Here is a 56114-nt window from a genome sequence, read left to right on the forward strand (position 1 = left end):
CGCGGGCCCGCTCTCCGGGTTGATGCGAGCGCAACGGCTTCGTTTCGCGCTCGGCATCACGACGGTGCGCGACGCGGGCTCACGGTCCACCAACGAACTGCTCGCCGCTCGGACGCTGGCGGAGCATGCGACATCGCCGATCCCACGGATCGTCGTCGCTTCGCGCGTCGAGGAAGCCGACGCCACGCGCTTGCAGGTGCCGCTTGGGGCACCCGTGGTCGAGCGATTGGCGGCACTCGGTGTCGAGGCGATCAAGATCAAGCCGCCATTCGACCACGAGATCTGGCGCGAGGAGATACGTGCCGCACGCCGTGCCGGTATTCCCGCGTTCGGGCACACCTGGGCGGGGCAGACGGAGGACTTCACCCGCGACGCCATCGCGGAAGGGATCAGCGGCATCAGCCATATCATGGGATTGGTGCTCGCCGTGCAACCGGCCGGCGCGAAGTTGATCCCGCCGGGGTCGGAGGATGCCTTCTGGCAATGGGAGAAGGCGCTCTGGCTCACCATCGATTCCGCCCGGGTCGATACCCTGTTCCGCGAGATGATCGCCGCCAACGTCTGGCTCGAACCGACACTGGCGAGCGAGTATCACTTCGGGAGGCCGCTCCTGCCGCCCCGTCAGACGGAGTTTCTCGATGCGGCGCCGAGCCTGCGTGCGCTGCTGCTGGGCGGAGGCCCGACCGGGTTGCGTCCCGCGCCGGTCTTTCCGGAAGCGTGGCCGCGGCAGGCGGCGTTCGTGCGCGAATTCGTCCGGCGGGGCGGGATCGTGGTGGCCGGCTCGGATGGGCTCGCGCCGGGCATCGACCTCCACGAGGAGATCGCCCTGATTGGCGAGGCGACCGGCTCGCCGATGATCGGACTTCAGGCCGCGACCCGGAATGCCGCGATGGCCCTCAATCACCCTGAGGTCGGGACGATCGTGTTGGGGCAAGTCGGGGATGCGGTGATCTATCCGCGGGACCCGCTGGAGACGTCCGGCGGGACCCTCCTGCCCAACCGGGTAATCAAGGGAGGCGTGTTCTTCGACGGCGATTCGCTGCGCGCGGAATTTCGCGAAGAGTACGACGACCGAGTGCAACTGGCGTGGCGCTCCCGTGGGTGGCGCCTGGCGCAGTGGAGCGCAGGGATCATCGCGCTGCTCAGTGTGCTCTACCTGCCGCTTCGGGTCTTTCGCCAGCGCTGATCGCTGAGGCAATTGCAGGCGGTATCACTCACGCACGAGGGGCGCTGCGTCGGAGGAGAGCCTCGGTCCGGTGTCCGCGCCGGCCGGCGGCAGTTCCGGCGCATCGTAGGTCGGCACCGGCGTCCCGAGCACCAGTCCGGGAAGGATCGTGTTCAGCAGCGTGTAGACGATCAGTGCGCCGAAGAGCGTCGAGGGCAGTGCGAACTGGTCGCGCAGGATTCCCGCAAGCACGAGCGTGAAAACCAGTGTCGGCAGCATCGGCACCGCAACGCGGATGCTTCGCCGCGCGGTCTCGCCGAGGGCCGCGCGTCGGTGGAGCATGACGGCCCCCATCCGAATCGGCAGCACGACCACGGCCAGCCCCACGCCATACAGCAGCGCCTCGAGGGTGAAATCCTCGGCGCGCATCCGCGTCCCGGCCACGAAGAAGTAGAACGGGGCGAAGAAGGAGGCGAAGACCTCCACCGCGTGCAGCATCCGCTCGGAGGCCATTGCCGGCAACGCCTCGCGAAAGCGCCGCGCGGCGATGCCCACCACGAACGCGCCGACGAGGTAGTACACGCCGAGGGCGCGCGTCGCGTACGCCACCACGACCGCCATCATCAGCAGGAAGGCGAACTCCGACTTCGGGGCCCAGGGGGCGATCCGCACCGCAAAGAGGCGGAAGATCGGCGGCAGGATCGCGATGAGGCTACCGAGCGCGAGTGTCGCCAGGCCGAAGCGGGCCACGCTAGTGGACTGCAGCACGACGAAAAGCAGGACCAGCGCCAGGATCTCGGTCGCGATCGCCTTTCCCTTGACCCAGAACTGCTCGTCGGCATCGAGCCCGAAGGAGGGCAGCGAATCGAGGATGAAGCCGGTCGACGGAATCAGGATCGCGATGGCGAAGAGGATTCCGGGCCGTGGATCAAGCGAAAAGGCGTGCGTGGCGATGAACGCCACCAACGCGATGAGCCCGACCCGAATGGCGAGGTGCTGGCCGAGGATCACCGCGTGCCGACGCAGCGCGAGCAGGTCGACTTCGAGTCCGGCAAAGAGGAAGAGCGCAACGATGCCGAAGGACGCCAGCAGGTGCAATGTCTCGTTGTGGTCGAAGAGGTCGAAGCCGATTGCGGCCGCCGTGCCGAGCCCGAAACTGGTGACCGCGGTGGGGATCCGCCACCGCAACAGCACGCGTGGCACCACGAACAATCCGAACAACAGGACGACGTAGCCGAGCTCCGAGTCGAACAGGGTACGAAGGGCGTCCATGGCGATGTCCGGTCGGAGGATGATGCACGGCACCGGGATGGGTACCACGCGGGGGCAGCCAGCAGAATAGCAGGTGTTACCCGCCACCGGAGTCCTGCGATCCAGTTGCCCCAGCCCGGCCGCTCGCCTACCATTTTTGACGCAGTCCACCCCCACCCCTGGAAGTCGCCATGCGTCGTGCCGCTCTCTCCATTGCCAGCGCCCTGCTCCTCGCCGCGCCGTCGCTGTCGGCGCAGCAGCCCACCTTCCCAACCAACGATGCGGTGCTCAAGCGCATCTGGGCCGTCGGCATGGACAGCTCGAAGCTCGAGCCGCTCGCCGTGGCCCTCTTCGACTCCATCGGCCCGCGCCTCACCGGCAGCCCAGGCATCAAGGCCGCCAGCAACTGGGCCATCGCCCAGTACAAGTCGTGGGGGATCGACGCCAAACAGGATGTCTACGGCACCTGGCGCGGCTGGCGGCGTGGCGTGTCGCACATCGACCTGGTCGCACCGCGCGTGCGCTCGCTCGAAGGGACGATGCTGGCATGGAGCCCCGGGACCGGGGTCAAGCCGGTGCGCGCCGAGGTGATCACGCTGCCGAAGTTTGCCGACAGCACCGAGTTCGTGAAGTGGCTGCCGCAGGCACGCGGGAAGATCGTGATGCTCTCGCCGGCGTGGCCGACCTGCCGCCCGTCGGAGGACTGGCTCCGCTTCGGGACGGTGGCGTCGAAGGCGCGGCTCGACACGATGGTGACGGCAATGCAGCGGGAGTGGGCGGTGGACCCCGACAGCAGCAAGCTCTACCGCGGCACCGGCAAGTCGATGGGCCTCGGCACCGGCACCCTCGGCATGCGGCTGGAGCAGGCCGGCGTCGTCGGGATGGTGACGTCGCGCAACAAGCTGAGCGGCTTCGGGTTGCCGCCGGCCGGCCCCGGTCGTGGCGGCGCCGGGGGTCGTGGCGGCGCGGGCGGCGGTGGCGGTGCGCCCGCTGGCGCGGATGGCAGCATGCGAGGTGGCGGTGCAGCGGCCTCCTTGAGCGCGGGGATTCCGGCCGCGCTCGGCAGCGGCGGCTGGGGTTCGATCGAAATCTTCGAGACCTACAACAAGATCGCGCCGGCCGTGACCCTCTCGTGCGAGGACTATGCACTGGTCTGGCGGCTCGCCGAGAGCGGGATGAAGCCGAGGATGCGGATCGAGGCTGACGCGACGCTGCTCGGTGAAGTGCCGGCCTTCAACACCATCGCGACGATCCGCGGGACCGAGAAGCCGGATGAGTATGTCATCCTCTCGGCACACTTCGATTCGTGGGATGGCTCGTCCGGCGCGACCGACAACGGCACCGGCACGCTGATGTCGATGGAAGCGATGCGGATCCTGAAGAAGGTGTATCCGAATCCGAAGCGGACGATCATCGTCGGCCACTGGGCCAGCGAGGAGCAGGGACTCAACGGCTCGCGCGCCTTCGCGAAGGACCATCCCGAGGTGATGAAGGGGCTGCAGGCGCTCTTCAACCAGGACAACGGCACCGGGCGCGTCACCGGGCTGTCGGCGGCCGGCGTGACCAACATCGGGCCGCACCTGAAGGAGTGGTACAGCAAGCTGCCGTCGTTCTTCACCGACAGCATGAGCCAGAACGCCGTCTCGTGGAGTTTCCGCGACGTGCCGACCGGGAACCCGGGCGGGACCGACGGTGCGGTGTTCGCCTGTTACGGCACGCCGTCGATCGGGATGAACGCGGTGGGGTGGAACTACGGCGCCTACACCTGGCACACCAACCGCGACACCTACGACAAGGTTGTCTTCGACGATCTCAAGCACAACGCGACGCTGGCGGCGATGATGGCGTATCTGGCGTCGGAAGACCCGACCTTCATTGATCGCACCAAGTCGCCGGGGACGTGGCCGGCCGACTGGCCCGCCAACTGCGGCGACGCGCCGCGGAAGACGAAGCCGCGGTACTAGGCTCGGCAGGGTCGTACGCAGGACCAACATGCATGCTGCCGGCATCCCGCGGATCGGGAAGCCGGCAGCATGCATGTTCTGGGGTCGCTAGCTGGCGCTCCGCACCACTCGCACCGTCACCGACAGCTGCCCCACATGGCGCATCGCATGTTCGGCGCCGTGGACCAGGCAGCCAATCACCGTTGAGGGGAGTTGTGCCCGGCCCACGCCGCGGAAGTCGCCGAGGGTGGCGGCCGGCGTGCTGCGCAGCTGGGCCATCGCCGCGTCCACCTGATCCGAGAGCGTTCTCAGGACCGCGGGCACGTCGCCGAGCGAGAGGGGACTGCCTTCGGCGCGCAGGGCGGTGAACTGTGCCTCGGTGAGTCCCTCACCGCGCGCATAGGTGAAGAGGCGGTCGATCACGCCGCTGATGTGTCGGACGTGAAAGGCGGCCGATGCGATGCCCGCTGGCCGCGCATTCCATTCGGCTTCCGTGAGCGAGGGAATCAGCTCCTCGACGCTCTCACGCACCTGCAGCAGGATGTGCGCGACCGGTTGGAGCACATCCGGGACGCCTGCGATCGGACCGCGTTGCCACCATTCCGTGTCGGCCATGGGACCTCAGTGATTGCTGTGCGTGGACAGGGCGACTGGCGCGAGATGCTGCACCGCGCGGAGCAGGGTGCGCGTCCCGCCGAAGAACCCTCCCCAGCCGAAGTAACTGCCGTCGGCGAAGAAGGCGGTCTTGCTGTCGCCGTATTCGATCTTGACCCAGTTGTTCACGAAGTCGCGCCCCTGCTTGCCGAAGGTGATCCGGTGAACCGCGGTCACCATCACCGTCCCCTTCTTCCCGACGAACTCCAGCGAGTCGTCGTGGAGCGTCAGCGAGCCTCGGTCATGCATCGCCAGGACGTTCAGGTCGCGCCAGCGGTTCTCTGAGTGAAGAAACCAGACATTGGGAAAGCTGCGAGTCGGCATGGGGTGTCGTCCGGAATGGGGGACAGGGATGACCCCGGAAGGTACATCACCGTCGCCCTCAGGCGGGTCTTCACCGTATACTGGGGGATCCCCCAGTTCGCTGATCGCCTGCCCCCGGACCCGAGGTCTGCGCATGGATGGTACGTCCGACGTCGTTCGGTCGCCTGTCGCCCCACCCGCATTCGCCTTGGCCGGGCTGTGCAGTCTGCTGGCGTGTGCTCCGTCATCGGCCCCGTCGCCTGCGGTGGCGCCGCCACCCAACGTCCTCTTCATTGCCATCGATGACCTCCGTCCAACTCTCGGCGCCTACGGCGACCCAGTCGTCAAGACGCCGAACATCGATCGGCTGGCGCGGTCGGGGGCCGTCTTCCTCGAGGCGCACGCGCAGGAAGCGGTCTGCAATCCCTCGCGCGCCAGCCTCCTGACCGGGCTGCGCCCCGATTCGCTCCGGGTCTGGGACCTGGAGACCGACTTCCGACGCACCACGCCCGACGTCGTCACCCTGCCGCAGTACTTCATCCGCAACGGCTACACCGCGGTCAGCGTCGGGAAGATCTATCACAACCTGATCCCCGACTCGCTCTCCTGGAGTGAGCCGGAGCACAAAGTGGCGGGCTTTCCCTACGATCCCGATGCGGTCTACCATGGGCACGACAACGTGTCCATCCAGGAGATCCGGAAGGCGGCGCTGATCCGTGCCGGCCGCGAGGCAACCGCCATCGACCAGTTCGGACAATGGTACCTGAAGGCGAATGCCACCGAGGCGGAGGACCTCCCTGACAGCGTCTATTACGACGGCGCGCAGACCGACTATGCCGTGCGCCGGTTGGCGGCACTCCGCGACGCCGGCCGACCGTTCTTCTTCGCCGTGGGCTACTACCGACCGCACCTCCCCTTCAACGCACCGAAGCGCTACTGGGATCTGTATGATCGGAAGGCATTGCCGCTGGCGCCGAACCGGACGGTGCCGGCGGGCGCGCCCGGCATGGCCGTCAACACCAATCGGGAGCTGCGTGGCTACGCCGACTTCGCCAACGCGCAGGACGCCGCGGAGGGCACGCTCGATTCGGCGGACGTGCGCCGCCTGACGCACGGTTACTACGCCTCGATCAGCTACGTCGACGCGCAGGTCGGTCGGTTGCTGGACCAACTCGACGCGCTTGGCCTCACCAAGAACACCATCGTGGTGCTCTGGGGCGACAACGGCTTCAAGCTCGGCGAGCACAACGGCTGGGCCAAGATGACCAACTACACCATCGACACGCATGTCCCGTTGATCATCCGGGCACCCGGTCAGGTCCGGCCCGGGCTCCGACTGTCGCAGCCGGTCGAGTTGGTCGACATCTACCCGACGCTGGTCGCGCTCGCGGGGCTGCCCGTGCCGTCGCAGCTGCAGGGCGCCAGCGCCATGCCCTTGCTGGCCAATCCCCAGCGGCCCTGGAAGAGCGCCGTGTTCAGCCAGTACCTGCGCAACGGGATCTGGGTGGCGAAGGACAGCATCCCGTACATGGGGTACTCGATGCTCACCGCCGACTGGCACTACGTCGCGTGGATGAACTGGACGACACGGCAGTACGTCGCCTGGGAACTGTATGATCGCCGCGCCGACCCGATGGAGAATGTGAACCTGGCCGGCCGGCCGGAGCACACCGCGTTGCTCGCCCGGCTGGAAGCGGAGCGAGTGACGGGCTGGCGCGCGGCGCGGCCCGCAGAGTGAGCACTCCACACCATCGAGGGTGAGCATGCCCCACCGTCGCGTCTCGTTGATCGCACTCGGCCTGGTCGTCGCGGTGGCTCCCGCCGCCGCGCAGACCGCGGTCCGGGCACCACTCACGATCGAGCGCATCTTCACGAAGCGGGAATTCGCGGCCGCACCGGCCGGCTGGTCGCCCTGGCTCGATGACGTCCGTGGGGCCACTCGGCTCGTGGCGTCCGGGCAGGCGGGAGGTGGGGTGGATTTGGTCGCCATCACCGCGGCAGGGGTCCGCTCGGTCATCCTCCCCGCGACCGCACTCGTGCCCCGCGGGGAGACGCGGCAGCTTCGGATGACATCCTATGGCTTTTCGGAAGACCATTCGCGCCTACTGATCAATGCGGCTGCCGCCGCTGGAGTGCCGGCCGAGGGGACCTGGTGGGTCATCGATCTCGCCACGCGGCAACTCACGCAGGTGGGCGCGTCGGGGCTGCCAGGCCGCGTCGTGGCGCCACAGCTCTCGCCGGACGGGAGCCACGTGGCGTATGCCTCGGAACACAACCTCTATGTCGAGGCGGTGGCGACATCGACCAGGCGTCAGTTGACTCAGGATGGCGCGCCGACCCGAATCAACGGCGACTCACCGCGACCCTTTGCCGTGGTCAACAACACCAAGGGCTTCCGCTGGAGCCCCGACGGCACGCAGCTCGCCTACGTCCAGTTCGACATGGCCGGCGTGCAGAGCGTCCTGATGATCAACAACGTGGACTACCTCTACCCGAAGGTCGATTCCTTTCAGCACGTGAAGCCGGGGGCAACCCTGCCGGCGAGTCGAGTCGGTGTCGTGTCGATTGCAGGCGGGGCAACGTCATGGATCGGGCTGCCGGGCGACCCGCGGATGAACTACCTGACCACGGTCGAGTGGGCAGCGAGTTCGTCGGAACTCACGGTGCAGCAGTTTGATCGGCATCAGAACCGGATGACCGTCTTTCTGGCGGCCGTGCCGGCGGGCCGCACCACAACGATCGTGAATGAGACAGACCCGACCTTTCTCGATCCGTTCAGCATCGAGTGGATCGACAGCGGTCGCCACTTCCTCTGGATCACGGAACGCGACGGCTGGCGTCATGTGTATCGGCACGAGCGCGACGGCAGCCATCCGGTGCTGGTGACCCGAGGGGATTTCGACATCGCCTCGATCGAGCGGATCGACGAGGCGGGGGGCTGGCTCTACTATATGGCGTCGCCGGACAACGCGATCTACCGAGCGCTGTACCGCACGCGGCTTGACGGCAGCGGCCTCCCGGAGCGCATCACCCCAGCCGGGCCGCCAGGGACGCACAGCTACAGCATTTCGCCGTCCGGGCAGTGGGCCTTTCACACCTATTCCCGCTTCGACACGCCGCCCCGCTCCGAGGTCGTCGCGCTCCCCACGCACCGCGTCGTGCGCACCGTGCAGGACAACGGGGTGCTGCGCGCCAAGCTCGACGGCGTGGCCCGGGCACCCTACGAGTTTCTCAAGGTCGACATCGGCAACGGCGTGCGCCTCGACGCGTGGTGCGTCAAGCCGCCGGACTTCGACCCGTCGAAGAAGTACCCGGTGATCTTCCACGAATACAGCATGCCAGGCGGCCAGTTCGTCACCGACAGCTGGAAGGGCGACAACTATCTCTTTTACCTCATGCTGGCCCAGCGCGGCTTCGTGGTCATGGCGGTCGACTCACGCGGCACGCCATCATTGTACGGCCGGGCGTGGCGCAAGATCATCTACCAGAACCACGGCATCCTCCCCGCCGATGACATCGCGGCAGCGGCCAAGGTACTCCTGGCCGAGCGGCCGTATCTGGATGCGAAGCATGTCGGCGTCTACGGCTGGAGCGGCGGCGGGTTGATCAGCATGCTCCTGCTGCTCCGCCATGGCGACGTCTTCCAGGCTGCGGTTCCCGGCGCCTTCATCAGCGATCATCGCTACTACGAGGCCGGCTTCACCGAGCGCTACCTCGGCCTGCCAGAGGAGTCGCCCGCGGCCTATGACAAGGCGGCCGCGCTGCGATACGCCAAGAACCTCACCGGCGACCTGCTCATGCTGCACGGGACGGCCGACGACAACGTGCACTACCAGAACATGGAGCTGATGGTGGATGCGCTCATCGCCACGGGGAAGCACTTTGCCGTGGTGCCTTATCCCAATCGCTCGCATGGGATGGCCGAGGGGATCAACACCAAGGCACACCAGCACGACACGATCCTCTGGTTCTTCACGGAGCATCTCCATCCTCGGATGGAGTGACCGCCACGGCGTCGCGCGTGCCTCGGTGCAGTAGGGTATGATGCGGATCCCTGCACAACGAGGCACCATGTCATTCTCGCTCTATTTCGTCGGCGCGCTGATCGTGATCGGTGGCGTGGCCTGGGGCATGATCAAGGCCGGATTGCCTACGACGTGGGTGATCATTGCGGCGGTCGTCATGGTGGGCGTCGGCATCCTGAGCGGCGTGAGCCACACCCGCTCGCGCGACCTCCCGAAGGATCCGTCCTGAGCGGCTGAGCGCGTTTCATCGCCGCACCGCGGCGAGCAACGCAGCGAACAGCGTCGGTTCCGCGCGCAGCCGCTCGTCAGCAATCCATTCCGGCTTCACCGTGGCCCCCGCGGCGACCAGCGCTGTCAGGATGCGGATGTAGGGCGCCGCGCTCGGCCGATCCTCCTTGAGCCAGGCGTGCAGCGCCCAGACCAGCGGTGGCGTTCCGAACTGGGCATCGGGGAGGTCGAGCGGCGCGCCGTGCTGGATCAGCAGTTCCACCAGCTTCGCGTCGCCTTGATAGGCGGCGACATGCAGCGCCGTCTGCCCCCCCTCGGGCCGTCGCAGGGCCGGATCGACCCCGAGCTTCAGCAGCAGCCGGATGGCGTCCCGCTGGCCATACCATGCCGCCATCGCCATCATCTCGCCACGATCGGCGGCGGAGACGCTCTTCGGCGGTTCGAACGCCTGGCGCAACAGGTCGAGGCGACCGAGGCCGGCCGCGTCGGTCGCGGTGACGCGCGCGCCGCGCCCGGCGAGGTGCGCCGCAGCCTCAGGGCAACCATTCATCAGGCAGTAGCGCACGATGCCCGCGTCCAGCCGTGCGCCGCGCGCCAGGAGGAGGTCAGCAAGAGCGTTCTGGACCCCGGCCGCGCGCGGATGCGAGCTCGTCACCACGAGGGCAAGCGTCGTGGCGCCGCCGCCGTAGACGTCGGCCTCGGCATCGATCGCGGCGCCGGCATCAAGCAGCCGCTCCGTGATCGCCACGATGTTGGCGGGCGTGCGCTGGCGGTAGCTCTCGACGCCGTTCGCGGAGGCGTAGTGGAGCAGTGTGCTCCTGTGCTCGCGGCTGGAACGCGCACCGACGAGCGCCGGCTCCGCCCGCAGCAGCAGTTCGAGCGTGGCAAGGTCGCCGGCCACGATCGCATCGGCCGCGCGCTCGAAGGTGGCGACCGCCGAGTCCTGCTGCGCGGCGGCCTCCACATACTGCACCAGCTTCGGCCAGCTGTCGAAGCCGTGCGCGCGGGCGATCACGAACTGCGCCTGCGCAATGGTGGCGTCGTTCGGGCGGAGCCGCTCGCGGACGAAGTGTATCAGCTGTTGCCCGGGGCGTTCGACGTCGGCAGGGCTCAGCCGGCTGCCGTCGGGCTGGAGTCGCACCAGATCGGCGATCCACCGGGTGACCCAGCGCTGCATGGCGGGGTCGCCCTGGCGACACGCCGCGACAAGTTCCTTGGCGCGCGTGCGGTACTGCTCGAGGTCGGGGCGTGGCGGGAGGGGAAGCGCGTCCTGCGGATTGGGATACATACGAATCTCCTTTCGGGGCGCCTGGAGTCCGCACTGATCAGGCTGAAAGAAGGTTCGTCGATTTTTTGGCGACTGCGGTGGGTGGGCACGGCCCTTTACGCGGACTGAATGCGCCCCAGGCGCACTTCAGTGTAGCGCCGAAATTTCCCTGGCACAATGTCATGGGCCATGGTAGGCCGTCAGGATGCGGTCTCGCGAACTTGCAGCACGTTGCCCTCCGGATCGTGGCCGTCGCACGCCCGGAACCCGCGCGCCTCCCACTCGTGCTCGGCCGAACGAATCGCTCCACCCAGCGCCCCGGCCACGTCGCGGGCGTGCAGGATGCTCACGACCGGCAGGCAGAGCTTCCAATGCGAGTCCTCGCGCACCACGATGGTCGTCCGTGCGGCGTGGTCGCGATCCGCCTGCGGCGGGAGCGCGTGGATCACCACTTCGAGTCCGTCGATCGCCAGCACGGCATGGCTCGACTCCTGGTGCAGGACGGTCATCTGCGCGAGTTCGGCGTAGAAAGTCGTCATACGCGGAACATCATCGACGAACAGCACGACACTCGGGTTCGGGGGTGTCATGATGCTACACCCCGAACTGCCGCAGGTGATGGTCGGTGTGCAGCCAGGCCCACCGCATCCAGTTCGCCCGGCTCATCGACCCGAGCACTGGATGCGCCTCGACCAGCGCTTCGGGCGTCGCGCTCGCGAGGGCCCGAAGGAGCGAGACGGCTCGCTCGAGGTCGGTGGTGAAATTGATGGGGTCGACGGCGGCCCCCGCGGGGTCGGCGCCGGCCGTGATGCCGCGCGGCATCTGCCGGAGCACGTGGAGCAGCAGGAACTTGCGGAGCGGTGACGGCTTGCCGCGTGGCCTGGATGCGAACGGGCGCAGCTTGAGGACGGCCTCGGAGGCGTCCCCGAGGTGCCGCGCCATCTGCTGCCCGTTCATCGTGCCCCACGCCGCCGCATGGGCGGGCGTCAGGCGTTCGAGGCGCGCGACCAGCTCGTCGCGCACGGCGTCATCAGCGAGATTCTTCATCAGGGACCCGGGTCAGAAGGAGAAGAGGGTGCGGGAGCTCACCAGAAACCGTCGTCGTCCCGCGCCTTCACGGCGCGGACGCGCGCCTTGGCAATCTTGCGAATGAGTGCCTCGGGGAGCGGCGCCGAGTATGGCAGCTGGAGCATCCTCTTGGTGGTCTGGTGTTTCGCCAGCTCCTTCCGGAACGGCTCCAGTCCCGCCTCCATCGGCGTGAAGTTGCAGTGCGCCTTGTGCGCCGAGAAGGCAAAGAGAAAGCGCGGCTCGACGAAGAACGGCGTGCCCCACTTGATCGCCTCCTCGGCGTCAGGCGCGATCTCCTTCAGGATCGCGTAGAGCCGCCGCAGGTGCGACCGTCCCGCCGGGGGCGCCACCGCGATGTACTCGGCGATCGTGGTGGCGCGTGCGCGTCCCATTGTGCCCTCAGCCCTTCGCCGAGGCGACGTTGAATGCCACCGCGGCGCGAATGAGCGCGGTGAACGCCTTGGCATCGACCGCCTCGCCTTCGTGAATGTCGATCGCGCGGCGGACGTTGCCGTCGAGGCTTGAGTTGAAGAGGCCGCCTGGGTCCTTGAGCGACGCTCCCTTCGCGAAGGTCAGCTTGACGGCCTTCTTGTAGCTCTCGCCGGTGCAGATCAGGCCGGTATGCGACCACACCGGCCCGCCCCACTTCCATTCCTCGACGATGCCCGGATCGGCGGCAAGGATCATCGCGCGAACCGTCGCGAGGGTCTCGCCCCGCCAGTCACCGAGTTCGGCAATCCGTCCGTCGATCAGCGCGGCGGCGGAGTCGGTGGGCGTGGCTGCACTCTTCTTCATTGGTGATTCTCCCTGAGATGTGCGACGCATCACACCCGGTACGCCGTGCTACCGGAGTCCGCCCCGCTCCTCGACCAGTCGCATCGACTCACGACTCACGAAGATCCGCGCGTGATACTGCTCGCCCCAGCCGAGTGGCGTGACGCCACGGTATTCGTGGATCGGCCCACCGCCGTGCCCCTCCTCGAGCTGCGCGCGGATCGACGCACGGACGTTCGGGTCGGCACCACGATCGAGCAGCAGCCGGGTGAATCGCGCCTCGTCGGGCTGCCCGCTGCCGTAGTTGACCCAGAAGTTGCGCTGGGAGACCACGGTTGAAAAGAGGGAGGTGTAGCCGCCAAAGCCGTCGGCATCGATGGCCGCAGGGACATTCGGGTCCATGCCGCGGTCGAGCAGCCACTCGCCGATTTCCACGTCGTCGAAGTACGCCGCAATGTGCAGGAGCGTGGCGCCCTCGAGCGGTGTTCCCTGGGCGGTGTACGGGCCTGCTGCGCAGGCCGGTGCCATCGGGAAGATCGCCGCCTTCGGGAAGGTGCGCGTGAGCAGTTGCGGGTCGCGGAGCAGATGGGCCTCGAGCAGGTCGAGCCGCCCCCGATGGAAGGCCATGATCGGCGTGTCGGGCGGCTCGAAGCCGTGCTCGACGTACAGCTCCAGGATGCGGTGCTTCGCCGCCGAGTTCCGGCTGTCGGTGCCGAGCAGATGCTCCATGACGGTGGGCTCGACACCGTCGGGGCCATCGACGCGGACGCCGAGCGAGAAGAGCACCGCCGTGCCGGCGACGTTCAGCGTGTAGGCCGGGCCGGCGAGTGAATCGTGACTGACGGCCGGTCGCCCCGCCAAGTCGTAGATCATTCGCACCGTGCCGGGATGGCCCTGCAGGGCGGCCCGACCGGCGGCCTTCTCCAGGTCGCGCGCACCACGGGCATGCAGCTGGCGGATCAGCTCGTCGCGACCGAGGTTGGCCGCGTAGCTCATCGGCGGCCCCCAGTTGCTGTCGGGGCGGAGCAGCACCGGCTCATGAAGCAGGGCCGGATTTGAGTCGACGAGCGAGAGCAGCTTGGCGCGGTCGTCGCGCCAGATCGCATCGACCAGCTCCACCGCGACGACCAGCCTTGGCCAGCTCGACGCGCGATAACTTTTCGCGAGGACGCGCTGCGCCTCGGCGAGTTTCGCCGCCGCGGGATCGGACGGTTCGGGGTGGAGTTCGCGCCACTCGGCGATCGCCGTCGCGTCGCCGGCGTGGATCGCCTTGAGGAATTCCTTGGCCTGGCGATGCAGCTGGTCGAGATCGGGACGGACGGGAAGATCACGGCCGGGCATGACGAACCTCCTTGATGTGCCCGTGGTCCGCTGGCGCCGGGCGAAGGAGGGTCATGGGTACGTCCCGGGGACTGCTCGGCACGCTGCTCAGGTGGACTCGGTCCTGTCCGCGGACGGGAGGCGCCCTGCGCGCCCTCACAGAAATTACTGCTCGTGCTGTGCGGCCGACAGGGAGGGGGGCGTTCGTTTCATGTGTGCGACGTGGCTACCTATCTCGCCCCCCGGGCCGTAGGATTCCCCGTTGCCGCACGCATTCCTCCCCCGGGACCAGGTCGACATGCCCCTCCTGAGTACCTACGAGCTGACCAAACGGTACCCCGGTGGGGTGACGGCGCTCGACAATCTGACGCTCGACCTCGAGCCCGGTGTCATCGGGCTGGTCGGTGCCAACGGCGCCGGAAAGAGCACCTTCCTCAAGATCATGCTCGGCCTCCTCCCGCCCACCAGCGGGTCGCTGACCGTGCTCGGCATCGACGCCACCACCCGTGGTACCGAGCTGCGTCAGTACCTCGGCTACATCCCCGAGTTCGACTGCCTGCCGGCCGATCGCACCGCGACCGATCTGGTGACGCACCTCGCCCGGGTCTCCGGGCTGCCGGCCACGGCCGCGCGCGAGCGGGCCGCCGAGATGCTCCGGCACGTGGGTCTCTACGACGAACGTTATCGGCCGATTGGTGGCTACTCGACGGGGATGAAGCAGCGCGTCAAGCTGGCGCAGGCGCTGGTGCACGATCCGAAACTCTTGCTGCTCGACGAGCCCACCAATGGGCTCGATCCGGCCGGCCGCACCGACATGCTCGACCTGATCAAGCGCACCGGGCGCGAGTTCGGCATCAGCGTGATCGTGGCGACCCACCTGCTCGGCGAGGTCGAGGAGGTCTGCGACTTCCTGGTCGCGATCGACGGTGGCCGTCTGCTGCGCGCCGCGCCGCTCAAGGAGTTCGTGCAGGAGACCGAGTTGCTCGTGGTGGAGATCATTGGCGATGCCGATGCCTTCATGGCGATGCTGGTCGCCCGAGGGCTACCCGCCCGCATGGGGGCGGGCGGGGCGATCGCGATTCAGGTGGGGTCGGACTCGCCGTTCGACATCGTGCGCGATGTCGCCGCCGAGATGGGGGTCGGGCTGTTGCGCGTGGCCCGCCGGCGCGACCGCCTCGAGGATCTCTTTCACGTCGACGATGCGGTGATCGCCGGAGGGATGCATGGCTGAACCAGCCACTCCACGCACCGGCGTCATCTACGACATCGGCTACCAGCACTACGACGGTCCGCGCCTCGGCCGCGCCGGCGCCGTGCGGGCGCTCTATGTCGAGGGGATCCGGTCGATCTTCGGCATCGGCCGCGGCGGCAAGGCCAAGATTCCGCCGGTGGTGCTCATTGCGATGATGGTGATTCCCGCGCTGATCCAGAGCGCGGTCACCGGCCTCGCGGGCAACATGATCCAGCTCTTTGCCCACGCCACCTACTTCCGCACCACGGTCTGGCTCTTCGGCCTCTTCTGCGCCTTCCAGACACCGGAGTTGATCACCAGCGACTCGCAGAGCCGCGTCCTGGCGCTCTACTTCTCGCGCGCGGTCCGCCGGTCGGACTATGTGCTGGCCCGTGTCGCCGCCCTGGCCACGTCGCTCTTCGTCGTCGCCTTGCTGCCGCACATCGTGCTGCTCGCGGGCACCTGGATGTCGGCCGAAGATGTCGCCGCGGCAATGCGGACCTCGTTGCCGACCATCCCGCGGATCCTCGCCGGCGCCTTCGCGATCGCGATCCTGCTCTCCACGGTCTCGATCACCATCGCGGCGGTGCTCAAGCGGCGTCCCTTCGCCACCGCCGCCATCCTCGCCTTCTTCCTGCTCGCCAGCGGATTCGTCACCCCGCTCATCATGCAGCGGCCCGACAAGATGCGCTACCTCGCGCTGACGTCGCCGATGATCGTCGGCGATGGCGTGACGACGTGGATCTTCGACACCACCTCGGTCAAGCAGAAGGCCGACTCGATCGCGGCGCTCGACGCGGCGGACGCCAAGGCCCGGCCGCCGAAGAATGCAGCCGACAGCAATGCACAGCTCCGCCGCCGTTTTCGCCGCCGCAACCGCACGGTGCTGCAGGCCGCGAACCTGCCAGGGACGACCTACCTGGGCACGATGGTGGGCTTCATCGCGATTGCCGGCGTGGTGCTCACGCTGCGCTACCGGAGCATCGAGACGTGACCGTCGAACTCGCGCACGTCTCGAAGTGGTATGGCAACATCGTCGCGGTGAACGATGTCTCGTTCACCCTCACCCCCGGTGTCACCGGATTGCTCGGCCCGAATGGCGCCGGCAAGTCGACGATCCTCCACATGCTGGTCGGGTTGCTGCGCCCCTCGAGCGGTACCGTGACCGTCAACGGCGTGCCGTCGTGGCAGCATCCGGAGATTTACCGCACCCTCGGCTTCGTCCCCGAAAGCGAGTCGGTGTACAGCTTCCTGACCGGCTATGAGTTGGTGCGCCTCAACGCCCGGTTGCAGCAACTGCCCGATGCCGATGCCGCGGTCAAGCGCGCCATCGACCTCGTGGAGATGACCGCGGCGCAGGGCCGGCCGGTGGCGACCTATTCCAAGGGGATGCGGCAGCGCATCAAGATCGCCGCGATGCTGGTCCACTCCCCCACGGTGCTGCTGCTCGACGAGCCCTTCAACGGGATGGACCCGAAGCAGCGGCTGCAGATGATGGCGGTGCTGCGCCGGCTCGCCGACGCCGGCAGCACCATCCTCGTGTCGTCGCACATCCTGGAAGAAGTCGATCGCCTAGCGGATACCGTGCTGGTGATCATCGGCGGCCGGCTCGCCGCCTCCGGAACCAGCCGGGTCATTCGGCAGTTGATGACCGACCGGCCGCATACCTTCACCGTGCGGACGAGCGACGACCGATTGCTGGCATCGAGCCTCATTCGGCAGGATGTCACGGCAAGTGTCGAGGTGACGCCCGCCGGGCTGAGCATCCGGACGTCGGACTTGGGTGCCTTCACGAGAGCGTTGCCCAGACTGGCGCGTGAGTCGAACGTCTCGATTCTCGAGGTGCATCCGGCCGACGAATCGCTCGAGAGCGTCTTCTCCTACCTGGTGCAGGGGTAACCGATGCTCTTCAACCCTGTGCTGGCCGGGCTGACCGTGCGCCAGGCGCTCGCCAAGCGACGCTGGATGATCGTCCTCCTGCTGGCCGCCCTGCCGGTGGTGATGGCAACGCTGATTCATCTCTACGGTACGGTCGACGACGAACCGCTGCAGATCGTCGCCATTCCGATCATGACGCTGATCTACACCGTGGTCGTTCCGGTCATCGCGCTGATTCTCGCGAGTTCCTCCTTCGGCGCGGAGATCGAGGATGGCACCGTGATCTACCTGCTGGCGAAGCCGATCTCGCGCACGGAGATCGTTCTCACCAAGCTCGTCGTCACGGCCCTCATCTGCATGACGCTGGCCGCCGTGACGACCCTTGGCGCCGGGGTGAGTCTGGTGCGCGGGCTCGACCCCACCGGATTGGTGCTCGGCCTGACAGCCGGTGCCTCGCTCGGTGCCTTCCTCTACACCGTGATCTTCCTGGCCCTCGGCCTGATCACCAAACGCGGGATGCTGATCGGGCTGACGTATCTGGTGGTGTGGGAGGGAGCCCTCGGCTCCTTCTTCAAGGGAACCCGGGTGCTCAGCGTGCGGCAGTACATGCTCGCCGTCGCCGACGCGATCAGCACCGTCAACGCCGAGGTGTTCGTGGCGTTGCTGGCGCCGAAGACCGCCTACATCATGAGCGGAGTGGTTGCGGTGGCGGCGGTCACCCTCTGCATTCGGAAGTTGCGGACCTTCGAGGTCGGGCAAGCCGAGTAGCGGCGGCACGAGGGACGGACCGAGAACTGAATCGCCGGTGCCGGACGCGAGTCCGACACCGGCGATCTGTTCTGCGTGGCGCGATGCCTAGCGCGGGATGACGGGCAGCACGATGTGGCTCGGGTGGGCCGCGTCGTGGATCAGTCGCTGATGCGCCGAGACGAAGGTCGACTCCTTCTCGTTGTTGCCACCGGTGTTCAGGTTCCGGTTGTACTTCGGGAAGAGCGCCGAGGTGATGCTGACCCGGAGCCGGTGCCCGGGGGCGAACACCTTCGAAGTGAACCAGAGGTCGATCTCGTACTGCTCGACCTGCCCCTTCACCAGCGGGATCACCTTGTCCATCCCCTTCCGGAAGCGCGCCCGCACAAAGCCGTCCTGCACCCGCTCGGCGTGGCCGTCAGGAAAGACATCGAGCAGCATGACGGCCCAGTCGGTGTCCTTGGCGTCGCTGGCGGCCCAGATCGTCGCCGTCATCTCGCCGGTGACTTCGAGCGGCTTGGTGAGCGGCTTCGAGGTGAAGACCAGTGCGTCGCGCCGGGTGGCATTCAACTTGGTGTAGTCCTCGTTCAGCGACTCTTCGAGCTCGCGCGAATCGATCAGGTACGGCGTCGGGTCGCCGGGGTTGTAGGTGAAGGTGTCGGCCACCGCGCCGCGCGGCGGCAGGGTGTCGAGCACGCCGTCGCCCGCACTCGTCTGCGCCCGCCCGCCCGACGAGACATACCACTTCATCGCCCGCGCCCGCTTGAGCGGCCACTCCTGCTCCTGACGCCAGCTGTTGTCGCCCTGCACGAAGATGTCGACCGGCGGCATCTTCTCGACGCCGTTGTCCCGGCCGAGCAGGAAGTGGTCGAACCAGCGGATCTGCATGTCGCGGTATTCGTAACGCGCCTGCGGTCCGAAGTCGCCGGCGACGTAATCCACGCCCTTGTGAGCATGGACGCCCATGACCAGATGCCACGCCGGGTGATTCTTCACCTTGAGGAGCGCGTTGGTGTAGTCGAGCGGGCCACGCGCGTCGTCGTGCCAACCGGCCAGGGACATCGCCGGCACCTTCACCTTGTCGATGTAGGTGGTGACGGCGCGCGCGCGCCAGAACGCGTCGAGTGTCGGGTGCGCGATCCAGCGGTCCCAGATCGCGTTGGGGGCGCACCCCAGGCGCGCCGGCAGCGCGGAGAGCGGGAGGTGGGTGATCGCCTCGCCGATTTCGAGGTCCGCCCCGTTGGTGGCCATGTTCCGATCCCGCATCATGCAGGCCCAGCTGATGTTGATCGGGCCGAACGCCATCGCGGCGTACGGGACGATCCGCCAGGGGTCGCTGGTCGCCGCGGAGGGCGCGATCGCCGCGAGGTGCGGCGGGGCGCTCACCGCAGCGTACCAGGCCAGCCGGCCCTCGTCGGAGTGGCCAATCAAGCCGACCTTGCCGTTGGCGCCTGGGAGCTTCGCCGCCCACTCGACGGCGTCGTAGCCGTCCTCGATGTCATGGCTGTAGTCGCCGAACTCCTCGATCCTGCCCGTGGACTTGCCGCGCTCGCGCACCAGCTGGCCGACGAAGATGTAGCCACGCGCAGCCCACCACCGCCCCGGACCAGGGTTGGACGCGCGGTACGGCGAGCGCTGCATGACGACCCCGAACGGCCCGGGCCCGACCGGGCGGACGATGTACGTCTCCAGCATGGTGCCGTCACGGACCGGCATCAGCGTCGTGGTGTCGACCACGGTGGCATACTGCGAGTCCGACGCCGGCATCTTCCAGATCTGATGGGTCGGCTCGGGGGCGCCGGGGGTCGCCCGGCGAACCAACCGATACCGGCGATCCATCGGCCGGTCGTTGGTGTACTGCACCCCTTCGAGCGTGTCGCCGTGCCACGCGGCGCGGAGCACCGTGTTGGCGTCCTGTGCCAGCAGGAGGGAGTCGCCCTTGGTCGTCACCTTGGCCACCGTCAGCATCGGGGCACCGGTGCGCCGACGCAGGAAGCCGGCGTTGGCCGAGTCGGTGCCGGCGAAGTGCGCGTACGCCATCCGCCGCCATCCCTCGAAGCCGAACTTCGGCTTGGCGCTCAGGGCGATGTACACGTCCCATTCGCCGGCGAGGACCGGCACGCGGCGGCGCGCCGCGAGGGCGCCCGCGCCGAGCGCGACCAGCACGACCAGCATGACGGCCCAGCGGGCACCGCCCCTGCGCGAGGTTCGAATCGTCATCTTACGCTCCAATGTCCGGAACCGAGGAAGATCGCCGCTGGGCGGCAACCAGGATGGCAACGCCGACCAGGTTCATCACCAGCACCACCAGACCGATCTTGAGCGCAAAACTCCCCACGCTCTCCACCGGAATGATCGGAAAGACCGCGACCACGATATACAACAGCGTCATCAACAGGCCGGACAGCGAGGCAACCCGCAGCAGCGGCGAGGGCCGCGGCGTGACGTTCCGCAACCCGAACAACGGGATCGAGAACATCACCACGTATGCCAGCGCGTAGAAGATGCCGCCCGCGTTGAACAGCAGCTGGAACGCTTCCGCTTGCCCGACGCCGACCTGGCTCACCAGCGACAGGACGAACGAGCAGACCGCCACTAGCAGGATCGAGTTCACCGGCGTCCGGTAGCGCGGATGCAGCTTGCTGAACGCCGCCGGTAGCATCCGGTCCCAGCCGGCCACCATCGGGAGCCGCGTGACTGCGGTGAAGCTGACGCTGACCTGCGCCACGCGCATCGCCAGCGTCATCAGGATCGCGATCGTCACCAGTGGCCCCGCAATGCCGAACGGCTCGAAGCCCGCCCGCAGCACCTGCGGCATCGGCCCAATCAGGTCGATCTCATTGGTCGGGACATACGCGACGACCGTCGCCGTGCCGAGGATGAACATGACCGCGATGATCGGGGCGGCGATGTACACCGAGCGACGGATCGCGCTTGCCGGGGCGCGCGTCTCGCCGGCGAGGATCGCCATGTACTCGAAGCCGCCGAGGGCGCCGAATCCCATCTTCCCGAGGATGTTCAGGTTGAGGAGCGACATCTCGGGGAGCTCGGTCCGGAAGGGGTGGAACTCGCCGAGATGTCCGGTCGCCAGCCCGATGAACGGCAACGCGATCAGCACGCCGAAGATGATCAGCATGAAGACGCCGCCGATATTGTGCACCCACTTGCCTACGGCCAGGCCGATGGTTGCCGCCGTGGCCATCAAGGTGAGGATGATCGCCGACGAAAGCGCGACGAACCAGCTGCTCGACGTCATCCACGCCGCACTCGGACCGAGCGCATAGGAGAGGTAGGTCGCGCACTGGATGCCGATCTCCGACGTGAAGACGATCACGTACAGCCAGAGATTCCACGCCAGCAGAAATCCGATCTTCGGATTGAACCCCAGCTTGGCCCACTGATACAACCCACCTTCCAGCGGCATCAACTGGTTCAGGTAGATCACGACCGCTGCCATCGGCAGGTAGAAGAGCACCATGGCGGTCAGCCAGAGCACCACGTGCGACGGTCCGAGCTTCCCCGCCACGCCGATCCAGGTAAGGCCGATGATGAAGAGGATCTGGGTGAGCGCCAGGTCCCGGACGCCAAGCTCCTTCTTGAGCCCGGCGCTGTGCGCCTCGACCCGTGCCTCGTCTTGAGCCAGCGTCATGCCGTGCGCTCCTTGCCGAGCCGATCCCAGAGCCTGGTCCAGGCGGCCAGCCCCTCGTGCAGTCGATGGATGCGGAAGAACTCGTTCGGCGCGTGAAAGTCCTCGTCGCCGGTCGAGAAGGAGAAGAAGACGGTGCCGAGCCCCATGGTGCGCTGGAAGATCTCGGCCACCGGTACCGTGCCGCCCATGCGGACGATCAACGGTGGCGTGCCGTACGTGTCGCGCAACGCGGCCTCAGCCGACGTGAGCGCCGGGTGGTCGCGGGGAATCCGTGCGGCGCGTGCGCCGTGGTCTGCCACCTGCGCGCTGAGCGTGGTTCCCGCCGGGACGTGTGCCTCGAGGTGGCGCATCACCAGCGCCACCACGTCGTCCGGCGACTGATCCGGCACCAGGCGGCAGGTGATCTTGGCGTGCGCCTCCGACGGCACCACCGTCTTCTGCCCCGGCCCCTGATAGCCACCCCACATCCCGTTCACCTCGAGCGTGGGCCGCGTCCACTGCCGCTCGATCGTGGTGTAGCCCGGCTCCCCGACCGCCGCGGGCGCGCCAACCTGCGCCAGGTACGTCGCCTCATCGAACGGCAGCGCGGCAATCTCGGCACGCTCCGCCGCGCTCAGCTCGACCACCTGGTCATAGAACCCGGCCACCGCCACGCGTCCCTCGGCGTCGTGCAGCGAGGCAATCAGCTGCGCCATCGCATGCAACGGATTGGCGACGCTGCCACCATGGCGCCCGGAGTGCAGGTCCTTCGACGCGCCGCGGAGCGTCAGTTCGAGCCCGCAGAGGCCACGGTTGGCAATCGTGATCGACGGTTCGTCGATCCGCCACATCGCGCCGTCGGCGGAGATGACCACGTCGGCGGCGAGCAGGGCGCGGTTCGCCTCGACAAACTCCTCGAGGTGGCTGCTGCCGACCTCTTCCTCACCCTCGAGCATGAACTTCACGTTGAGCGGCAACCGCCCATCCACGGCGAAGAACGCCTCGGCGACCTTGATCGGGATGAACATCGGTCCCTTGTCGTCGGAGATGCCGCGGGCGTAGAGGCGGCCGTCGCGCACCGTCGGCTGGAAGGGTGGCGTGGTCCAGAGCTCAATCGGGTCGACCGGCTGCACATCGTAGTGTCCGTAGACCAGCACGGTCGGCGCACCCTGGGCGCCGAGCCACTCGCCGTAGACGATGCTGTTGCCGGCCGTGGGCATGATCTGCACCGTGAACGGCCCGGCGGCCTGCAACTTGGCGGCGACCCACTCGGCCGCGGCGTGCATGTCGGCGGCATGCGCTGGGTCGGTGCTGACGCTGGGGATGCTGGCAAACTCCACCAGTTCAGCCAGGATCCGGTCGTGCGCCGCGTCGAGGTGCTCGAGCACCGGCATGATGTCTGTCATCGGCCACCATCAATGGAAAGAACCTGTCCCGTCACCCAGCGCGCCGATTCCGAGGCGAAGAAGAGCACCCCCGCGGCGATGTCCTCGACGGTACCGAGTCGCTTCAAGGCGATGCTCTCGACGAGCGCCCGCTGCTTCTCCGGTCCGTACGACTCCCACTGCCGTTCGGTCGTCGGGTTGGAACGGACGAAGCCGGGAGCGACGTTGTTCACGGTGATGCCCCACGGCCCCAACTCATGCGCCAACTGCCGGGTGAGCCCGATCTGCGCCGCCTTCGCCGAGGCGTAGGCCTGGATGCCGGTGAGCGAGATGCCGAGGCCGGCGCCGCTGGAGATGTTGATGATGCGGCCGGACTTCGCCGTTTTCATCCCGGGCGCCACCGCCTGTGCGAAGTGGAAGGCGCCGGTGACGTTCACGTCGAAGATCGCCTGCCACTGTTCGGGGAGAACCTGTTCCAGTGGTTGTCCGACCTGCCCGAGCACGCCGCCGGCGTTGTTCACCAGAACGTGCACGGATCCCGTCGCCTGCGCGGCCTCGGTCGCCAGTCGCTCGACTGCGGGCTTGTCGCGCACGTCGACGACCCGCGCGGTGCAGTCACCACCGGCTGCCCGGCAGAGCCGCTCGGTCTCCATCACTTCGTCCTCGAGCACGTCGCACGCCCAGACGCTGGCGCCGCGCGTGGCGAAGGCGAGCGCAATCGCCCGGCCGAAGCCGTGTGCCGCACCGGTGACGATGGCGGTCCGGCCGCTGAAGTCCTGATTCACGTCGTGAGTGCCTCGAGGTTCTCGCGCGCTTGCGGGCGGGTGCCGCGCTCGATCTCCTGGATCATCGTGACCACCCGCGTCGTCAGCGGCGTGGGCACGCCGGCCGCGGCACCGAGTCGCACCACGATGCCGAGCTGGGCATCGACCTCGGTGGGGCGCTTGCGGATGGCGAGGTCGCGCCAGATGCCGCTGTGCGTCTTGGCCGAGCGGCGGTTGTGGGCGACCAGCGCATCGAGTGATTGCGTCGCGGCATCCGCCGGGGCGTCGGGACGGTAGGCCGCCGGGTCGAAGCCGTCGAACGCCATCGGCTGCACCTGGTGCGCGTCGGCCACGGCAAGCATCTCGCGGGCGATGGCAACGTACACGCCGCGATACTCGGGCATCGCCAGCGCATCGGCGATCGAGTCGTTGGTGAGGGCGGTGACGAACAGCATGGCGCCGTACGCCTCCTTCCCCCAGAGATAGCCCATGATGTTGTCGGTGGCGAAGGCGCGTTCGTCGAAGTCGCGCCAGCCGTCGCGGATGGCCAGCACGCGCGGCGAGATCCGCGCGAGGGCGGGGCCGAATGCCTCACCGACCGTCACGGTCCCCCGGCCGCCGTAGAAGAGCACGCCCGGTTCCAGATAGTCCGCGCCGAAATTGACGAACGCCCCAACGGTGCGCGCCTCGCCCACGACCTCGGCGATGGTCAACTCGTTGAGGCCGTTCTGCGCCGAGACGACGCAGCCATCGTCCGCAAGGTGGGGGAGGAGCGAACGCACCGCGCCGGCGGTATGGTGCGCCTTGGTGGCGAGGATGATCGTATCCCACGTCCCGCGCAGCGTCTCCGGCGTGAAAGCCGGCACCGTCGCGGTGAACTCGGCGATCGGTCCGGTGATCCGGAGCCCGGCGTCGTTGATGGTGGCCACATGGTCGGGGACGTTGTCGACCAGGGTCACCTCGTGCCCGGCCTTGGCCAGGAACGCCCCCATGGTGCCGCCGATCGCCCCAGCTCCCCAGACGAGACAGCGCGTCCGGGGCGCGGTCACGATGGGCCACCCCACGCGCCATCAAGCAGTTCTCGCGTCTCTTCGACGGCGACCTGCCAGAGGGCAAGGACATCCTCATCGGGGCGCTGGTAGAGGCCGCCGTAGTTGCCGTCGGGGATGTAGTCGCGCATCGCGACCGGGTCGAGCATCCGGACCTTGGCGAGGTCGACCATCGGGCGCTGCGTGGTGGGATACTCCACACCCGGAAGCCGCGTCCAGGGGAAGTTCTCCATCCACGAGCCGTGCGAGGCCACCGGGTCGATCGCCTGCACCTTGGCCCAGGTCTTCGGGGCATTCCACCAGTTGTGGAAGAGCACCTTGCAGCCTGGATGATCGGCGGCCCATTCCTGCGCGAACTGCTGCACCGCGCCGTTCCCGCCATGGCCGTTGCAGATCATGATCCGTCGGAAGCCGCTGTGCGCCATCCCGTCGAGAATGTCGCGCACGATGGCGAGGTGGGTCTCGACCCGGATCGAGATCGATCCCGGATACTCCCGGAAGTACGGCGTCACGCCGTACGAGAGCACCGGAAAGACCGGGATGCCGAGCGGTTCGGCCGCGTCAACGGCCACCTTCTCGGGAAGGATGCAGTCGACCGTGAGCCGGAGATAGCTGTGCTGTTCGGTGCTGCCGAGGGGCAAGACGGCGCGGTCGTCGCGCTTGAGATACGCGTCGACCTGCATCCAGTGCATGTCACTGATGCGCATGGGGCGTTGGTTCCGGGGGTTGGTCGGGGTGCGAGGAGAATAGCGCCCCACGAGGCGGAGCGTAAGATACCCGGCCGTCCCGGATTGGTTGCCGCCCCGCATCAGGTCAGGAAGTGCGCAGACGCTCCAGCGCGACGCGCTCAAGCTGCGCGAGTTCGGCGGTGTACACGCGGCGCAGGTACGACGTCGCCAGGATCTTCTCGAACCATCCCAGGATGCCGGGCTTGTCGTATTCGGTCGTGATCGTGACCATGGCAGCGTTCGGTCCGCGCGGCTCGACCAGAAAGGTGGTGACGATGCCGGAGGTGAGCGTCTCCCGCAGCTCCGTCCCCGGCCGCGGCTCGGTGACATCACCGGTGGCGATGTTCAGGCGGCCGAACGCCTTCATCTCGAAGCGGATCTTCGTGCCGGCGCCGCGGCCCCCCTCGAGGACGTCGAGCGCCCCGAAGTACTTGGCCGGGAGGATGTGGGGGTGCCCTGTCCGGTAGTCCGCAATGATGTCGTAGACGGCGGCCGCGGGGGCAGGGATCGGGCGACCTTCCGAGAGGCGAATGTTTGGCATGGCGCGTCAGGGGGTTGAAGGCTGTCGGGACCGCCTCCTCAGGCGGGCTGGGTCTGGGACTCCATTAAGTGTACTGCGCGGGCGTGGGTCAGATCACGACAAGGGGTCGGGCCATCACCAGGTCTCGCTGGTCGTCGTCGCCGAGGGAGAAGGGGAGCTCGCCGACCTCGGCGAAGCCGTACTTGTGGTAGAAGGCGATCGCCCGCGGGTTGTGTTCCCAGACGCCGAGCCAGGCCACGTCGCAGCGGCGCGCCTGCATCAGCCCGAGCGCCGCCTCCATCAACTGCTGGGCGACGCCCTGGCCGTGCCATTCGCTCGCCACGTAGAGTCGCTGGATCTCGCCGGGGGTGTTCGCCGCGACGCACGGCGGTGCCACCTCCCAGCGGAGCTGAGTGAAGCCGATCAGCACGCCGTCTGCCTCAAAGACCAGGGTGGTCATGCGCGGGTCGGCGATCTCCTCGGCCTGGATTGCCTCGCCGTACCGTTCCCGGGTGTGGTGATCCATGTTCTCGGGTGTGTTCATTGGGCCGAATGCCTCGCGAAAGGTGCGCTCGCCGAGGTGGGCGAGTTCACGGGCGTCGCGCGGGGTGGCGTGGCGGATGGTGGGCATGGCGAGCGTGACCTGTCAGCGGGAAATGTCGGGCGTCAGCCGACGCGCGCCCAGAATACGCTGCCCGGGTCATCGCGCGCCACGATGGGCGGCTCGGGGTTGGGCCCCGCTGGTTGCCACCATCATACCCGGCGTTACATTGTACCGATCGTTCCATCGCCTGGAGAGCCAATGCCCCCCGCCGTACTGAGTCGAGATGAAGTCGTCGCCCGCGTGATGGCGGTGGTCCGCCGACAGGGGTACGACGGTGCCTCGCTTTCCGAACTCTCGAAGGCCACCGGTCTCGGCAAGTCGAGCCTCTACCACTACTTCCCCGATGGGAAGGACGACATGGTCGGCGCAGTCGTCAGCCACCTCGATGCTTCCCTCGAGGCGGCGGTGTTCGCGCCGCTCCGCGAGCCTGGCCAGCCAGCGGCCAGGTTGCGCGCCATGAACGAGGTGCTCGAGGGGTTCTATCACGGCGGCCGCGAGGCCTGCGTCCTCGCGATCCTCGGTGTTGGCGATGCCTCCCGCCGCTTCCATCCCCAGGTGAAGAAGATCTTCCGCAGCTGGATCGACGCGATCGCCAGCGCCCTTCGGGACGACGGCCTCCCACGGCACGTAGCCCAGGCGCGCGCCGAGGATGCCGTGGCGCGGATCGAGGGGGCGCTGGTGCTCGCACGCTCGCTCGACGAGCCGGCGATCTTCGGGCGGGCGCTGCAGAGTCTTCCGGACGAACTGCTGCGACGCTGAGGCCGGGCGCCCCTTGCGCGGATTGGGGGCAGTCGGTATTGTACCGAACGATCGGTACAATACCTTTGCCTACTCAGCCACGGAGAAACACCATGTCCCGGATTCAGCCCGTTCTTCCCTCGACCGCCACTGGCTTGCCCGCTGAGCACCTCGCCGCGACCAAGAAGCTCTTCGGGTCGACCCCGAACCTCTTCACGACCGCAGCCCAGTCCCCTGCAACCCTGGCCGCGATGAACGGCTTCTTCGCCTCGCTCGGCAAGGCCCCTCTGGGCGGGAAGGTCGGTGAGCAGGTCGCCATCGCCGTAGCCCAAGCCAATGGCTGCGAGTACTGCCTTTCGGCGCACACCGCCATCGGCGGAATGCATGGCGTCAGTGCCGCCAATCTCGCCTCGGCTCGCCACGGACACTCGGACGACCCGAAGACGCAAGCCGCCATCACGCTGGCGCTCGAGATCGTCCGCACCAAGGGTCGCGTGTCAGATGCGACGCTTGCGGCTGCTCGCACGGCGGGGTTCACTGACGGCGACATCGTGGAGGTGGTGGGCCACGTCGCCCTCAACATTTTCACCAACTATCTGAACAACCTGGCCGAGACCGAAGTGGACTTCCCGCTCGTGGCGATCGAGCAGGCGGCCTAGCCCGATGGCGCTCACCCTCGGCCAGTTGTGGCGTTACCCGGTCAAGTCGATGGCCGGGCAGCAACTTGCCCACGCCACCCTCACCGACCTCGGCGTGCCGGGCGATCGACGGATCTGGGTGCGCGGTCCCGAGGGTGTGCGCACTGCGCGGAGACAATACCAACTGCTCGGATTGCGCGGGACGATCAGCTCTGAGGGCGAGGTGCTGGTCAATGGGCACGCATGGGACTCCCGGGCGGCCGGCGATCTCGTGCGCGCCGCTGCGGGGGAGGACGCCTGGCTCGAACGCGCACCGATGGGCCACCAGTTCGACATCTTGCCGTTGCTGGTGGCCACCGATGGGGCAGTCACCGCATTCGGGCGTGACATTCGGCGACTACGGCCCAATCTTCTGATCAACGGCGTCGAGGGGATGGCCGAGACCACCTGGGAAGGCGCGGAACTCGAGATCGGCGACGCGATCATCGAACTCGACTCGCTCCGCGGACGCTGTCCGATGACGACGGTCGACCCAGACACGATCACCCGGGATCCCGCTGTGCTCAAGGATATCGGACGACGCTTCGGAGGGAAGCTCGCACTCAACGCGGCTGTCGGTCGCGGTGGGAATATCACCGTCGGGGACCCCGTCACCCTTCACCGCAGGAGGTAGCACGCATGCGTCCACCTATCCCCCCGTTCGATATCGCCTCCGCCACGCTCAAGGTGCGCGCCGCGGAGGACGCCTGGAATCGGCGCGACCCCGCCAAGGTCGCGCTCGCCTACACACCGGACAGTCGGTGGCGGAATCGCTCGGAGTTCATCACCGGCCGCGCCGAGATTGAGGCGTTCTTGACGCGGAAGTGGGCCAAGGAACAGGAGTACCGACTGATCAAGGAGCTGTGGGCGGTCACCGGCGATCGCATCGCGGTGCGCTTCGTCTATGAGTGGCGGGACGCCGATGGCCAGTGGTTCCGCTCGCACGGCAACGAGAACTGGCGCTTCGATGCGGAGGGCTACATGGCCGAACGGCACGCGAGCATCAATGACGTGCCGATCAGCGAGGCGGAGCGGAAGTTCCGCTGGGAGCAGGGCGTGCGACCGGCTGACCATCCCGGGTTGAGCGAGCTCGGACTCTGAGCGCCGTCTGGCATGGTGGCGGGTGTTGTCGCTAGGTCGGGGACGATCCGACAGCTGCCCCGAGCGCCAGTTCCACGTCGCCACGCATCGACTCCGGCGTGTCGGTCGGTGCGTAGCGCTTGATCACCGCCCCGTCTCGTCCGACCAGAAACTTCGTGAAGTTCCACTTGATCGCCTCGGTGCCGAGCATGCCGGGCCGCTCCTCCTTCAGCAGGCGGAACAGCGGGTGCGTGTCATCGCCATTGACGTCGATCTTCGCGAACATCGGGAAGGTCACGTCGTAGCTGGTCGAGCAGAAGGTCGTAATGTCGGCCTCGCTCCCGGGTTCCTGCGCGCCGAACTGGTTGCAGGGAAAGCCGAGCACGGTGAGGCCCTGCGGGCCCAGTGCGCGGTGGAGCGCTTCGAGTCCGGCATACTGGGGCGTGAGGCCGCATTCGCTCGCGGTGTTCACGATCAGCAACACCTTCCCGCGGTACTGGGCGAGCGTCTGTTCGGTGCCGTCGATGGTGCGCACGGGAATGTCGTAGAGGGTGGTCATCCCGCAATATCGAGGGGGTGGGGGCCTGCGACCACCCTGGCGCACCGATGTGGAACTCTGGTGGTAGAATTCCAGTCAGGAAGAACTCGAACCAGGGATCTCGATGCGTCGTCCGGCCTGTCTCGCCCTGTTGGTCGCTGCCACCGCGTGCGGCGGTGCCGCTCCTGTTGACCCGGTCCCGCCGCCGCCTCCCCCGCCGGGGAGTGCGACCGGACGTCCGATTTTCACCAGCACCGCCGTGGGGAGCGGCGGTGGCACCATCCGCTATACCAAGGCAGGTGACCCACTCGATGGTTTGTCCATCACGGTGCCCGCGGGGGCGTACACCGGGGCCACGTCGTGGACCCTCGTTGCAGATTCTGCCGCCGTACCGTCCTTGCCGACCGGTTTTTCCCAGGTCGGGCCGACGCTGCTGATCGGGAACGGGCAGGGATACGCCAGCAGCAACATGACGCTCACGATGCCGATGCAACTGGCCGCGACCGAGACGGTGGCACCCTTCTACTTTGACCCCGCCACCAACACCCTCGAAGGGATTCCGATCGTTGCCGCCACGGAGAACTCCGTGACGCTTGCCACCAAGCATTTCAGCGCCAGCCAGATGGCCATTCCCGGGAGCGGCCCCTCGCTCGGCACGGCGCCGGCATCGCTCAGGCAAGCATTCGGCGATATCCATATCGTGTGGGTCAAGACCACCACGGCCTCACTGGTCGGCAGCTGGAGCTCCACGTTCCGCCCCGGTGTGGACGACTGGGAATTCACCAACTATGGCGATTTTGTCGGGCCGGGTGGCGACTGCGAAGGTATGAGCATCACGGCGATGTTTTATCACTATTACTTCCATCCCACCGCCGCGGGGAAGGGGCTGTATCACCAGTTCGACACCACCCTGGTGAATCAATGGGACAACATCCAGGGGATCCGCTTCGCGGGTGGTGTTCAGGGTGACTACGAGGAGATCTGGGATTCCGGCGTCCGCCAACTGTACACGCTCATCGAGCAGGGAATCGCGGCCGGCATCCAGACGAAATTTCTGACCTCCACCTGGATTCTCCTCACCCTCAAGCTGACCCAGCAACCGGTCTTGATGGCCTTGCAGGGCACGAGCGGCGGGCACCGGGTCGTGGCCTATGCCGCGACCTTCGACGGCACAAAGACGGTGGTGTCGTTCGCCGATCCGAATGACCCTGGCGTCGCCAGGACCATGAACTTCGTCTCGGGCGTCGCGACGCCGGTCTCAATGCAGCAGAATGTCAGCAGCCCGGCGACGGCCTACGGGAAGGTCTGGGCCCTCGGCGTCACGGCGGAAGTCCCGCTTCGGCAAATCAATGCTCGGTGGCAAGAGTTTGTCGCGCGAACCTCAAGCAGGGACCGCTATCCCGCGACGTACCAGTTGGAGGATTCGCTCACCGTGGATCAGAGCTGGGCGCGCGTGGTGCCAGGTGACACGGTCTGGACCGGACAAGGACTCACCGTGCGCTTCATGTGCAGCGCGTGTACGGTGCGCGCTGTGGCCGGCACCGACCAGCAATTCGTCTACTTCTGGGAGGAGGACGGTAGCAGGCCAGTCTCCTCGCTTAACATTCCCGACGGCTTCTCCACCTACTTGATGGTGTTCAAGGCGCTCTCGCCGTATCCCGCGAGCGACCCCGGGCAGCTCGGTTTCGTCGACGTCCAGAAGATGACGGTCGGATATCACGTGCTGACCGTCACGGCGCCCGCTGGAATCACCGGGGCCGTTCCCGCCAAGCTGACGGCTCACCCAGGCGTCCTGGCCAGGGCGCAGTCGATCTATGTCTGGCAGTTCAACGATGGGACCACCCCCGCCACGGTGACGGTCACCGGCGATAGCACGGTGACGCATGCCTTTCCCGTTGGTGGGCCCTATACGGTGTCTGTCACCATGCGTGACCCGGTCCGCGCACCAGCCGCGACCGGCTTCGGGACGGCCACCGTGCCGGTCACGGCGGCGCCCACCAACTTCGCCTGGCGGTTCACGTCGGCCACGCTGGTCTCGTCGCAGTTGCCGCCTGGTGGCATCGGCAGCGAGAAGTCCGACACGACGATCTTCAACCTGTTCAACGGCTGGAGCCAGAGTCTCACGAGCACGCCACAGAACTCGTTGCTCTTCCTGTACAACGTTCCCAGTCCGGCATGTCGCGCGCTCTATCTGGAGCAGTTCCCTCCAGGACAATATGCCCCCGTCCTCGATTCCTCCTTCTCGGGTGTGCTCAAGGCATTCCTCGGCTCCGACTGTCCGCCAGACCCCTCGTACATTTGGTCGTTGACGATGGGGACGCTCGGGAGCGGGACGCTGATCGCCTCGGCCGTGAACATTCCGCAGCCGGATGAGATTTCGCTCCCAGGTGGTTCGCTGAATGCCACGATGTCAGGGCTCACGCTCACCGGCACGCTGATCTGGCCCGTGCGATACAGCAGTGGCCTTGCATACCACACCTTCAGTTTCCAGGCGACGCGGGTGTTGCCCCCTCCGTAAGGCGGATGCGCGCTCGGGGCCAAGGTGTGCTCCAGTGCGCTTCAGGCTCGCGCCTTCTCCGCCACCTCCGGCTCGATTCCGGCGCGCCCCTCCCTCAGTCGTCCGGCCAGATGCGCTGCTCGGATCCGGACGCGCCAAAGGTGAATCGCATGCTGGCCCAGCCCGATACCGCGCAGCCCTGGTACAAGGCAGGCACGAAAATGAGGTCGCGGCTGAACTTCCTGAGTTTGCGCACGAATCCAGAGTCGGGCATCCCTGTCACGATCGTGCTGTCGACCTTCCCACGTCGATCGACTCGCATCGTCAACGTGACCAACGAATCGAGGTACTTCTTCGGTGGTTGCCCCTTGATGATGACCATGGAACGCACGTAGGGTTTCCAGTACACGCCGCGTGTCGTGTCGCCCGGAGCCGGCAGGAAGACCTCTGTGCACTCCACCTCCGGCCGACGCGGCGGTCGTTCGCCCGTTTGCACGACCAATTGCCCTGATGCGGGAGTGGCCACAGTGAGCAACGCCGCCAGGGCGAGAAGAAGCCGAGTCATCTGGTACTCCGAGGGTGGTGCCTACAATCCTGGCTGCAGGGGTCGGTCGCGCGCCACTGCGCGCGCGGCCCGATTATCATTGCCTCCTTCTCCAAACCCTTTCCCGAGACTGTCATGACCGCTCCTGCGCTGAACGCGACCAACCTGGGCTGCTCCATCACCTGCACCGACCTCGCGGCCTCGATCCGCTTCTACCGCGATGCCATCGGGTTCGCCGTGGCGCAGCAATTCGAGAACGAGGGGAAGGTCGTCGCCGCCGTGATCGTCGCCGGCAACATCCAGATCGTTCTCAACCAGGACGACGGCAAGCTCGGCTGGGACCGGATCAAGGGGCAGGGCTGCTACCTGCAGATCAACGTCCCGACCTACGCCGACGTCGACAGCACGGCCGAGCGGATCAAGGCCAACGGCGGAACGCTGCTGAGCGAGCCGGCCGATCGCCCGTGGGGCGCGCGGATGTTCCAGTTCAAGGATCCCGACGGCTTCAAGCTCGGGGTGTCGACGCCGCTGGTGGCGTAGGCCCGACGGACCGCTAGAGCCGAACGCCCTGGGGTGCGGTGAACGTCGGATCCTCGACGTTCCCCGTGTTCCGGGTCGCGGCGGGCTCGAAGATCAGCACCTCGACCTCCTCGTCCGCGACCGTGCGGTGTTCCACGCCGCGCGGTACCACGAGGAACTCGCCGGGACCGAGCTCCACCACGCTGTTCCGGAACTCGACCAGGAAATGGCCGCGCACGCCGAGGAAGAGCTCGTCCTCGTGGTCGTGCTGGTGCCACACGAACGTTCCCTTGAACTTCGCGAGCTTGACCTCCTGCCCGTTCAGTTCGCCGACGACCTTGGGGCGCCAATGCTCTGTGATCAGGGCGAACTTCTCGGCGAGGTTGACCTTGTCCATCGTCCCTCCCAGATGCGCACGTGGCGCTCGGCCTGCGGTGGTCGTCCCAACCTCCGCTCAGAACCAGCGACGCACCCGCGCGCGATACGCTCGGTAGTCCTCGCCGAAGAGTCGCTCGAGATAGCGTTCCTCGCGATGGATCACCCCCACCTGCATCACCGCCAGCACCACCGGCAGGGCAAGCAGTGGCCAGACGCTGTTCCGCCAGACCGCGATGCCGAGATAGCAGAGCGTGAAGCCGACATACATCGGGTTCCGCGAGAAGCGATACGGCCCGACTGTCACCAGCGCCTTGGTCGGCTTCCAGGGCTCGGGATGGGTGCGTGCCTTCCGGAAGGCGAGCACGGCCGGGAGTGCAATGAAGCCGAGGAGTACCAGCACGAGCGCACCCGGCATCGTGGCGCGTCCGGCGACGAGCGGCCACGGCGACCAGCGGTTGAGCAGCAGGCCTGCCAGCAGCGGGACGCCGTAGATGAGCGGCGGCGGGGCGATCACTCCGGCGGTCCTGGCGCGCGGGGTGTCTGGCGTGTGCGTCCCGGAGGACATCAGTCGTTCACACGCCCGACGGATCAGCCTGCCCTGCAGCGAGGTAGATCCATGTCGCCTGACTCCTTGGCGGGCATCCTGCAAAGTGCTCAGGATCCACCATGACCGAAATGCCCTTCGACGATCAGTGGATGCAGCCCTGATCCGGAATGCTGACCCAGACCTTCCGCGACGAGCGTCACGCCGATGAGGAGCAGGAAGCTCAGGGCCAGCATCTTGACCGTGGGATGCCGGTCCACAAAGCCGCTGATCGCGTCTGCGAAGAAGATCATGAACGAAATGGCAATCAGCAGCGCCGTGATCGCATCTGAGGTCGCGCTGGCGGCATCGACAAAGCGCTGAACGACCACTGCGGGAGTCGGCACGGCGAGCAGCATGATCTGGATGCCGCTTCCTCAAGGAGGGCGCCCCGAGCGGACATGGCGCCTTCATCGCCGCAGTCATCGGGTTCGCGGATATCGGCGTGCGGTTCGCGAGCAGGAAGAGACCGGCCGCGAGCAGGATCAGGTCCGTCCGGTGGTCACTGCACCGGCACTGGTGAAGAGCGGGGCCGTCAGCTTGATGATCCACGCCAGCGAAAAGAGCAGCGCGACCCGCGAAATGACGGCGAGCAGGAGGCCAAGGCGCCGCGCCTTCGATTGCTGGCTCGCCGGCAACTTGGACGCGAGGATGCTGATGAAGACCAGATTGTCGATCCCCAGCACGACCTCAAGCGCCGTCAGGGTCCCGAGTGCGATCCATGCCTGCGGGTCAGTCAGCCATTCCATTCGCCGACGTCGGCGCGCGCCGCAGCCTTCACGCCGCGCGGCGAGGTGGCGATCGCTGAAAGCGTGCATGGCATCGTCGCGCGGTGACCGATGTCAGCGCCGGGACGGGGCTGTTACGGCGCCTTCCCGTCCAGCACCCATGCGCGGCGGATCAACCCGCCCTGCACGAGGTACATCCAGGTTGCCTGTGTCCGTTCCGGCGGCCCGCCCGTGAAGTGCTCCTGGTCGATAACCAGGTTGCCCTCGACGATCCTCGGCTGCACCGTGATGCGCCAACCGGGCGGCATGGGCGGCAGCGACCGGGCGTAGCGGGCGCGGATGCTGTCGCGCCCCTGCGCGATGATCTGACCACCCGGAAAGCGCTCGAAGACGGCGTCCGGCGCGACCAGCAGTGCCATCGCATTCGCGTCGCGCGCATTGGCCGCATCGACGAAGCGCTGCACGACCACCTCTGGCGTCGGCACGGCGGCCTGTTGTGCTGACGCGTTCCCGGCGAGGGAGGGCAAGGAGTGCCGTGCTGCGACAGAGTGCAGTCATCTGCGTGGTGGGGTTGGGCATCTCGTTCCTCAGGCGTGGTTAGTCGAGCCGGACAAATTCCATCTCCCAGTTCACTTCCCAGGTGACGCCGCCGTCGACCGAGAAGGCCTGATCCCAACGGGGATGGCCCTCGGGTGAGATGCGCCAGCTGAAGCGGATTCGAACAGGCACACCGTTGAGCGAATCCTCCGCGAAGAACAGGCCCACGCCATCGGAAAAGCGACCAACCACCGGCGTGTCGAGTGCCCCCGGGAAACGGCCGTCGAGCCACCAGATCGACCAGGTGCCCGCGGCCGGGTCAAACGAGCGAAGCGCCACCGCGCGGTAGCTCCCCGTCGGCAGGAAGAGCTGATTGTCCTCGACGTTGCCGAAGCCGCCCAGCGTCTTCTGCGTCGATGACAGTCCGTCGAAGGTCTCCCACTCGGTACACCCGGCCAGGCGCGCCTTGAGACGGCGATGATGGACGTGCCAGTCGCCGATGACGAAATCGAAATCCGTTGGAGCGGAGGGGTCGAGCGGTAGCGACATGAGAACCCCAGGGAGGGAGCGCTGCAGGGAGGGCCCAGTCGAGGCCCGCGCGTGATGCTGGAATTCTAATGCGCGCGGACCACGGCGTGACGCCACTACATCGTGGAGGCCAATCGCTCCGACAGGACGTCCATTTTGGTCCCAACCTGATGGAGCAGCTGCGCCCCGGGCGCGCCCCGCTGCTGCATCAGGCCGTACCAGAGGTGCCACGGGCCGACCCCCTCGCGGCGGCGGGCGTCCGCCTCCGCCGTGGCGGCCGCGATCGCCGCCTCGGCGCCGGCATCAAGCTGCAGCCCCTCGCTCCGGAGCGGATCCGCGTCGGGGAGGAGCCTCGTGCCGATCAACGCGCGCAGCCGCGGCATGTCGGCGCCGGTGCCGAGGAGGAATGAGAGGAAGGCACCATCGCGGAGGCGGAGCACACCGACGAGCAGGTGTTCTGTGGTGATCGCCGGCTGCGCCTGCCGCGCCGCATCGTCCGCGGCCAGTTGCAGCACACGGACCGCCATCTCGTCCATCGGCGGCGGCGACTGCCTGGTGGCATCGATCTCGGCCAGGATCTCCTCGAGGGTCCCTGCTCCGCAGATCGCCAGGAGTTGACGCACGTCGTCGGATGTCGGGTCGTGGAAGTACTGGACGTGTCCGCGGGCCGTCGCGCGCGCCGAGCCGTGCCCCGGCCAGTCGTGATCGAGATCGGCTCCGCGGCGCACGAGATATTCGGCGAGCGGGACCATCAGGTTCCCCACCGCCTCGCGGAGCAGCGGCCACTGGAACGGCGAGTGGTCGATCGGGAAACCCGCGTCAAGGAGTGCATCCATCGCCGTCCATCGCTGGTTCCATCCGGCGATCTGGAACGCCTCGTACATGATCTCGAGGTCGTCCGCGTCGTGGTGGGGAGGGAGGTGACCCTGGTGCAGTCCCATCGCCACCGGATCAGGGCGATTGAGCCGTCCCTCCGGGGTGAGCCGCCCCTTGCCGGCGATGAAGCGCTTGACGCCGGCGACGTCGCCGAGGCCCGCAGCGATCCAGAGGGCGCGCCGTGGCGTGACCCGTGCGGCGATGACATCGACCGCCGCTGGGTTCCGGAAGCGGGCGATCGCATGCTCGAGGATCGGAATGCTGTTCGGGGGCAGCCAGTCGGGGTCGGCGCCGCGATCGAGGCACCACTGCACCGTCTCGGCGAGGAGGCCGGCGTGTGTGTGGGTGCCATCGAGCGGCCAGCCGAGGAGCTGTTCGTTGAGCTCGCGCTGGATGTCGACGCCGCGCGCGGCGAGCAGGTCGGTGACGCGTCGCGCGTCGGGGGTCGTCGCGTTGCGCTCGGCGCGGAGTGCCATCGTCCCCAAGGTGTTGCGCCACTCGCGATCCGTCACCGACGGGGTGAGCAGCTCCGGGTAGGCGTCGAGGATCGCCGAGAGGGCCGCGGCGTCGTGCTGCTGAATCGCCTGCCCCGCCTGCGCTCGTGGGCCACTCTCTCGATCCCACACGTTCTTGTCGTTGCGCCGCCGCGATTCGTCGCCACGTGCGATCAACTCCTCCCAGCTGGCCCGACGATAGCGCCGCGCGACGACGAGTCGCGCCTCGTCGATCGTGATGGGGGTCGCGAGGATCTCCGGGAGCGGCCGCGCGAAGAAGCGCGGGACGAAGTGGGCGAGCTCTCGCGCGGCAATGACGTCGCCGCGCTCGTGTCGGGTGACCACGTTCCTGGCCCGCGCCTCGAAGCGTGCGAGGCCGTCGTCGGCAACGTTGAATCGCGGGGCATGGCGATGCCGTTCGAGTACTTCGAAGTACTCAATCATCCTCGGCCAACTCGTGAAGCCGTATTCGCGTGCGATCACGTGCTGCACGTCGGCCAACTGGAGCGCCTCGACGCCGGTGTCGCGCAGGGCGGCGGGATGGGCCGCCTGCACGCGACGCAACGCGTCGGGGTCGCCGGCATGCAACTGCTTGAGGAGCGCCTTGGCCTGCTTGCGCTCGTACTCGAGATGCGGAGTGGCGGGGAGCGGGCGGGCGCTGTGCGCGATCGGGTCAGCGCGCCTGGGGCTGGTGCCGGACATGGGATCTCCTTTCGTGGTGACCCGTGTCCGCCAGATGGGTCCGAAAAGAGGATGAGTTGTCGGGGTGCTGCGGGACTGCGACGACATCGGAGGGGACCATCCCTTCCCGCGGACCGGAGGCGCTCCGACCAGCGCCTTCGATCAAGCTAGCACGCGGGCCGGAATCGCGGAAGCGAGGTGGCTTCAGGTGCGCAGTCCCAGCCAGATTGCGCTCCTGCGAGATGGGAATCGTGGTGCAGCATGGCCACCTCCTCGCGAAGCAGCGTGTGGGACGATGTCCATGGGATGGTGCACGCGAGGCGTGCGACGAGACGGACCATGCCACGTCCCTAGAGAGCAGCCCCTCCCGTCCAACGTGTTCTGGCCGCGATCGGGCCGCAGCTCCACCACTACTCTCCTGTGAGTCAGCCCGTGCCCTCTGCTGCCCTCCCCTCGCCTCACGCTCCCCTGCATGCCGACGTCCGCCTGCTGGGGCAGCTCCTCGGTACCACGCTTCGTGAACAGGAAGGCGATGCGCTCTATGCGACCGTCGAGCGCGTCCGGGCCATGGCCAAGGCGGTCCGCGCCGGACAGGTGGCGCGTGAGGAGCTTAGCCGCACGCTCCAAGGCCTCTCGGCCATGGACTCGCTGACGATCGCCCGCGCGCTTGCCCACTTTCTGGGCCTCGCCAACATCGCCGAACAACACCATCGCATCCGACGCCGACGCGACTACCAGCGGGCGCCGGAGCAGGGTCCCCAGCGGGGGTCGCTGGCCGAGAGCCTCCCGAGGCTGCGCGCCGCCGGTATGCGCGCCGACGCCTTGCACGCGGCGGTGGAGTCGCTGCAGGTGGAACTGGTCCTCACGGCGCACCCGACCGAAGTGGTGCGACGCACGGTGCGACGCGCGTATCGACGGATCGCTGACCACCTCGACCAGAGAGATCGACCAGACCTCACCCCGCTCGAGCAGGAGGAGGTGCTCCGGGGTCTCGCCGCAGAAATCACCGCGCTATGGCTCACCAATGAAGTCCGCCGTGAGGCACCGACGCCTTTCGAGGAAGTGAAGTGGGGGTTGGTCGCATTCGAACAGACCCTGTGGGACGCGTTACCCCGCTCGCTCCGTGAACTCGATCGCGTGCTTCAGGCGGCCACGGGGGCAGGATTGTCGCTTGATGCCGCCCCGCTCCGCTTCGGTAGCTGGATCGGTGGCGATCGTGACGGCAACCCCAACGTCACTCCGCTGGTGACTGCCCAGGCAGTGATGCTGGCCCGGTGGATGGCAACGGACCTCTATCGGCGGGAGCTCCAGGCGCTTCGCGGTGAACTCTCGATGCAGCGGGCGAACGATGAGCTGCGTGCCGTCGTGGGCGACGCGCCGGAGCCCTATCGCGCGCTGCTCAAGCCCGTGGTTGCCCGCCTGCTCGCGATGCGAGATCGCATGACCACGTTGCTTGACTCCGGCGCCCCCTTTGAGCCGGCGGATGCCGACTACCCCGATGCCGAGGCGCTCGCGGAACCGCTCCGGCTCTGCTACCGCTCCTTGTACGAGTCGGGTGCCGGCCGGATCGCGGACGGTCGCCTGCTCGACATCCTGAGACGGATTCCGAGCTTTGGCATCTCGCTCGCACGGCTCGACCTGCGGCAGGAAGCCAGTCGTCATACCGACGCGCTCACCGCGATCACCCAGGCGGCCGGGCTGGGCTCCTACGCCGACTGGGACGAGTCGACGCGGCAGGAGTTCCTGCGCGCAGAGCTGAGCGGGGAGGCGTCCGTCATCGCCGGCGCGTTCGTCAACGGCGCGACTTACACACCGGAGATCACCGACGTCCTCGACGCCGTGCGCACGGCCGCCACCCTCCCGCGCGATGCGCTGGGCGCCTACGTGATCTCCATGGCGGCCCATCCCTCCGACGTGCTCGCGGTGCGCGCGTTGCAGGAGGGGGCCGGGCTCACACCACCGCTCCGTGTGGTGCCGCTCTTCGAGACGGTGGACGATCTTCAACACGCCGCCACGGTCATCGATGGGCTGCTGGTGCTGCCGTGGTATCGCGAACGGGTGGGCCCGACGATCGAGGTGATGGTCGGTTACTCCGATTCCGCGAAGGATGGGGGTCGGCTTGCGGCGGCATGGGAACTCTACGCGGCGCAGGAGCGGCTCGTGACCGTCGCCGAGCGGCACGGGGTACGGCTCACCCTCTTTCACGGCCGCGGCGGCTCGGTCGGGCGAGGTGGAGGTCCGACACACCTGGCGATTCAGTCGCAACCCGCTGGCTCGGTCAACGGCACGATTCGCGTCACCGAGCAAGGCGAGATGGTGGACGCCAAGTTTGGCCTGCCAGCGATCGCGGACCGCACCCTTGAGGTGTATACCACGGCCACCTTGGAAGCCTCGTTGCACCCCGCCGTCGCAATCCCCGAGGCGTGGCGGCTGCGGATGCAAGCGCTCGCCGACACCTCGCGGGCACATTTCCGCAGCATCGTCTACGACATGCCGGAATTCATCGACTACTTCCACGCCGCGACGCCTGAAGGGGAATTGGCCCATCTGCGGACCGGGAGTCGGCCGGCACGTCGGCGTGGCAACGGCGGCGTCAAGTCACTCCGTGCAATCCCCTGGGTCTTCGCATGGACGCAGACGCGCTTGCAGCTTGCCTCATGGCTCGGCGTGGGGGCCGCGCTCGATCAAGCCCTGGCAGCGGGGCACGCCGATGAGCTCCGGGCCATGTATCTGGAGTGGCCATTCTTCCGCTCGACCCTCGACCTCATCGCAATGGTCGTGGCAAAGTCGTCCCCGGAGATCGCAGCGCAATACGATGCCGCCCTGGTGCCCGCGCCGCTGCAGCCGCTCGGCGTGGCCCTGCGCGAGGATCTGGCACGCACCGAGCGCGTCCTGCGGGAGGTCACCGGGCATTCGCAGCTCCTCGAGGAGAACCCCGTGTTGCGCCGCTCGATTGATGTGCGGAACCCGTACGTCGACCCCATCAACCTGGTGCAAATCGAGGTGCTGCGCCGGTTGCGGGAAGCTGGGGCCGACCCGGCGCTATTCGAAGCATTTCTGATCACCGTGAACGGCGTGGCGGCGGGAATGCGGAATACGGGGTAAGGCCGCAGGGGCACCGCTCCACCTTGCTCGTCAGCCGGCCCCCGGACGGCCGGTCGACGGGCCTAGCGCCGCCCGACCAGGAACCACTGCTCCTGACGGGGCCGGAAAAAGTGCCAGCCGTCGTCGTCGAGCCAGGCGTCGTCCTCGAACATCACGAAGAGTTGCTCCCCGTTCCACTCCGGGATCGGGGTCTTGGTATTCAACTCAACCGACAGGTACGACCCCTTCCGGAGTCGCTTGCCGTCGGCGCCGGGACGCGCCCCCGAGCGGAAATCGATGCTCGCGCCGAGGCCGTGGCCCTGCAGCCCGATCGGATGCGAGTAGATCATCGCCTCGATCCCGCGCTCCTTCATCTCCTGCATCGTGGCACGATAGACCTCGCCCGCGGAACGATCGGGGCGCGAGTGGCGTTGCATCAGCGCGTCCTGCAGGATGTTGGTGTTCCGCATCGCGGCCTTCAGGCCAGCCGGCGCGTCGCGCTCGCCGGGCTTCAGGACGTAGGCCATCTTCTGCCAGTCAGTGTCGAAGCCCATGTAGCTGATGCCGAAATCGATGTGCACCACATCACCGGGGAGGATCACCGTCTTCTCCGGGGCCACGGCGAGGAAGCCACGCGAGAGCGGCAGCCCGCCACCCTGCCGCTGGATGCGCAGGTCCGGCTGGAACCAGGTCCGCACGCCGTGCGCGCCGAGGGCATCGTACAGCCAGTTGCGCACGTCACCGACGGTGGTGACGCCGGGTTTGATCACCTCGTTGGAGAGGGCGCGCTCGACGATCCGCGCCGTCACCGCCACCGCCGCCGTGTAGTGCGGCTTCTCCTGCTCGAGGCGCGTGTCCAACAGTTCCTCGATCAATGGCGCCGCGCTGACGAAGCGGGGCACGACGCTATCACCGAGCACGCCGACGAGCCAGGTGTAGGCATCATGGGTGAGGGTACGACTCTGCCCGCGTGACCCGCCGATCTCCAGTCCGATCGTGGCGGGGGCGTGCTCGGCGTAGAGCTCACGCAGGACGACCGCCGCGGGGCGGGGTTCCGCCGTGCTCTCGAACCAGCGCGTGAGGTTGTCCTCGGAATAGCCAGTGAGCGCCACGCGCCGAAGTCCTTTCGCCCCGGCGTCCACGAAGACGAAAATGTCGCGGTTGCCGGTGTAGGGGCGCGGTGGGGCAATGGCATGCACCACCGGATTGTCATGGAATTCCTCGTTCACCACGATCCACATCCCGATGCCATGGCGCCGCATCATCGGCAGCAGCATCGCATGCCGGGCGTCGAGCCACGACTCGCGGACGCGAATTTGCTGCGACCAGGGGAGCAGTCCGGTGGGTCCCTGCGGCGCCTGGGCGGCGGGCGCCACGAGCGGGAAGAGCGCAAGCAGCACCGCGAGGCGCGGGGTGGCGCGCAGCAGCTTTCGCATGGGGCTCCTGAGGAGTGAGAGGTCGCGGCGACGTCGGACGCCGTGCCGATCGTGGTGGCCTGTCTGGCGCCCCGCGGCCACGCCCGCTAACATGGGGAATGCCAACACATTACCACGATGCCACGCCCGGCGCACGTGCGGGCGACCGGCATGGTGACGGCGAGCCGCTCGCCCGGCCCGATGCACGGACCGACCTCTCCCCATCTGCCATGGCACCACCTCGCACCACGCCGGAACTCAGCGTGGTGGTCACCGTGGTGGAGGGCGGGGACGCCGTGCGGCGAATGCTGAGCACGCTCTGCCAGCAGCACCACCCGCCAACGATGGAAATCCTGGTCTCGGTCGACGACAGCGTGCGCGACCTGCTCGCGCTCGCACCGGCGTTCCCGACCGTGCGATTCCTCGACCTGGGACACGTGTCCACCGCACGCCCGATCACCAGTGCCGACGGCCAACACGAGTTGTATGATCGCCGCCGGGCCGAAGCGCTTGCCGCCGCGACCGGTGAGATCATCGCCATTCTCGAGGACCGCGGCCTGCCACGTCCCGACTGGGCACGCACCGTGGTCCAGCTGCACGCGCAACCGTGGGCCGTCATCGGTGGGGCGATCGAGGCGGCCCCTTCCGGACTGATCGCCTGGGCGCTGTACGTCTGCGACTTCTCCCGCTACGCGTTGCCCTTTGCCGCCGGGCCCGCGGCGTGGGTGAGTGACGTGAATGTGAGCTACAAGCGGCATGCGCTGGAGGCCACCCGCGCGCTCTGGATCGAGCGATTTCACGAACCGGCAGTGCACTGGGAACTGCTCCGGCAGGGAGAGGTCCTCTTCCTCACGCCGGAGCTGGTGGTCGATCATCTCCGGACACCCAGCTCGTTGCTCGGCTCGCTCGTTGAGCGATTTCACTGGGGTCAGCTCTTCGGGTACATCCGAGCCACCGAGCTGGGGATCGGCAAGCGACTGCTGCTGGCATTGGCATGGCCGCTGGTGCCGCCGGTCCTGCTCGGTCGTCACGCCCGGGTCCACGCCCGTCGCGGAGAGATCGGGCGATTCGTCGTCGCGACGCCCGTCATTCTGGGTTTCCTCATCGCCTGGGCATTGGGCGAGGCGATCGGCACCTTGACGGGACGGCCGTAGCCCGTGACGCACCACCCAGCACCCGGTCGCGTTCGCCACGACGCCGCGGTTGGCCGCAGCTTCCTCAAGCTCGGTGTCGGTGAGGCCGCGGCTCGAATCATCGCCTTCGGCGCCACCGTCTACCTGGCACGCACCCTCGGGGCGTCGGTCTACGGCGTCATCGTCCTTGCCACGGCGGTGATGCTGTATCTCACCTTTCTCACCGACTGTGGCGTCGACGCGCTGGGTGTGCGCGAAGTCGCCGCTGCCCCGGAGGCCCTCCCTTCGTTGCTGCCGAGCACGTTGGGGGCGCGACTGATGGTCGGCGTCGTCCTCATGGTGGTCACGGTCGCCGTGGGTGCCCTGATGCCGCAGCCCGACGGGGCGATCCTGGCGGCCTACGCCTTCACCTTGCCGATCTCCGCGCTCGGGACCCGGTGGGTGCATCTGGGGTTGGAGCAGTCCGGCCGCGCGTCGATCGGGCGCCTCCTCAGCGAGTGCGTCACCGTGGTGCTGGTGCTCGCGTTGGTGCGCGGGCCCGACGACCTCGGTCGAGTGCCAATGGCGCAAGTCGTGGGCGAGGGCCTCGGCGCAATCCTCCTCCTGCGCCTGCTGCCGGCGCCGCTTCGCGCGCTGCACACCGTGCTGGAGCCGGCAAGAATTCGGGCCCTGCTGCAGCAGTCCTGGCCGCTCATCGTGCATGCACTCCTGGGACTCGCGATCTTCAACAGCGATTTCATCTTTTTGCGGATCTTCCGTGACTCTGCCGCGGTCGGCATCTACGCGGCGGCCTACGCCCTGATCTCCTTCTTCCTCAACCTCGGCGCCACCTACACCATGACGCTCCTGCCGGTGATGACGCGTGTGCGGGAGGAGCGGTCGGCGGTCACGGCGCTGTACGACAGTTCCTTGGCACAGGTCCTCGCGGTGGCGGTCCCCGTGGCCGTCGGCGGCGCACTGGTCGCGCCGCGATTGATCGCCCTGGTGTTCGGCGCGGACTATCTGGCCGCCACGTTGCCACTCCAGATCCTCCTCTGGTCGATCCCGGTGGCGCTCATTCGCAACGTCTCGCAGAGCGCCCTCATTGCCTATCAACGGCAAGACCAGTTGATGCTCACCGCCGCGTGGGCGGCGGGCATCAACGTGGCACTGAATGTCTCGCTGATCCCGAGGTGGGGCTTGGCGGGCGCCGCGGTGGCCACCCTCGCGACCGAGGTACTTCGGACCACGCTCGCCGCGCGCTATGCGCACCGGCTCGGGCTGCCGTTGTCGTCGCCGTGGCGCTTTCGCCGGGTGATCGTGGCCGCGGTCGCGATGGCCGCCGTGGTGTGGTGGCAGACGGAACAGCCCCTCGGTCTGGTCGTGGCCGGCGGCGCCCTCACCTACCTGCTGGCACTCACGGCGGCGGGTGGTATCACGCTCAGAAAGGGCGCGCTGCCGGAGCTCACCCCATGAACCAGATGGCAGCGTGGCAATCGCCGATCGGCACCATCATGCAGGTGTTGCCGAAGATCGGGTCGGTGCTCCGAAACCTCCGGCCGACCTGGCACCTGCGCTCCCTCGACCTGCTCGACGCCGACTTCGTGGCGAACCACCGGATCAAGGCGCTCATCTGGGATGTCGATGGCACCATCACCAAGTTCCATGACACGACGGTGGCCGACGACGCCCGCGCCTTTCGCACGCTGACAACGATCCCCGGACTGCAGCATGCCATCCTCTCCAATGCCGGCGAGGATCGCTTTCGCGAACTGGGGACGATCTTCCCGGAGATCCCCGTCATGAAGGGATACTGGTGGAAGGATGCGGTGGCGCTGCGGGAGATCCTGCACGGCGAGGACTCCTGGTCGGCCGAGCAGGTGGTCGAGCGCACCGCGGCGGGTGCGATGCCGCTACGGAAGCCCCACGGGGGTCTGGTGCGTGCCGTGACACACCACCTTGGTCTCGCACTACCGGACGTGGTGATGATCGGCGACCAATACTTCACCGACATTGCCGGCGCCAATCTCGCGGGCGTCCGCAGCCTCAAGCTCCCGGCGATCGGCCCGGAGACGTTGCCGCAGAGCATCCGGATGGGCCAGGTGGTGGAACGGCTGGTCTACCGGCTGCTGCATGGTGCCCCGGTGTGGGATCGCCCACGGGCCGGACCCACCGCTCGGTAGGGGTGGTTCATTCGCCTCGGTCCGGCAGCGGACCCGTGGCACGGAACTGGCGCACGAGGGACCCCATGGCGATTGCCGACCGGTCAGACTTCTCCACCCCGCAGGGCGGCATGGCGCCGTGGTACCGGCTCCTGCGGCCGAGCCACTGGACCAAGAACCTCTTCGTCCTCGCCCCGCTCCTCTTCTCGGGGCGCGCGCGCGAGGTGGACGTGGCGATCTCGGCGGGGTTGGCGTTCGTCGCCTTCTGCCTCGCGGCGAGTTCGGTCTATGCGTTCAACGACGTGCTCGATCGTGACGCCGATCGCCGCCACCCGACCAAGCGGCTGCGGCCAGTCGCCGCCGGCCAGATCACCACCCGGCAGGCGATGGGGGTGTCGGGGCTGCTTGCGGTCCTCGCGCTGTTGTTGGCCCAGCAGGCGCACTGGCAGACCGCGGGGTGGGTCGGCCTCTATCTCGGACTCAATCTGCTCTATTCGTTCGGGCTCAAGCGGGTCGTCCTGCTTGATGTCTTCGCAATTGCCAGCTTCTTCGTGCTCCGGCTGCTCGCGGGTGCCGCGGCCGTTGCCGTCGCTCCTTCCGTGTGGCTGCTCCTCTGCGGCGGCCTGCTTGCCTTGTATCTCGGCTTTGCCAAGCGGCGCCACGAGTTGTCGGCACTCGGCGATGCGTCGGCGACGCACCGCAGCGTGCTGGCCCAGTACAGCGCGCCGTTTCTGGACCAGATCTCCTCCGTGCTCCTGGCCGTGACGATCGTCTCGTATTTGATGTATTCGTTGACGTCGGACACCGCCCGTCGCGTCGGTACCGAGGAGCTCAGCTACGGGATCCCGTTCGTGCTCTACGGTGTCTTCCGCTATCTCTACCTCGTCCACCAGCGCGACCAGGGCACGCCCACGGAGACGGTGCTCTCCGATCGATGGCTCCTCGCCACGGTCGCGCTGTGGCTGGTGTACAACGGGTGGGTGCTCTACCGTCCCTGAGTACCCGATCAGTGGCTGGTACACCGATCCCGCCCCGCACCGCCTGGAGAGCCATGACCCGAGCATCGACGGCCGTTCGTCTCTTCCTGACCGTCTGGCTGGTCTACGCCGCCTTCGCGACGACCAACGTGGTCCGTGAGACCTACCTCGCCGTCTCTCTCGGCGAGCGTCTCTCGGTGCGCGTCGACCCGTACCTCGGGCTCCACCCCGACTTGTTCGAGATTCCGGGGCGGGGGTCGTACATCAACAGCAATCCCGGCGCGTCGCTGGTGGGCGCCATTCCCTATGCAGTCGCCCGTCCGCTCATTGCGGGGCTGTTCGCCCTGCGGCCCGAGCTCGGCGCGCCGAAGCCCCCGACGGCCTACAACGACCCCCGCCCCAACCGCACCAACTACATGAACGAGATGCGCGCACGCGGGCTGGACGTGCGGCTCGCGCTGGCGGCGCTCGTGACGCAGGTCGGCCTCATGGCGCCGCTCGGGGCGCTGGCGGCGGTGGTGCTGTTCCGATATCTCGGGGCACGCTACCGCGATGAGCGGCTCGCCCTCTGGATGGCGCTGCTGTATGCCTTGGGAACGCCGATCTTCTTTCGGTCGGCCTTCCTCAATCAGAACGCGCTGCTCGCCCACCTGGTGCTGGGGGCCTGGGTCGTACTCACGTGGCCCACCAATGGGGAGCCACCACGCTCCCGTCGCGGCCCGTGGGCGTTGGCGGGGTTGCTGCTCGGTGCCGGACTGCTGATGGACTACAGCGCCGCGCCACTGGCGCTGGTGTTCGGCGGTTGGGCCTTGATGGAGGGGTGGCAACGGAACGGGCCGCGCGGGGCAGTCGAACTGGGAGGCGCCTGCGTGGCGGGCGCCATCGGGCCGGTGCTCCTGTTGCTGGGGTACCAGTGGTTGGCCTTCGGCTCGCCATGGTTCCCGGCGCAGCGGTACATGCCGGCCACCGACTTCAGCGTGCGTGGATGGAATGGTGTCACGCTGCCCGATCCGGAATTGCTCTGGCGCAACCTGCTCGACCTGCGCTATGGCCTGTTTGCCTTCTGCCCACTGCTGGCGGTCGGGTTGGCCGCACCGTTCGTGCGGCGCGTGGCGGCCGATCCTGACCGCCGCGAACAGGCCGTGGCCCTCATCGCTGTGGGCGCGTTGCTGCTCTTCAGTGCGGCAAACCAGTTCTCCAATCTCCAGTGGAATACCGGTGTCCGCTATCTGGTGCCGGCTGGTCCGCTGCTCTTCCTGCTGGTCGTGCCGGTGTTGCGCGCGCTGCCGCGCTGGGCCGCCATCGGACTCGTGGTACCGACACTGATCATTTCTGTGGCGGTGTCGATGATGCGGGAAGGGGTGGCGCCATCCCTGGCGCTGCTCTTCACCGTCGGTCCGACGCTCCCGGTTCTGCTCACGTTGCAGAAGACGGCGGCGGCCTACGCGCCGGCCCTGGCCGGGGGGGTACAGCCATTCGGCGTGCTCGCCATCCTGGGACTCGCCGCCGGCGTGGTGCTGATCTGGCGCTTCCGCCGCCCGCAGGCGGGTTGAATCGTGGGCCACATGGCTGACGCCGTCGTTCCTGTCGTCTCACGGAGGATTGCTTGATTCGACCATTCCTGCTCCGCCCGCCATGGGATGGGCCCCGCAGCGTCGCCCGCGCGACGGTGCTGCTCGCGTCTGTCGTGTGCATGGCGTGCAACGACGCGCCCGTTGACCAGCAGCCCATCCCCTCACCCCCACCGCCGCCGGGCACACCGCCCCCGCCGTCGCAGGTGACGGCCACGATCACCGTGGACACGCTGACGCGCTTCCAGGTGATGTCGGGCTGGGAGGCCGTGACGCAGGCCGGTCAGGACGAAGCGGGGTTCGCGGGGTGGCAGCAGCAGTTGATGGACCTTGCCGCCAATGACCTGGGACTCAATCGGCTCCGACTCGAAGTCCGGTCCGGTGTCGAGAATCCGGTGGACTCCGACGCGGCCTACCGCGCCGGCACCATCTCCACGTCGGAATGGCGGAACAGCCGCTACCTCGTGGTCAATGACAATGCGGATCCGAACGTCATCAACGCGGCGGGGTTCCACTTCAGCGCCATCGACCGGGCGGTCACCAACGTCGTGCTGCCGCTCAGGCAGCGTGTCGAGGCCAACGGGGAGCGGCTGTATGTCAACCTGAACTACGTCTCGTTCAATCCCAGCACGACGCTGGCGCACCTCGACCCGGCGGAATACGCGGAGTTCCTCCTCGCGACCTTCCAGCACTTGCAGAGCACGTTCGGTTTCGTGCCGGACGCCGTCGAGGTCATCCTCGAGCCGGACGCCAACACGCCGTGGGTGGGGACACTGATTGGACAGGCCATCGTTGCGGCCGGCAATCGGCTCGCCCTCGCGGGATTCCGCCCGGAGTTCGTCGCCCCGTCCACCACCAACATGGCGAACGTGGTGCCGTATCTCGACCAGATGGTGGCCGTGCCCGGGGTGATGACCTACCTCAAGGAGGTCTCCTACCACCGGTATGGTGGCGTGTCGGATGCCAACCTCGCGGCGATCCACGCGCGGGCCAGTGCGCTCGGGCTCAGGACCGCCATGCTTGAGCATATCGGGAGCGGGGTGGAGGATCTCTTCAAGGACCTGACGATCGCCAAAGTCTCGGGGTGGCAGCAGTATACGCTCGCGTATCCGACGTCGGACGACGGCGCCCAGTACTTCACGATCACCGGTGGCCTTCCCGTGATGGGGAGCCGAACGCGCGCGCTCCGCCAGTACTTTCACTTCGTTCGACGCGGCGCGTTTCGCGTCGCGGCGACCAGCACCAACGCGGCGGTCCGACCGGTGGGGTTCACCAACCCCGACGGTGCGCCAGTCGTTGTGTTGCACACCGAGCGCGCCGAGACGCTCGCCATCCGGGGTCTGCGCGCGGGTCGCTACACGATCTCCAATGCGCTGCCGTCCGCCGCCGGCCCGACCGAGGCGACCGTCGGGGCCGACGGCGAATTGCGCTTCAGCGGCGTCGAGGGCGTCATCACGGTGGCGTGGCGCCCGTGACGTCAGCCAGCCCTGATGCACGTATCCCGGGCGGCGAGGGCTGGGCCGGCGTGATCGCGTGGTCGGTTGCCCTGGTGATCGGACAGGGGAGTTTCCTGCAGTTGGTCGATGCGGGCCCGTCGGTGGGCTATCAGCATCTGGGCAGTCCGGGGCAGTTGATCGACACCAAGCCTCTGCTGCTCGGCCTCTACGTCGCGTACGCCGCGGTCGTGGCCGGCGGGATCGGGCTTTGGGCGCGTCGGCGCCGCTGGGACGCAGGTTCCTTCCCGCGGCGACTTGTCGTGGTGCTCCTCGCGGTCTTTGGCGCGAGCTCGGTGCTGTCGGCCTCACCAGCGAAATATCTTCTGGAGTCTGCCGCCCTCTTCGCCGTGCAACTCGTGGCGTTGGCGAACGTGCTCCTCATCGCGGCCACGCTGCCCGGGCCGAGCGCGACGCGTCTCGGCACCGCCAGCGCGCGATGGCTCGGTGATCCGTCCACCGACTCGGTCACCCCTGATAGCTGGCGATGGGCGCTCGGTCCTGCCGCGTTCGTCCTCGTCGTTTCGCTCCTGCTCGCAGTGACCGCGTATCAGGGTCGACCGCACATTCCCGATGAAGTCGCCTTCTACATGCAGGCAAAGTATTTCGCGCACGGATTGCTGTGGATGCCGGCGCCGGCGGTGCCGGCCGGATTCGATGTCGACCTGATGACCATCGACAGCACGCGGTGGTTCTCCGCGATGCCGCCGGGATGGCCGGCGATGCTGGCGGCTGGCATGGCGATCGGTGCACCGTGGGCCATCAACCCGATCCTGGGCGCCGTCAACATCCTGCTGACCTATGCCACGCTGCAGCGGGTCATGCCGCAGCGTACCGCGAGAATCGCCACGCTGCTGCTGGCGCTCTCGCCGTGGCACGGCTTCCTCGCCATGAGCTACATGAGTCACGCCTTTTCCCTGACGCTGGCCCTGATCGCGGGTCTCGCGATGGCGCACGTGTGGCGGGGCGGGTCACCGTGGTGGTGCCTGATCGGCGGCGGGGCGATCGGGCTGGCCAGCGTGAATCGCCCCTTGGAGGGGGTCGCGCTCGCATTCGTGTTCGGGGTGATCACCCTCGTGCTCCTGGTGCGTCGCCGGCGCATCGCGCCGGTGCTGCTCCTGGGACTGGGTACCCTGATGGCCGGCGCGCTGGGGCTGGCGTACAACGCTGCCGTGACGGGGCGTCCGCTCACCTTCCCCGTCGAGGAGTACTTTCGCCGGGTCTACGGCCCGGGCCGCTACGAGATCGGGTTTGGGCCAACGCGCGGCCTCGGCTGGCCAGGCCTCGACCCGTTGCCGGGACACGGCGCCGCGGACGTCGTCATCAACGCGCTGCTGAATCTCTTCCAGGTGAACACCGAACTCTTCGGGTGGGCATGCGGATCGCTTGGACTGGTGGTCCTGGCGCTCGTCCAGCGGCGTGTCCGAGGCATCGACTTGTTCATGTGGCTGAGCATTCTCGTTGTCGTGGGTCTCCATTCGCTCTTCTGGTTCAGCGGCGGACCGGACTTCGGGGCCAGGTACTGGTTCCTGGTGATCGTTCCCTGCACGGCCTTGGCGGCGAGCGGAATCCGCTCGATCGAGGGAACCGATCCCCGTCGGCAGGGACGAGTGCTCGCGGCCGTCGGCGCGCTGAGTTTCAGTACCCTGGCGGTGTTCTATCCGTGGCGTGCCACGGACAAGTATGACCACTACCGAGGGATGTCAGGCGATGGCGGCGCGGTGCTTGCGAACGCTCCGCAGGCCGCGGGCGGGTTGATTCTCGTCAGCGGAAATCGATTTCCGGATTTTGCCTCGATGGCCGCCTACAACCCGGTCGACGTCAACGAGCGCGTCGGCACCATCATCGCCTGGGACCGCGATGCCGGCACTCGAGCGGCACTCCTGGCCGCCTATCGAGGACGTCCGGTGTGGCGGCTGGTCGCCCCGCGGGAGCCACGGGGCGCATGGTTGCTGCAGGGTCCTTTCAGTGCCGACTCGACGGCACCACTTCCACCGTTCCCCACGGGGCCGTCGGAATGACCGACGCCCGAAGCGACTCCTAGCGCTCGGGCCGGGCGCGCTGCTCGGCCACGACATCGGCGATGATGCTGCGGAGCGGCGTGGTCGGGCGGAAGTCGATCATGGCCTGCAACCGGGTCAGGTCGGGGATCCGGCGGTGCATGTCCTCGAACCCCTCCGCATAGGCCTCTGCGTACGGCACGTACGCGATCGGCGACTCACTCCCCGCCGCGTCGCGCACCATCTCCGCCAACTGTCGGATCGACACCTCCTCGTCCGAGCCGACGTTGAAGACGCCACCGATCGCATTCGGATTGCCAATCAATCGCAGCAGCGCCTCCACCGCATCCTGCACGTGGCCGAAGCAACGTTGCTGGTCGCCGGTGCCGTAGACGGTGATCGGTTCGCCGGCCAGCGCTTGCCGCACGAAGTTCGGCAGCACCATGCCGTAGCGCCCGGTCTGCCGAGGCCCCACCGTATTGAAGAAGCGGACGATGATGACCGGCACGCCCTTCTCCCGCAAATAGGCCAGGCCCAGCCATTCGTCGAGCGCCTTCGAGCAGGCATACGCCCACCGTGAGTGCGTCGTCGGCCCGAGCTGCAGGTCGCCATCCTCGCGGAACGGGAGGCTGGCGCTCTTGCCGTAGACCTCCGACGTGGAGGCGATCAGCACCAACTTCTGCTTCTTCGCCGCGGCCGCGAGCACCACTTCGCTCGCCTTGACGTTGGTCTCGATCGTGTGCACCGGACGTTCGACGATCAAACGCACGCCGACGGCGGCGGCGAGGTGGATCGTCACGTCGCAGCGGTCCACGCACTCCGAGACGAGCGGCACGTCGAGCGCCGACCCGATGCGGTAGGAGAAGCCCGGTCGGTCGACCAATGCCGCGATGTTGTCCATGCTGCCGGTCGAGAGGTCGTCAAGCACCAGTACCTCGTCGCCTCGGTCGATCAACCGCGTCGCGAGATGGGAGCCGATGAAACCCGCGCCGCCAGTAATCAGGTACCGCATGTCCGACCTCAGGAGTTGGGAGAAGGCACTCGCGCACGCTGGCGATCGGCGGCCGCGGCCTGCACGATCTCAAGGTATCTGGGGATCACCGTCCGCTCGCTCCAGAGCGACTCCAGGGCCTGGCGTCCCGCCAGGGCGAGACGCGCCCGATAGGCGGGGTCATGCAGGAGCCGAGCCATTGCCGCGTCGAGCTCCGCGCGGGTGGCGAACACCTCGCCACCGTGGGACGCCGCCAGCAATTCGGGCAGCGGGCCAAGCCGCCGAGCGAGCACCGGCGTCGATTGCCGGAAGGCCTCGAGCAGGATGATACCGAAAGTCTCATAGCAGAGCGACGGCACCAGCAACCCGACGGCACCACGATACCACGCGGCGAGCTCCGTGCTCGGCACCCGGCCCAGGAAGCGGACTCGGGGGTTGCCCCCAGCTTGCGCGCGCAGTGCCTCGCTGTACTCGCCGTCGCCGGCTACCACCAGATCGGCGGGGCCATCGCCCTCGAACGACGGCAACACGTCCTGCAGCCCCTTGATCAACTCCAGTCGCCCGACGAACAGGAAGTAGGGCCGGGGGTGCGGGGCGGCGTTGCCGACCACCGGCGCCTCCGCTTCGCCGTCGGGAAGAAAGTAGGGCAGGACATCCATCTCGCGCGGGAAGCCGAACTCCCGGTGCTTCTCCCGGCTGAACTCGCTCATCGCGATGAATCGGTCGATGTGCCGCAGGTTGCGTTCGAGGTGTCCGGTCCAGCGCCACCACTGAGGTGGCCGGCGGTACTGCAGCTGGCAACTGAAGCATTGCCGTCCCGTGCACACCTCGCGTCCCTTCCGCCAGAGGACGTGCGTCGGACAGACCAGCCAGTGTTCGTGTGCCATGTAGAGCTTGACTGCGTCGCCGTACGGGAAGAGTCCGGGGCCGCCAATCAACGACATGTTGTGGAAGTTGATGACGTCAAACTTCCGCTCGTCGAGCAGCCGCTTGATGCGACGACCGTTCACGATCGGTCGGCCGGTCTGCTGCGTCAGCAACGGCGAGAGGACGCCGAGCCCGCTGCGCAACGGGATGACTTCAAGCCCCTCCGGCTCGGGCTCGGCCGGCGGCGCCGGTCGCTTCGCGAGCGCCTCGTAGGCATCGACGTCGTGGATCACCGTGACCTGGTGGCCGGCGCGAACCAGTCCTCGGGCAAGGCGCTGAATTCCGATGCCGTCGCCACCGAAATTGTAGGGCGGGTAGAAGGTCGTGAGGAAGCCGAAGCGCAGTCCGCTCATGCGGCCGCCTCGTGCAGGGCCGCCAGCGCCGCGCGTGCACTCGACTCCCACGTGAGCGAGAGCGCTCCATCGCGCGCCCGCCGACCCATCGCCATGCGCGCTGCTTCATCCGTCATCATCTGCTCGAGCGCGTGGGCCAACGCGCCCTCGTCGCCCGGCGCGACGAAGATCCCGCCACCCTCGAGGAGTTGGGGCAGGGGACTGGCGGTCGTCGCGATCACTGGCGTCCCCGTGGCGGCGCCTTCGACGGGCGGCAGGCCGAAGCCTTCGGACGCCGACGGCAGCACGACGGCGAGCGCGCCAGCCAGCAGGTCTCGCACCGCCTCGTCCGGCAGGAAGCCGGTCCAATGCACCAGTGCGGCGGTACCGCCCGCGTCCACCGCCTCGACGATCGCGGCCTGATCGCCATGAAAGGCATCCCCCGACCGCGCCCCGATGAGCAGGAGGTGCACCGGGTCGCCATGCAGCCGCGCCGTCTTCGAATGCGCTCGCACCAGCAGGTCCACGTGCTTGTGGGGAGAGAATCCCCCGACGTACGCAAACCATCGTGCGCCAGTCGGCAGCCCCACCGACGCGGCCGCGCGATGGATCGCGTCAGTCGTGGGCGTGGTGCGATAGATCGCTGCCGGCGCATTCGGCGCCACGCGGAGCCGGTGGGGCGCCACGTGGTGCACCTCGGTGATTTCGCGCGCGGCGTACTCGGACACGGTCAGGACCAACCGCGACTGACGGAGGGCAAGCCCCACCTTGGCGCGCCAGAAGAGCCGCGCGCGGCGCGATGGGAGGGTGAGTTCGGGAAAGCGCTCGGCGATCGCATCATGCACCGTCACGACCGCCGGTAACCGAAGCGGCAAGGGGAAGTAGGTGTACACCGTCGGTGAGAAGAAGACATCAGGCCGGTGACGGCTGACCGCCCGTGTGAATCGCAGCATGTCGGCCGGCGACCGCGCCGAATCGGCACTCGCGGCGGTGGTCGGCGAGACATGCTGCGGGACCACGATCGTCCGGACGTTTGGGGCATCGAGGGTGAACACCGCCCGGGCGCGCTCGTCGAGAAAACAGACGAACTCGTCCTCCGGGGCGGTGTGAACCATCGCCGTCACCAACTCGCGCGTGAAGCGGCCATACCCACGCGCGTTGGCCCAGCAGGTCGCGTCGACGCCAATCCGGAGACTCACCTGGCCACCCGCGTCCGGCCAGCCGATAGCCCGCCTCGGTTCGGCTCGGCCAGGGGCAGGCACGACTCCGCCTGAGGCGTCATCGCAACGGTCATGGTGCTCCTGAGGAGGTGATGCCACAGAATGCTCAGGCCTGATCGCCTGTCGGACATATGGGAGAGCATCTTCCATGCCTGGGGGGGGGGACGCGGTGTCGGGCGCGGCCGCGGCCTTCGGGCCCCCGGGGCGGCCGGGGGGACCTGTGCCGGGGGGGCGGGCGCTCGGGGGAGGGGGGGGGGGGGCGCGCGGGGGGCTGGTGGGGCTCGCTTTGAGGGGAGGCCATGCCGGCCGGGGGTCCTGGCCCCGCGCGCGGCCTGCGGCGGCGGTTGGGGACGGGGTGGGGACACGCACGGGGAGTCTTCAGACAGGGGCTTGCGTGTCGCGCCGGTGCGGACCGGGCCCGGCCGTACGCCGGGTCGACGGACGGGGCGGGGGGGGGGTCGGCGCGATACGGCCTCACGGGGCTTCGCGGCGGCGCACCCGGAAGGCGGCCGGCCGGCGGCCGTGCGCCCCGCGGGGCGGCCGGCCTGGCTCGCCGGCGGTGACCAGGACCGCCCCCGAAAGGAACGACAGGTCGCGTGTCCGCCGCGCAAGGGTTGCCGCAGCTGCGAAGCAGGATCGGTCGGGGGGGTGGCCGGCCTGGCCATGAGCGGGGCCGCGTTGGCACGCCGCCATCGGGTGACAACTGGTGCAATTGGTGAGCTGGGCGACAGGCAGAGTCGCGGGTGTCGATGGGACCCACGGATGGCGTTGCCGAGGGGCGTCTGGTATGCACGGAGGGCCGGCTCCGCTGGGCGCCAGGCCGGGGCCCCGCCCAGCCCATGCGCCAACGCGTCATCGTCGCCCTCCGTCACGGGTCCGGCATCGGCCGGTGAATGGAAA

At 67.8% G+C, this 56114-nt stretch carries 53 protein-coding genes (1 of these 53 only partly in view); 23 read left to right on the forward strand and 30 right to left on the reverse strand.

From position 1 onward, the window contains the following. Nucleotides 1–1186: the 3' portion of an amidohydrolase family protein gene (locus IPP98_03715; protein MBL0178218.1), read on the forward strand. Its footprint begins 344 nt before the window's first position; only the last 1186 of its 1530 coding nucleotides appear in the window; its start codon lies beyond the left edge, outside the window; it ends in the stop codon at nt 1184–1186. Between the two features lie 24 nt (nt 1187–1210). Here the strand turns inward: IPP98_03715 and IPP98_03720 are convergent, their stop codons facing one another. Further along, the gene (locus IPP98_03720) at nt 1211–2437 is read right to left on the reverse strand and encodes a cation:proton antiporter (protein ID MBL0178219.1); all 1227 of its coding nucleotides are present in this window, start codon (nt 2435–2437) and stop codon (nt 1211–1213) included. Nucleotides 2438–3240: 803 nt separating this feature from the next. Between IPP98_03720 and IPP98_03725 the strand changes: the two genes are divergently transcribed. Then, on the forward strand, nt 3241–4380 hold the full coding sequence (locus tag IPP98_03725; GenBank protein ID MBL0178220.1) for a M20/M25/M40 family metallo-hydrolase: 1140 nt from the start codon (nt 3241–3243) through the stop codon (nt 4378–4380). 87 nt (nt 4381–4467) lie between these two features. Here IPP98_03725 and IPP98_03730 read toward each other — a convergent pair whose 3' ends face one another. Together IPP98_03730 and IPP98_03735 are read right to left on the reverse strand one after the other, a co-directional pair. Continuing rightward, a complete protein-coding gene (locus IPP98_03730) occupies nt 4468–4974 on the reverse strand; it encodes a DinB family protein (protein ID MBL0178221.1) in 507 nt (168 codons plus the stop codon). A 6-nt stretch (nt 4975–4980) separates the two neighbouring features. Beyond that, the gene (locus tag IPP98_03735; GenBank protein ID MBL0178222.1) at nt 4981–5337 is read right to left on the reverse strand and encodes a hypothetical protein; all 357 of its coding nucleotides are present in this window, start codon (nt 5335–5337) and stop codon (nt 4981–4983) included. A gap of 133 nt (nt 5338–5470) precedes the next feature. On the opposite strand from IPP98_03735, the gene IPP98_03740 reads away from it, so the two are divergent. From IPP98_03740 to IPP98_03750, 3 genes are all read left to right on the forward strand, one after another. Continuing rightward, on the forward strand, nt 5471–7054 hold the full coding sequence (locus IPP98_03740; GenBank protein MBL0178223.1) for a sulfatase: 1584 nt from the start codon (nt 5471–5473) through the stop codon (nt 7052–7054). Nucleotides 7055–7079: 25 nt separating this feature from the next. Continuing rightward, entirely contained in the window at nt 7080–9320 is a 2241-nt protein-coding gene (locus tag IPP98_03745) for a DPP IV N-terminal domain-containing protein (protein MBL0178224.1), read from the forward strand. Nucleotides 9321–9387: 67 nt separating this feature from the next. Continuing rightward, nucleotides 9388–9570 carry a hypothetical protein gene (locus tag IPP98_03750; protein MBL0178225.1) on the forward strand — a complete coding sequence of 61 codons (183 nt, stop codon included), beginning with the start codon at nt 9388–9390 and terminating at the stop codon, nt 9568–9570. A 15-nt stretch (nt 9571–9585) separates the two neighbouring features. Here IPP98_03750 and IPP98_03755 read toward each other — a convergent pair whose 3' ends face one another. From IPP98_03755 to IPP98_03780, 6 genes are all read right to left on the reverse strand, one after another. After that, on the reverse strand, nt 9586–10857 hold the full coding sequence (locus IPP98_03755; GenBank protein MBL0178226.1) for an ankyrin repeat domain-containing protein: 1272 nt from the start codon (nt 10855–10857) through the stop codon (nt 9586–9588). A gap of 179 nt (nt 10858–11036) precedes the next feature. After that, nucleotides 11037–11375 carry a hypothetical protein gene (locus IPP98_03760; protein ID MBL0178227.1) on the reverse strand — a complete coding sequence of 113 codons (339 nt, stop codon included), beginning with the start codon at nt 11373–11375 and terminating at the stop codon, nt 11037–11039. 55 nt (nt 11376–11430) lie between these two features. Beyond that, nucleotides 11431–11883, reverse strand: coding sequence for a DUF1569 domain-containing protein (locus IPP98_03765; protein MBL0178228.1), 453 nt, complete (start codon nt 11881–11883; stop codon nt 11431–11433). A gap of 38 nt (nt 11884–11921) precedes the next feature. Next, complete coding sequence (locus IPP98_03770) at nt 11922–12296, reverse strand: DUF1801 domain-containing protein (GenBank protein MBL0178229.1); 375 nt, start codon at nt 12294–12296, stop codon at nt 11922–11924. A gap of 7 nt (nt 12297–12303) precedes the next feature. After that, nucleotides 12304–12699: a DUF1801 domain-containing protein gene (locus IPP98_03775; GenBank protein MBL0178230.1), complete on the reverse strand. Its 396-nt coding sequence runs from the start codon at nt 12697–12699 to the stop codon at nt 12304–12306. A 48-nt stretch (nt 12700–12747) separates the two neighbouring features. Continuing rightward, nucleotides 12748–14019 (reverse strand): ankyrin repeat domain-containing protein, encoded by a 1272-nt coding sequence (locus IPP98_03780; protein ID MBL0178231.1) that lies wholly within the window; start codon nt 14017–14019, stop codon nt 12748–12750. A gap of 277 nt (nt 14020–14296) precedes the next feature. Between IPP98_03780 and IPP98_03785 the strand changes: the two genes are divergently transcribed. Genes IPP98_03785 through IPP98_03800 form a run of 4 tightly spaced genes read left to right on the forward strand, consistent with a single transcriptional unit; the run spans nt 14297 to nt 17875 of the window. Beyond that, nucleotides 14297–15229, forward strand: a complete 933-nt coding sequence (locus IPP98_03785) for an ABC transporter ATP-binding protein (protein MBL0178232.1) — start codon at nt 14297–14299, stop codon at nt 15227–15229. Beyond that, nucleotides 15222–16223 (forward strand): hypothetical protein, encoded by a 1002-nt coding sequence (locus IPP98_03790; GenBank protein MBL0178233.1) that lies wholly within the window; start codon nt 15222–15224, stop codon nt 16221–16223. Before IPP98_03785 ends, IPP98_03790 begins: the two co-directional genes overlap by 8 nt. Beyond that, entirely contained in the window at nt 16220–17128 is a 909-nt protein-coding gene (locus tag IPP98_03795; GenBank protein MBL0178234.1) for an ABC transporter ATP-binding protein, read from the forward strand. Before IPP98_03790 ends, IPP98_03795 begins: the two co-directional genes overlap by 4 nt. A gap of 3 nt (nt 17129–17131) precedes the next feature. Continuing rightward, a complete protein-coding gene (locus IPP98_03800; GenBank protein MBL0178235.1) occupies nt 17132–17875 on the forward strand; it encodes an ABC transporter permease subunit in 744 nt (247 codons plus the stop codon). 87 nt (nt 17876–17962) lie between these two features. On the opposite strand, the gene IPP98_03805 is transcribed toward IPP98_03800, so the two are convergent. The 8 genes from IPP98_03805 to IPP98_03840 all read right to left on the reverse strand — a co-directional run bounded on the left by IPP98_03805 (nt 17963) and on the right by IPP98_03840 (nt 26559). Next, nucleotides 17963–20074, reverse strand: coding sequence for a CocE/NonD family hydrolase (locus IPP98_03805; protein MBL0178236.1), 2112 nt, complete (start codon nt 20072–20074; stop codon nt 17963–17965). 1 nt (nt 20075) lies between these two features. Further along, nucleotides 20076–21503 (reverse strand): APC family permease, encoded by a 1428-nt coding sequence (locus IPP98_03810; GenBank protein MBL0178237.1) that lies wholly within the window; start codon nt 21501–21503, stop codon nt 20076–20078. Further along, nucleotides 21500–22888, reverse strand: a complete 1389-nt coding sequence (locus tag IPP98_03815) for a dipeptidase (GenBank protein MBL0178238.1) — start codon at nt 22886–22888, stop codon at nt 21500–21502. Before IPP98_03815 ends, IPP98_03810 begins: the two co-directional genes overlap by 4 nt. Continuing rightward, a complete protein-coding gene (locus IPP98_03820) occupies nt 22885–23652 on the reverse strand; it encodes a glucose 1-dehydrogenase (GenBank protein MBL0178239.1) in 768 nt (255 codons plus the stop codon). The genes IPP98_03815 and IPP98_03820 overlap by 4 nt, the downstream gene beginning before the upstream one ends. Then, entirely contained in the window at nt 23649–24623 is a 975-nt protein-coding gene (locus IPP98_03825) for a ketopantoate reductase family protein (GenBank protein MBL0178240.1), read from the reverse strand. Before IPP98_03825 ends, IPP98_03820 begins: the two co-directional genes overlap by 4 nt. Before the next feature lie 53 nt (nt 24624–24676). Then, nucleotides 24677–25387 carry a creatininase family protein gene (locus tag IPP98_03830; protein MBL0178241.1) on the reverse strand — a complete coding sequence of 237 codons (711 nt, stop codon included), beginning with the start codon at nt 25385–25387 and terminating at the stop codon, nt 24677–24679. 106 nt (nt 25388–25493) lie between these two features. After that, nucleotides 25494–25949, reverse strand: coding sequence for an SRPBCC family protein (locus IPP98_03835; protein MBL0178242.1), 456 nt, complete (start codon nt 25947–25949; stop codon nt 25494–25496). 88 nt (nt 25950–26037) lie between these two features. Then, nucleotides 26038–26559: a GNAT family N-acetyltransferase gene (locus tag IPP98_03840; protein ID MBL0178243.1), complete on the reverse strand. Its 522-nt coding sequence runs from the start codon at nt 26557–26559 to the stop codon at nt 26038–26040. A gap of 171 nt (nt 26560–26730) precedes the next feature. Here IPP98_03840 and IPP98_03845 point away from each other — a divergent pair, with 171 nt between their 5' ends. The 4 genes from IPP98_03845 to IPP98_03860 all read left to right on the forward strand — a co-directional run bounded on the left by IPP98_03845 (nt 26731) and on the right by IPP98_03860 (nt 29048). Next, nucleotides 26731–27291: a TetR/AcrR family transcriptional regulator gene (locus IPP98_03845; GenBank protein ID MBL0178244.1), complete on the forward strand. Its 561-nt coding sequence runs from the start codon at nt 26731–26733 to the stop codon at nt 27289–27291. Between the two features lie 92 nt (nt 27292–27383). Further along, a complete protein-coding gene (locus tag IPP98_03850) occupies nt 27384–27929 on the forward strand; it encodes a carboxymuconolactone decarboxylase family protein (GenBank protein ID MBL0178245.1) in 546 nt (181 codons plus the stop codon). A 4-nt stretch (nt 27930–27933) separates the two neighbouring features. Continuing rightward, nucleotides 27934–28581, forward strand: coding sequence for an MOSC domain-containing protein (locus IPP98_03855; protein MBL0178246.1), 648 nt, complete (start codon nt 27934–27936; stop codon nt 28579–28581). A 5-nt stretch (nt 28582–28586) separates the two neighbouring features. Next, a complete protein-coding gene (locus tag IPP98_03860; GenBank protein MBL0178247.1) occupies nt 28587–29048 on the forward strand; it encodes a nuclear transport factor 2 family protein in 462 nt (153 codons plus the stop codon). A gap of 31 nt (nt 29049–29079) precedes the next feature. Here the strand turns inward: IPP98_03860 and IPP98_03865 are convergent, their stop codons facing one another. Next, a complete protein-coding gene (locus IPP98_03865; GenBank protein ID MBL0178248.1) occupies nt 29080–29586 on the reverse strand; it encodes a glutathione peroxidase in 507 nt (168 codons plus the stop codon). Between the two features lie 103 nt (nt 29587–29689). Here IPP98_03865 and IPP98_03870 point away from each other — a divergent pair, with 103 nt between their 5' ends. Beyond that, nucleotides 29690–32083: a PKD domain-containing protein gene (locus IPP98_03870; GenBank protein ID MBL0178249.1), complete on the forward strand. Its 2394-nt coding sequence runs from the start codon at nt 29690–29692 to the stop codon at nt 32081–32083. Nucleotides 32084–32177: 94 nt separating this feature from the next. On the opposite strand, the gene IPP98_03875 is transcribed toward IPP98_03870, so the two are convergent. Then, nucleotides 32178–32627, reverse strand: a complete 450-nt coding sequence (locus IPP98_03875) for a hypothetical protein (GenBank protein MBL0178250.1) — start codon at nt 32625–32627, stop codon at nt 32178–32180. A gap of 114 nt (nt 32628–32741) precedes the next feature. Between IPP98_03875 and IPP98_03880 the strand changes: the two genes are divergently transcribed. Next, nucleotides 32742–33146, forward strand: a complete 405-nt coding sequence (locus IPP98_03880; GenBank protein ID MBL0178251.1) for a VOC family protein — start codon at nt 32742–32744, stop codon at nt 33144–33146. Between the two features lie 13 nt (nt 33147–33159). On the opposite strand, the gene IPP98_03885 is transcribed toward IPP98_03880, so the two are convergent. The 7 genes from IPP98_03885 to IPP98_03915 all read right to left on the reverse strand — a co-directional run bounded on the left by IPP98_03885 (nt 33160) and on the right by IPP98_03915 (nt 37951). Further along, entirely contained in the window at nt 33160–33522 is a 363-nt protein-coding gene (locus tag IPP98_03885; GenBank protein ID MBL0178252.1) for a cupin domain-containing protein, read from the reverse strand. A 57-nt stretch (nt 33523–33579) separates the two neighbouring features. Beyond that, nucleotides 33580–34068, reverse strand: a complete 489-nt coding sequence (locus IPP98_03890) for a phosphatidylethanolamine N-methyltransferase family protein (GenBank protein ID MBL0178253.1) — start codon at nt 34066–34068, stop codon at nt 33580–33582. Nucleotides 34069–34157: 89 nt separating this feature from the next. Continuing rightward, nucleotides 34158–34445 (reverse strand): hypothetical protein, encoded by a 288-nt coding sequence (locus tag IPP98_03895; GenBank protein ID MBL0178254.1) that lies wholly within the window; start codon nt 34443–34445, stop codon nt 34158–34160. A 126-nt stretch (nt 34446–34571) separates the two neighbouring features. Then, nucleotides 34572–34835: a hypothetical protein gene (locus IPP98_03900; GenBank protein ID MBL0178255.1), complete on the reverse strand. Its 264-nt coding sequence runs from the start codon at nt 34833–34835 to the stop codon at nt 34572–34574. 113 nt (nt 34836–34948) lie between these two features. After that, complete coding sequence (locus IPP98_03905; GenBank protein MBL0178256.1) at nt 34949–35341, reverse strand: nuclear transport factor 2 family protein; 393 nt, start codon at nt 35339–35341, stop codon at nt 34949–34951. Between the two features lie 70 nt (nt 35342–35411). After that, a complete protein-coding gene (locus IPP98_03910) occupies nt 35412–35900 on the reverse strand; it encodes a DUF1579 domain-containing protein (GenBank protein ID MBL0178257.1) in 489 nt (162 codons plus the stop codon). A 95-nt stretch (nt 35901–35995) separates the two neighbouring features. Further along, nucleotides 35996–37951 (reverse strand): hypothetical protein, encoded by a 1956-nt coding sequence (locus tag IPP98_03915; GenBank protein ID MBL0178258.1) that lies wholly within the window; start codon nt 37949–37951, stop codon nt 35996–35998. Between the two features lie 411 nt (nt 37952–38362). On the opposite strand from IPP98_03915, the gene ppc reads away from it, so the two are divergent. Continuing rightward, nucleotides 38363–41035, forward strand: coding sequence for a phosphoenolpyruvate carboxylase (gene ppc / locus IPP98_03920; protein MBL0178259.1), 2673 nt, complete (start codon nt 38363–38365; stop codon nt 41033–41035). A gap of 62 nt (nt 41036–41097) precedes the next feature. On the opposite strand, the gene IPP98_03925 is transcribed toward ppc, so the two are convergent. Next, complete coding sequence (locus IPP98_03925; protein ID MBL0178260.1) at nt 41098–42450, reverse strand: aminopeptidase P family protein; 1353 nt, start codon at nt 42448–42450, stop codon at nt 41098–41100. 98 nt (nt 42451–42548) lie between these two features. Here IPP98_03925 and IPP98_03930 point away from each other — a divergent pair, with 98 nt between their 5' ends. The 7 genes from IPP98_03930 (at nt 42549) to IPP98_03960 (ending at nt 51765) form a co-directional block, all read left to right on the forward strand. Next, complete coding sequence (locus IPP98_03930) at nt 42549–43583, forward strand: hypothetical protein (GenBank protein ID MBL0178261.1); 1035 nt, start codon at nt 42549–42551, stop codon at nt 43581–43583. Between the two features lie 3 nt (nt 43584–43586). Further along, on the forward strand, nt 43587–45017 hold the full coding sequence (locus IPP98_03935) for a flippase (protein MBL0178262.1): 1431 nt from the start codon (nt 43587–43589) through the stop codon (nt 45015–45017). Next, nucleotides 45014–45724 (forward strand): HAD hydrolase-like protein, encoded by a 711-nt coding sequence (locus tag IPP98_03940; protein MBL0178263.1) that lies wholly within the window; start codon nt 45014–45016, stop codon nt 45722–45724. The genes IPP98_03935 and IPP98_03940 overlap by 4 nt, the downstream gene beginning before the upstream one ends. A 65-nt stretch (nt 45725–45789) precedes the next feature. Then, nucleotides 45790–46701, forward strand: coding sequence for a decaprenyl-phosphate phosphoribosyltransferase (locus tag IPP98_03945; GenBank protein MBL0178264.1), 912 nt, complete (start codon nt 45790–45792; stop codon nt 46699–46701). Between the two features lie 53 nt (nt 46702–46754). After that, a complete protein-coding gene (locus tag IPP98_03950; protein ID MBL0178265.1) occupies nt 46755–48233 on the forward strand; it encodes a hypothetical protein in 1479 nt (492 codons plus the stop codon). A 53-nt stretch (nt 48234–48286) separates the two neighbouring features. Then, nucleotides 48287–49726 carry a hypothetical protein gene (locus IPP98_03955; GenBank protein ID MBL0178266.1) on the forward strand — a complete coding sequence of 480 codons (1440 nt, stop codon included), beginning with the start codon at nt 48287–48289 and terminating at the stop codon, nt 49724–49726. Then, a complete protein-coding gene (locus IPP98_03960; GenBank protein ID MBL0178267.1) occupies nt 49723–51765 on the forward strand; it encodes a hypothetical protein in 2043 nt (680 codons plus the stop codon). The genes IPP98_03955 and IPP98_03960 overlap by 4 nt, the downstream gene beginning before the upstream one ends. Nucleotides 51766–51784: 19 nt before the next feature. Here the strand turns inward: IPP98_03960 and IPP98_03965 are convergent, their stop codons facing one another. The 3 genes from IPP98_03965 to IPP98_03975 are packed head-to-tail and all read right to left on the reverse strand — an operon-like array spanning nt 51785 to nt 55193. Then, the gene (locus IPP98_03965) at nt 51785–52756 is read right to left on the reverse strand and encodes an NAD-dependent epimerase/dehydratase family protein (GenBank protein MBL0178268.1); all 972 of its coding nucleotides are present in this window, start codon (nt 52754–52756) and stop codon (nt 51785–51787) included. Nucleotides 52757–52764: 8 nt separating this feature from the next. After that, nucleotides 52765–54015, reverse strand: coding sequence for a glycosyltransferase family 4 protein (locus tag IPP98_03970; GenBank protein ID MBL0178269.1), 1251 nt, complete (start codon nt 54013–54015; stop codon nt 52765–52767). Then, the gene (locus tag IPP98_03975; protein MBL0178270.1) at nt 54012–55193 is read right to left on the reverse strand and encodes a glycosyltransferase family 4 protein; all 1182 of its coding nucleotides are present in this window, start codon (nt 55191–55193) and stop codon (nt 54012–54014) included. The genes IPP98_03970 and IPP98_03975 overlap by 4 nt, the downstream gene beginning before the upstream one ends. Nucleotides 55194–56114: the final 921 nt, after the last annotated feature.

This window comes from Gemmatimonadota bacterium, from assembly GCA_016720805.1.
In the GTDB taxonomy this organism is placed as follows: Bacteria; Gemmatimonadota; Gemmatimonadetes; order Gemmatimonadales; family GWC2-71-9; genus Palsa-1233.

Excerpts from the sequence above, each read along its gene's own strand:
- IPP98_03720 (MBL0178219.1), bottom strand. The coding sequence starts at position 2,437 with ATGGACGCCCTTCGTACCCTGTTCGACTCGGAGCTCGGCTACGTCGTC.
- IPP98_03725 (MBL0178220.1), top strand. The coding sequence starts at position 3,241 with ATGGGCCTCGGCACCGGCACCCTCGGCATGCGGCTGGAGCAGGCCGGC.
- IPP98_03730 (MBL0178221.1), bottom strand. The coding sequence starts at position 4,974 with ATGGCCGACACGGAATGGTGGCAACGCGGTCCGATCGCAGGCGTCCCG.
- IPP98_03735 (MBL0178222.1), bottom strand. The coding sequence starts at position 5,337 with ATGCCGACTCGCAGCTTTCCCAATGTCTGGTTTCTTCACTCAGAGAAC.
- IPP98_03740 (MBL0178223.1), top strand. The coding sequence starts at position 5,471 with ATGGATGGTACGTCCGACGTCGTTCGGTCGCCTGTCGCCCCACCCGCA.
- IPP98_03745 (MBL0178224.1), top strand. The coding sequence starts at position 7,080 with ATGCCCCACCGTCGCGTCTCGTTGATCGCACTCGGCCTGGTCGTCGCG.
- IPP98_03750 (MBL0178225.1), top strand. The coding sequence starts at position 9,388 with ATGTCATTCTCGCTCTATTTCGTCGGCGCGCTGATCGTGATCGGTGGC.
- IPP98_03755 (MBL0178226.1), bottom strand. The coding sequence starts at position 10,857 with ATGTATCCCAATCCGCAGGACGCGCTTCCCCTCCCGCCACGCCCCGAC.
- IPP98_03760 (MBL0178227.1), bottom strand. The coding sequence starts at position 11,375 with ATGACGACTTTCTACGCCGAACTCGCGCAGATGACCGTCCTGCACCAG.
- IPP98_03765 (MBL0178228.1), bottom strand. The coding sequence starts at position 11,883 with ATGAAGAATCTCGCTGATGACGCCGTGCGCGACGAGCTGGTCGCGCGC.
- IPP98_03770 (MBL0178229.1), bottom strand. The coding sequence starts at position 12,296 with ATGGGACGCGCACGCGCCACCACGATCGCCGAGTACATCGCGGTGGCG.
- IPP98_03775 (MBL0178230.1), bottom strand. The coding sequence starts at position 12,699 with ATGAAGAAGAGTGCAGCCACGCCCACCGACTCCGCCGCCGCGCTGATC.
- IPP98_03780 (MBL0178231.1), bottom strand. The coding sequence starts at position 14,019 with ATGCCCGGCCGTGATCTTCCCGTCCGTCCCGATCTCGACCAGCTGCAT.
- IPP98_03785 (MBL0178232.1), top strand. The coding sequence starts at position 14,297 with ATGCCCCTCCTGAGTACCTACGAGCTGACCAAACGGTACCCCGGTGGG.
- IPP98_03790 (MBL0178233.1), top strand. The coding sequence starts at position 15,222 with ATGGCTGAACCAGCCACTCCACGCACCGGCGTCATCTACGACATCGGC.
- IPP98_03800 (MBL0178235.1), top strand. The coding sequence starts at position 17,132 with ATGCTCTTCAACCCTGTGCTGGCCGGGCTGACCGTGCGCCAGGCGCTC.
- IPP98_03805 (MBL0178236.1), bottom strand. The coding sequence starts at position 20,074 with ATGACGATTCGAACCTCGCGCAGGGGCGGTGCCCGCTGGGCCGTCATG.
- IPP98_03810 (MBL0178237.1), bottom strand. The coding sequence starts at position 21,503 with ATGACGCTGGCTCAAGACGAGGCACGGGTCGAGGCGCACAGCGCCGGG.
- IPP98_03815 (MBL0178238.1), bottom strand. The coding sequence starts at position 22,888 with ATGACAGACATCATGCCGGTGCTCGAGCACCTCGACGCGGCGCACGAC.
- IPP98_03825 (MBL0178240.1), bottom strand. The coding sequence starts at position 24,623 with ATGGGGGCGTTCCTGGCCAAGGCCGGGCACGAGGTGACCCTGGTCGAC.
- IPP98_03830 (MBL0178241.1), bottom strand. The coding sequence starts at position 25,387 with ATGCGCATCAGTGACATGCACTGGATGCAGGTCGACGCGTATCTCAAG.
- IPP98_03835 (MBL0178242.1), bottom strand. The coding sequence starts at position 25,949 with ATGCCAAACATTCGCCTCTCGGAAGGTCGCCCGATCCCTGCCCCCGCG.
- IPP98_03840 (MBL0178243.1), bottom strand. The coding sequence starts at position 26,559 with ATGCCCACCATCCGCCACGCCACCCCGCGCGACGCCCGTGAACTCGCC.
- IPP98_03845 (MBL0178244.1), top strand. The coding sequence starts at position 26,731 with ATGCCCCCCGCCGTACTGAGTCGAGATGAAGTCGTCGCCCGCGTGATG.
- IPP98_03850 (MBL0178245.1), top strand. The coding sequence starts at position 27,384 with ATGTCCCGGATTCAGCCCGTTCTTCCCTCGACCGCCACTGGCTTGCCC.
- IPP98_03855 (MBL0178246.1), top strand. The coding sequence starts at position 27,934 with ATGGCGCTCACCCTCGGCCAGTTGTGGCGTTACCCGGTCAAGTCGATG.
- IPP98_03860 (MBL0178247.1), top strand. The coding sequence starts at position 28,587 with ATGCGTCCACCTATCCCCCCGTTCGATATCGCCTCCGCCACGCTCAAG.
- IPP98_03865 (MBL0178248.1), bottom strand. The coding sequence starts at position 29,586 with ATGACCACCCTCTACGACATTCCCGTGCGCACCATCGACGGCACCGAA.
- IPP98_03870 (MBL0178249.1), top strand. The coding sequence starts at position 29,690 with ATGCGTCGTCCGGCCTGTCTCGCCCTGTTGGTCGCTGCCACCGCGTGC.
- IPP98_03875 (MBL0178250.1), bottom strand. The coding sequence starts at position 32,627 with ATGACTCGGCTTCTTCTCGCCCTGGCGGCGTTGCTCACTGTGGCCACT.
- IPP98_03880 (MBL0178251.1), top strand. The coding sequence starts at position 32,742 with ATGACCGCTCCTGCGCTGAACGCGACCAACCTGGGCTGCTCCATCACC.
- IPP98_03885 (MBL0178252.1), bottom strand. The coding sequence starts at position 33,522 with ATGGACAAGGTCAACCTCGCCGAGAAGTTCGCCCTGATCACAGAGCAT.
- IPP98_03890 (MBL0178253.1), bottom strand. The coding sequence starts at position 34,068 with ATGTCCTCCGGGACGCACACGCCAGACACCCCGCGCGCCAGGACCGCC.
- IPP98_03895 (MBL0178254.1), bottom strand. The coding sequence starts at position 34,445 with ATGCTGCTCGCCGTGCCGACTCCCGCAGTGGTCGTTCAGCGCTTTGTC.
- IPP98_03900 (MBL0178255.1), bottom strand. The coding sequence starts at position 34,835 with ATGGAATGGCTGACTGACCCGCAGGCATGGATCGCACTCGGGACCCTG.
- IPP98_03910 (MBL0178257.1), bottom strand. The coding sequence starts at position 35,900 with ATGTCGCTACCGCTCGACCCCTCCGCTCCAACGGATTTCGATTTCGTC.
- IPP98_03915 (MBL0178258.1), bottom strand. The coding sequence starts at position 37,951 with ATGTCCGGCACCAGCCCCAGGCGCGCTGACCCGATCGCGCACAGCGCC.
- IPP98_03925 (MBL0178260.1), bottom strand. The coding sequence starts at position 42,450 with ATGCGAAAGCTGCTGCGCGCCACCCCGCGCCTCGCGGTGCTGCTTGCG.
- IPP98_03930 (MBL0178261.1), top strand. The coding sequence starts at position 42,549 with ATGCCAACACATTACCACGATGCCACGCCCGGCGCACGTGCGGGCGAC.
- IPP98_03940 (MBL0178263.1), top strand. The coding sequence starts at position 45,014 with ATGAACCAGATGGCAGCGTGGCAATCGCCGATCGGCACCATCATGCAG.
- IPP98_03945 (MBL0178264.1), top strand. The coding sequence starts at position 45,790 with ATGGCGATTGCCGACCGGTCAGACTTCTCCACCCCGCAGGGCGGCATG.
- IPP98_03950 (MBL0178265.1), top strand. The coding sequence starts at position 46,755 with ATGACCCGAGCATCGACGGCCGTTCGTCTCTTCCTGACCGTCTGGCTG.
- IPP98_03965 (MBL0178268.1), bottom strand. The coding sequence starts at position 52,756 with ATGCGGTACCTGATTACTGGCGGCGCGGGTTTCATCGGCTCCCATCTC.
- IPP98_03970 (MBL0178269.1), bottom strand. The coding sequence starts at position 54,015 with ATGAGCGGACTGCGCTTCGGCTTCCTCACGACCTTCTACCCGCCCTAC.